The sequence below is a fragment of the Pedobacter sp. BAL39 genome, assembly GCF_000170795.1.
Taxonomy (GTDB): domain Bacteria; phylum Bacteroidota; class Bacteroidia; order Sphingobacteriales; family Sphingobacteriaceae; genus Pedobacter.
The window spans coordinates 173,015-230,685 of sequence record NZ_ABCM01000007.1 but is presented as its reverse complement, the minus strand read 5'-3'; the positions used below and the strand labels follow the sequence as shown (position 1 = coordinate 230,685).

Sequence of the window (57,671 nt, the reverse complement as noted above, 5' to 3'; positions counted from 1 at the left end):
GTCCCTTTTATCAGGTCCATGTCAAAGGTACCCAGTTGTGCCGCTTCCCTTGACAAGCATTCCTGTTCGTAGAGCTGCTCAAGGGCCAGCCTGATGGTTTGCGCCTCTGTAATGTCCTGCAATGTCCCGCTAAAGCGGATCGCTTTAAAGTCCTCGTCAAAAAGTGCTTTTCCTTTCGCGGCAACGATCCTGCTGACTTTCGTCACTGGGTTAACAATGGTATACTCTATGTCATAGTCACCACCAGAACGGTAGTTCAGGGCATCCTGGATCGCTTCCAACACCCTGATCCGGTCTTTTTCAATGATGTTGTCGGTTGCGGAAGAAAGGTCTATTTCTGCTTCAGGAGGCAATCCGAACCACGACTTCAGGCGTTCATTGCCTGTAAATTTATTGCTCTCCGGATCGAAGTCCCAGGTCCCGAGCTGAGCCGCATCGATGGCAAATTGCAGCTGGTTTTCGCGCTCACGGATTTGTGTGAATACATGGAGCTCCTGCTCTGCACTCAGTGCATTGACAATGGCGCTGCGCAGCCTTATAGATACAGAATCCAGGAAGTTCGGATAAGAATCGTCCATTTTGATACCAGGATGAATCCCAATCACCAGAAATCCAACGACATGATCTTCCGTTTGTTTTAAGGGAATGATCCTCGCCTGCTGGCAAGGCACAGCCCAATTCCGCGGGAACAACTTTCCCTGGTAACTTTCAGGAATGTCAACAAACTGGGACATTCCAGTTTTGAGTACCGTGGAGAATGGCCATTCCAGCTGTTCGGCATCCTCCGGCTTCATTCCTACAGCCTGTGTCAGGCTCGTCCCATGACCAGCCTGGTGCTGGTACAACATGCCGAAGGCAATCTCTTCAATGGTCTGATTCAGCGGGGTCAAGGCCTTTGTAAAAAAGGCATTTCCGGATTTAAAAAGATAAGACTGTAAGTTCAGTTGCTGCAAAAGGCTGTGCCTCCGCTCATTGATAACCCTGTAGGTAGTTTCCATGACGTAATTGACCACACCACATACTTTACCCTCAGCATCCAGGATGGGGGACAACGTATAATCAAAATAACACTCCTCCAGAAAATCGAACCGCTGGATGGGAAAAAACTGGTCGTGTTTCCTGATGGACATCCCTTTTTCCATCACCATATCGAACTGGTCGATTACGAGCTCATGGTTTTCAGGCCATGCCATCCGCCTGGGCTTACCCAGTATCCATGGATGTTTATCTCCGGCAATGGCGATATACGCATCGTTGTAGAGCAAGTTAAAGTCTGCCCCCCAGTAGATGGACACCGGAAAACTTGCGTTCAGGCCCATGCTCAGTGCGATCCGTATACACTCCGGCCAGGTGGAGGGATGCCCAAGGGGTGTGGCTTCCCAATTGTAGTTTTTAATGAGTGCTCCGGTAGTTCCGGTGTCATTTAAAAATTGCAGTTGATGTCCGGAGATGGCTAAAGGCATAGATGATGATCAGGTATTACCCCTTAAAGATAAACACAAATCAACAAATTTGACAAAATAAAACAACCTTCCTATACAATTAGTCCGTTTCAAAAAGCCTGTACGGCCGTTCAATGTCAAAATAAAGCTTCTTCAGGTACACTGGTTTTGCTTGATCAAGTGCAAGACCAATCAAGAACACTTTCCTTTTACCCACGAAACTGGGTTCAATGGTATACATCATCGGCCCCTGCCTTTTATCTACCGCTGCGCGGACTTTGGGATCTTCGGAGCAGGCCAGATAAGCCTTCATCTCGTCTTCAATATATAGCTTTCCAGTTTCGGACATCCCCTCAGCGACGTAATAAGGCCTGAGTGTCGGGAAACCTCTTTTCAGCAATCTTGAGAGCCTTCCGGCTTTGATCAGCTCATAGCTGACTACAAAATCTTCCTTCGATACACTTTCCGGATCTCCCGCAGGAATGTAGTCGGCAGTTTTCCAGCGCAGCCGTATGCGGTCGCCCCTGTTCAGGACTACCCCCTGAAAATGATTGATCAGGCCAAGGGTATCTTTCGCTTTTTTGAGTAGCAGCAGCTCATCATCATAATTGCCGTCGATGGCGATAAACTCAAACACCCCTTCATGAATGGAGGTCGTATCTGCCCTTGGGATCCATGGCAACTGATAATCAAGCTCATCACGTTCACGCACAGGCAGCATTGCCAGGAGGCTATCCGCAAAATGTGCTTCCGCTTCCCCCGCTGCAATCAATGTATAATCCTGATTGTATTTTTTTCCTTTATAGCTACCTACAAGGTATTTTAAATGCTTTCCCTTCATCCAAAGCTTAACAACACCATCTTTGAGCAGCTGCAGGTGTAAGCGGAGCCCGAAAACATTTATAGAATCGCTCAGATAGGTATATTTCCATTCCGGTTTTGATCCGGCGCTTCTGAATACGCTATCGATCTGATGAACTGGCAATTTGAACTCCCCTTCATACCAGGTCCTGGCGGCAATATCAAACCATTTGATACTTAACTTTTGAGGTATCGCTTCCTGATAAACGGGCTCATCCAGAAAATCCTCACCACCGACACTATCCCCCGGCATTTCCGGCAGCAGTCCCACCTCCCCTAAACCGATCGATACCCCATCTGGCTGAACAAAAGTGGCAGAGTGGAGGTAACATGGATGCAGATGCTCATCTGTCAGGACATCCGACCAATGGTAGCGGACACTCCCCTCCGGAGTTTTTTCGATTTTATTGCGGTAAACAACTAATGCGGTGATCAGCAGGACAGCGATGGTAAGAAATACTATTAAACTTGTGTTTGAGAACTTCATGAAAATAAAGATACGGCCAAAAGGAATCAGCCGTATCCATTATTGCCAATGTATCCGCGCAGGTTGATATGTGCGTGGGTTGGGTTAGTATATGTTTGTTAAAGTTAAATTATCATGAGCTAACACTCATCATTTGCCACCACTCAGGCTTTTCATCAACTGACCATAGAGGTCGTCCGAAGATTCCTCCCTGGGTTTTAGTTTTTTTACCGTAGCTCTTTTGCCTTTTGCTTTAGCACGGATAATTTTCAGCAGATCCTTACTGTACTCATCATGAAAACCACTGATGTCAAAAGGAGCAGTATATTGTTTGATCAATGCCAGTCCGACGTCAAGCTCCTTTTTAGTTACCTTGTCTGTGGAAGGTACATCAAGGTCTTCTGCCGTCCGGATTTCTTCCGGAAAACGGATTTTAGTGATGACAATGACTTCCTTCATGGGGTGGATGACACAGAGGTTTTCAGTATTGCGCAATACGAAACGTGCAATGCCTGCTTTCTTTGATTTAATCAATGCTTTGAGCAATAAAGCATAGGCTTTCACCCCCTGTTTAGAGGGCTGTGCATAATAAGAAGTCTCATAATAAATGGGATTGATGCTCTGGATGTCGACAAAATTCTCCAGCTCAATCAGTTTGGTCTTTTCCGGACTGGCATCCTCAAAGTCATGTTGATCAAGGATCACATAATTATCTTTAAGCAGATAACCTTTAACGATCTTATCATAAGGAACCTCCTTACCTGAGGATTCATTGACCCGTTTGAACTTAATGCGGGAGTGGTCTTTCCCATCCAGCATATCCAGGTCCAGGTGACTGTTCTGTACGGCAGAAAAAAGTTTGATTGGAATGTTTACCAGTCCAAAGCCAATGGCTCCGTTCCATATTGCTCTCATAATAAAGGTAACAAGAGGAACTATAAAATGTTTAGTTGATGCTTTTATTTTTGGTAAACCAGAAGTCATGGAGCGACTTCAGGCAATCGATTAAGTTATTGTATCCCGATGGCTTGGTCAGATACGCATTGGCACCGAATTCATAAGAAGCACGTACATCCGCAGGATCGTCAGAGGTCGAGAAAAGAATCACAGGTGTATGCCTGAGAAAAGGGATTTCCTTAATCCTTTTCAGAATGTCAAGACCAGAAAGCCCCGGCAAGTTCAGATCCAGCAGGATCAGTCTTGGGCGCATTTTTTCCCGCGCATAGTCTTCCAGGCGTGCGATGGCATCCCTGCCGTCTTCCATGACACTGAGGGTAAGCGTTTCATCCACCTCCTTCACCGCATGCTCCAGGATAAAAGCAAAATCCTGGTCATCTTCCACATAAAATATATCAGGCGAGGTCATAATTATTTTTTAAAAGCCATGTAAAATACCGTTCCAGTGCCGAGTTCACTGTCGAACCAAATGCGGCCATGATGTTTTTCAAGTATCCGTTTGACAATTGCCAGGCCTACTCCCGTCCCTTCATAATCCTTTACATTTTCCATTCTCTTGAAAAGCTCAAACACCTTATCATGATGATTGATATCAATACCGATGCCATTATCACGAATGGAATAAATAATTTCTTCCTCACCTACAGTTCCATTGATACTTACCTTTGGATTTTCAGATTTAGCACTATACTTCACTGCATTGCCGATGATATTGGTAAATGCCTGAGAGAGCAGCGTCTGGTCTCCAGAGAGCTCGGGGCAATCGCCGATCTGCACATCCACGTGTGCTGATTTCTGCGCAAAGGTCACTTCTTCGACAATGCCATTGATCAAGCTGGACATATTTATTTTGGAAAAATCAATATCCGAGCGGCCCACCCTTGCCAGCTTCAGGATTTCACTGATGAGGAAAGTCATCTTATCCGCCCCACTAACGACCCGATCGAGCATCATTTTCCCCTTGTCGTCCAGGGACGTATTTTGTGCCAGAAACAGTTCAGTATAACTTTTTATGGTAGTCAAAGGCGTTCGCAGATCATGTGACACCGTATAACTAAAAGTATCCAACTCCTCATAAGCCATTTTCAGGCGCTCGTTCAGTATCCTGATTTCACTCGCCTTTTTGTTAACGGCATACAATATTTTCTCTCGTAACCTCAATACGGCAGTAATTTCCACCGCAGTCCATTTTGCAGAAGTATTTTTCACGAGTTGTGCCCAACTTTCAAAGGAATGACGTGGAGAAAGTACCATCGTACCGTCCGGAGCGGGCTCCATATTTTTTTCAGGGTTACCGGCCCAATGAATGGTCTTCAGCTGTTCCGGTTTAAACCAGACAACCAGTTCACCCATTTCTTTCGACAACATACAGGCGAGGATACCACTTGCCTGTGCGGCGATAGGTGCCGCAGCCCTGTACACTTCAGGAAGCTGGCTCGTATGATAAACAGAGTCCTGCATGTTTCTTCTCAACCAGCCGAAGAGGTCTTCGATCAATTCCATCGGAGGCGTTTCGCCAACTGTATACATTTCATTTTCAAAGCATATTGCTACACCTTGTGCTCCAGTAACCTGCAATAGAGTGACCTCTTGTTTGGTCAGCGCCGCAATAAGGTCTACATCTTTCTCCAGATAGGTGGAAAGACTCTGCACAGCATCTTTTATGACCTCATCTTTCTCGCCATCCTCTTCCGTCTGGCGATATTCCAATGCCGAAGAAAGTATATTTCCAATCATCTTAGCGCCTTCACGGGCTTTATAATCGATAAACCGGGGTGTATAATTGTGACAAGCAATCAATCCCCAGAGTTCACCTTTTGACAACAGCGAGATGCTGAAGCTGGAATCAACGCCCATATTTCTCAGGTATTGGATGTGAATTGGGGAAACTGCCCGCAAACCGGAATGTGTAAGGTCAAGGTTTTCTTTCCCCTCATACGTCAGGATCCTTGAGTCTTCGGAGTGTACATCAGCGATGATCCTGGTGAGGTTGGCTTTATATAAGTTTCGTGCCTGCTGAGGGATATCAGAAGCCGGGTAATGCAAACCAAAAAAAGGTTCCAGTTCTTCATTTTTAACCTCTGCAACCACTTCGCCATGGCCATCGTCATGAAATTTATAAATCATGACGCGATCGTATTCGATCAGCTGTTTCACCTCCAATGCTGCATTCCCCAGCAGATCGGAAAGGGAATGTGTGGCCAGAATTCTGGATACCGAGCGCCCGATCAGGTTTTGAATGTCGAAATCGAGTGTAATCGGTTCAAATTCCATTACATATTCAGCACCAGACGTGTAGATAATCAGGTAAAAAGGCGAGTCACCTATCAGCACTTTATAAGGATTGATAAGGTCAAAGCTGTCCTGGCTCCTGCCGAGTTTAAACAACTGCTCAAAATCCAGCGAAGAGGGAAATGCAGGAACATGTTCAGCAAGAACAGAAACATGAAGGTTCAGCAGCACTCCTGCACTGGTTTCCACATAAGCAGATATATTGTCGCTAACGTAAGTGACCTGGTAGCTTTGGATGTCTACAGCAATAAGAAAGCCCTGAGACTGTATTTTTCCTGGTATATGTATAGGTTCTTTATCACAATTTGTGAGATCGACTTGGTAGTTGTTCATAAGTTTATTAGTTCTAAAGAACCGTTGCAAAAGTATTGGTTTTCTGAAGATTTGAAAACTCAAAAGTCAGACTTCGGGCATTTATTACCGCGGCAAACAGAGCTAACAAAAACAAGGCCATCCCAAATGTACCGGATGATTTAATCCCTTCCGTAAATCCTCGTGAGCAACCGGAGCAAATTCCTTCGTTCTTTTGTCAGCATTCCTGGTTTCATCCGCCAGCCCCAGTTTCCTTCAGGCACTCCGGGATCATTGATGCGGGCTTTTTCATCGAGACCCAGCAGATCCTGCATGGGAATGATCGCCGTTGCAGCCACTGTGGTATAGGCGATCCGGATCAGCACCTCATGGACGCTGCCCAGTGATGGGTTACGGCCGATATACAAGTCCAGATTTTTCCTTTCCACATCAGTGATATCCTTGCCGTACCAGCCCTGAATGGTATTGTTGTCGTGCGTGCCTGTGTACACCACACAATTATCCGAGGCATAGTTCGGAGGTATATGCGGGGAAGAAGGCATGTCATCGCCAAAAGCAAACTGCAGCACCTTCATTCCAGGCAACTTAAACTCGTCCCTGAGTGCATACACCCGGTCGTCGATCTCGCCCAGATCTTCCGCAATGAATGGCAGGCGCTCAAAGGTTTCAGCAATGACCGCAAAGAAGTCTGCGCCCGGCCCGGGTTCCCAACTCCCTGTAATGGCGTTCCTTTCGCCGGCAGGCACATTCCAATAGGCAGCAAAGGCCCTGAAATGATCCAGACGTACCAGGTCAAACAGCTCCAGGTTTTTGCCGATCCTCAAGATCCACCATTGATAACCCGTCCGTTTCAGGGCTTTCCAGTTGAAAACAGGCATCCCCCAGAGCTGCCCCTCGACGTTGAAGTAATCGGGAGGAACGCCCGCGACACCGGTAATGTTCATCTCCTTATCGAGCGCAAAGAGCTTCGGATTTGCCCATACATCTGCGGAGTCATAACCGACATAAAAGGGAAGATCACCGATCAGTTTTATTCCCTTACTGTTGGCATAACCTTTCAGCTGGTGCCATTGTTCAAAAAAGATGAACTGCTCCCATTTCACCCGGTGAATTGCCGCGGTATGTATGTGAATAAATTCTGTGAGTACCTTTTTGTCCCTGTATTTGTAGGCATCCGGCCATTGATACCAGGGCAGGTCATCATGTACCGCTTTGAGGACGGTATAATAGGAAAAGTCATTCAGCCAATGTCCTTCTTTCTCCTGAAAGCTATGGAACTGCAGCTGCAACCTACCCGCTGGCATGCTGTTAAAATTCTGGTAGGCCTCGTCCAGCAACAGGGCGTGTGTGGCGACCGCCTTCTTGTAATTGATTTTGCTCTTTTGAGCTTGCTGCTGCGCCTGAAGTATTTCGTCGTCGAGCAAACCATAATGTTGCAGGCATTCCGGGCTGATCATGAGGTTAAAGCCAGCCATCGCAGAATAGGCACTATAGGGCGAATACATTTCTGCTTTTCCGGTTGGGTTTAGCGGGAGCAGCTGCCAGTATTTCTGATGAGTTGCAGCAAGGAAGTCGGCAAAGGCAAAAGCCTGAGGCCCCATGTCGCCGATGCCGTAGGCAGAGGGCAGCGAAGAAAGCGGCATGAGGATGCCTGCACCACGCTTCTTTACCTGTACTTCAGCCGTTAACACCGCCAGGGGCGCATTTGCGAACAGGTCGGACACCAGCAGGCTGCCATTGGATTTCCGATGATCAAAAACCAGCCCTGTGAATACATCAGCACAGTTTTCACAAAGCTCATCGGGAAGGATCAGGTGGGTATCCTTCCAGTCGAAGTCTTTCAGTTTTGTATTTTTCGACCTGCAGATGGCAGCGAGGCCGATGGGAACGGCCGCCACCAGCCAGGAGTTCTGGTGCCGCCTGGCAAAGGCCAGCAGTTGTTTGTGATAACGGCCACGGACTTTCAGGGGAATGTAAACACCTTCTGCAAACAGCTGTTCGTTTGTTTTCCTCAAGATCATGAGCTTTTGCGTAAGCCACAGTTTCACCTGACCGGAGCCACGCTCTTCCCATACAGCGGCAAAGTCCTGCTCGCCGATCAACAGCCGCTCCCTCAATTGATAGTCGACCGGCCTTCTGTTGTCGGGGTCTACCAGGCTGAGGTCCCATAGCTCATTTCCCTGGTAAACATCAGGAATGCCGGGGCATGTGAACTTAAGCAGCAACTGTACCAGGGAATTGACGATACCGAAATCAGCAATCTCATCAAGGAAGACCTTAATGACGTCCAGCGCATCGGCAGTATTTTCCAGCAAGGTTGTGGCGAAGTCTTTGGCAATTTGCTCATAATCTTGCGCAGGCTCCGACCAGTCGGTATGGGATTTTGCTTCGCGCAGTGCTTTCTCCAGATACTGTTTCAACCGTTCTTCAAGATCCCCGTCTTGCTGTCCTGGCATGGGCAGTGCGCCCAGTATCGTCTGGTAGATCAGGTAGCTGTCGTTGGCATCAGGTTTTAGGGTGTGTACTGTTTTTTCAAGCGACTGCACCAGGGTTCTCCATTCGTCGGGCAGGTCGGTAAGCACATTTAACCGCGCACGGATGTCCTCTCCTCTTTTGGTGTCATGTGTAGCCGTTCCGTTCATCGACAGCGGCCAAAAGCGCTGACGCTTGATCATTTTTTCATGAAAGACTCCAGTGGTGATCCCAAAAAGATCCTGAGCATCGCCCACTTCATTGTGTCCCGCAAAACGGTTGTAGGTATACATCAGGGTATCTTCCACCCCTTTGGCCATCAGTGGACCACTGAACTGCATACAGCGCTGGTAAAAAAGCGCAAGGTTTTTGCGCTTGTCGGCACTTCCATGTATTGGATCTTCCAGGAATATCTTTTTCAGCAAGTTGCCCGCAGGCCGCAGGGATTCCTCTTTCGCCAGCTCCTCCAGCATCAGCTGCAGGGCCTTCAGCTCTTCCCCTTTCAGCGGAAAGCCGTAGTCATAAAACCGGTATACCGGGCAGTAGATCAGGAAGGCAGCAATTGCCTTGCGGATCAACTCACTTCTATCATCATCCAGTTCTTCTGGTTGGTAGAGATCGAGCTCCATAAACAAACGGCAGAGGTTATCCAGCTCGCCCTGCATGTGGGTATCGAGGATGAATCTCTTCTTTTTTAAGATCTCCCTGTTTACCTCCAGGCTTTTACCGGTAACGTTTTTATACATTTTTGTCAGCGGCCGTTCTGCATCCACATTGGTAAAAAGGTTGTTCAGCAGGGCCAGGAAATCGTATCCTGTCGTGCCCTGCACCGGCCAGTTGGCAGGCAGCTCTTCTTCTTTTTCCAGGATTTTCTCCACAACGATATAGGGATGCTCACCCACCGCCTGACGCAGTTTATAAAGGTAGGCGCCGGGATCATACAAGCCATCAATGTGGTCGATGCGCAGCCCTTGAAAAATGCCTTTCTTCATCAATGAGAAGATATAGGCGTGGCAGGCCTCAAAGACCTCATCATTCTGGATGTTCAGGCAGATCAGTCCATTGACCGTAAAGAACCTGCGGAAATTAATCTGATGATCGGTTTCCTGCCAGGCACAAAGCCGGTAATGCTGAACGCGGGCGATGTCCAGTATGCGTTGCGGATCAAGGTTCACATCCGCAGACACGGCGTTCAGCAGTGTGATGCCAGCCTGATTTAGGGGCCAGTAGCTGTCGTAATAACTGAGGTATGGCTTTCTGTTTTTATGGCTGATTTTCAGCAGCCCTTTCTCAACAGCTTTCTCCAGCGATTCTCCAAGAAAAGGCACCATCAGCCGACTGTCGGTAAGACCATTTGGAAAACGAATGTCAAAAAAGTTCCGGTATGGGCTGTGGTCCCACTGTTCAAGCACATCCATCAGCCATTCATTGGCAGGATGGAAAGCCATATGGTTAGGCACGATGTCCTGAACCCAGTTGATGCCCGAAGCTTTAAGCTTCTTGGAGATAGAGAGTAGCTGGCGCTCGGTTCCGATCTCCGGATTGATGCGCTGCACATTGGTGATGTCATAACCGTGCATGCTTCCCGGCACGGCCTGAAAAATCGGTGAGGCATAAATGGTGTCCACACCTAGCTCCTGCAGGTATGGAATGATCCGCTCAAAGTCTTCGAAGTTGAAGTCCTGATGAAATTGTATACGATAGGTGGACCGTGGCTTAAACATGTTTGCTGGTATATAGTAAAAAAGAGGATGCTGGTACCTGCAACAGATTGCCGGCTTCAAGTGATTGTGGTGATGCCTTGTTACCACCCCATTCAGGGGCATTAGAGTCCATCAGCTTTTTCCAGTAGGGTTTTTCTGAAGGCATGCGCATCTGCTGCTCATCATCAGAGAAGTTCAGAAAACACAGGATGTGTTGTTCCTCATGCCAGCGGTGTAGCATCAGGCAGCGTGCATCAGGAACAGTTTCTGTCTTCAGGTGTTTCCTGTTGAGCTCATAGATGGCTGCGCTTTTTTTCCTGATGGCAATCAGAGATTGGTAGAAAGAGAATAAGCAGGCATGATCACCTTTTTTCAGAAGCTCCCATTGCAATTTTGAGCGCATAAAGGTCTCTTCGGATTGAGGGTCCGGTGCAGCACCAGAGGCATGAAAGCTGGCAAATTCTGCTTTCCGGCCCTCTCTGACTGCGGTTACGAGGCTTTCGTCGCCATGGCTGACAAAATAAAGAAAGGGATTACTTTCCGCCCATTCCTCCCCCATGAACAGCATCGGCAGATAGGGACTGCAGAGCACAGCGCCGGCAAGTACCTTCAGCATACTGAAGTCCAGGAGATTTGCACTACGCTCCCCCAGCATCCGGTTGCCCACCTGATCGTGATTCTGTGAGAACACAACAAACTGTTTGCCGGGGTTTTCTGTCGCCGGCCTGCCAAAGGTTTTCTTTCTGTGTGGCGAATAGATGCCATCGTAAACATAGGCATCATGAAAAGACTTTTCCAGGTGTGCCAGACCATTGAAGTCGCTATAATACCCTGTAGGCTCCTGACCAGCAGTCACCCGCAAAGCATGGTGAAATTCGTCGATCCATTGGGCATCCATGCCATAGCCATAATGATGCTCAGGGTCAATATATTTAGGATCGTTCAGATCAGATTCAACGATAAGGTAGTGCTGACGGCCGGTTTTAACACTCAGCTTGCGGGTATAACTTTTTATTTCTTCGAGGATGTGCAATGACCCAAAGTCCTTGATGGCATGAACAGCATCCATCCGCAGCGCATCAATATGAAAATCACGGAACCACATCAGCACATTTTCAATGAAATAATGGCGGACACCATCCGACCATTCGTCGTCAAAATTGATGGCATTGCCCCATGGTGTATGGTATTTTTCCGTGAAGTAAGGACCAAAATCATCGAAATAGTTACCCTCCGGCCCCATATGGTTGTAGACCACATCCAGTACCACGGCAAGTCCTTTTGCATGACAGCAGCCGACCAGGTGCTGCAGTCCTTGCGGGCCACCATAACTGGATTGAACGGCAAAAGGATAAACACCATCATATCCCCAGTTCCTGTTGCCGGGAAACTGAGCCACAGGCATCAGCTCGATGGCCGTAATGCCAAGGCTGACCAGATGGTCCAGCTGATGCTCCAGGCCGGCGAAATCGCCTGCCGCAGAGAAAGTACCTACATGCAGTTCATACAGAATGTACGCTTCCAGGGGAATACCTTTCCAGGTAGCATCCGTCCATTGAAAAGCGCTCAGGTCGTAGGCCGTAGAGGCGCCATGCACCCCCTCGTGTTGGCTCAGCGAGGCAGGATCCGGCCTTTTTAAGCGTTCTCCTTGCTGCTGATGGATGAGCAGCTGATAAGCGTCACCAGGTTTAAGCTGATCCGTCTCCAAGTACCAGTAGCCATGCTCCTGCTGTGTCAATGGAAGCGGTTGGTCCGGATCTTGCGCAATCAGGAGGCTGAGCCCGGAGGCCTGCGGTGCCCAGACCAGCACTTCCGCCTGCTGTTCGCTAAAGTTGACGCCAATACGGCGTTTTGAAAGATCTATAGTACTCATCTGTTCAGGATCGAATGTTTCAAAAGGATGCTTGTGCGTCCCTGCACCTCAACGGTGGCCCCGGCGGGATACACCTGGGCCTCATGTGTTTCGGGAATGCGCTCCTGACTGGTATTCAGGATTTCTATCCATTCCAGGCCATATTTATCCGGTGGAAGTTTAAAGTCCAGCGGCCCGTGGTAGGCATTAAAAATGATGTAGAAGCTGTCGTCAATAATTTTCTCCCCTTTCGGTCCTTTGCTCCTGATGCCATTCCCATGAAGGAAAATCCCCAGAGATCGGGCGAAATCCTCATTCCAATTGTGGTCTTCCATCTCTGCCCCGTCAGGCAGGAACCAGGCGATGTCTTCCACCCCGATCCCCTTGATGGGCTGCCCCTGAAACCAGCGCCTGCGGCGTAAGCCCGGATGTTTCTTTCTGAGGTGAATGAGTTTTTTCGTGAAGTCCAGCAGCTCCTGATCCTTAGACTCCCAGTTTAACCAGGACACCTCATTGTCCTGACAGTAGGCATTATTGTTTCCCTTTTGGGTCCTGCCCAGCTCATCACCCGCAACCAGCATGGGGACGCCCTGCGACAAAAACAGGGTGGTCAGCAGATTGCGTTTCTGCCGCCGCCGCAGCTCCAGGATGAGCGTATCTTTGGTATCCCCCTCGGCACCGCAGTTCCATGACCGGTTGTGGTCTTCTCCGTCCTGGTTATCTTCTTCATTAGCCTCATTGTGTTTTTCATTATAGGAGACCAGGTCCTGGAGCGTAAAGCCATCATGAGCGGTGATGAAGTTGATGCTGGCGGTGGGCCTGCGGTAGTCGTCCTGGTACAAGTCGGGACTTCCCGTAAAACGGAGTGCAAACTCCCCAAGCATACTCTCCGCACCACGCCAGTAGTCACGGATGCAGTCGCGGAACTTACCGTTCCACTCGGCCCATCCGGGAGGAAACTTACCCACCTGGTAGCCACCCTCGCCGATGTCCCAGGGTTCAGCAATGAGCTTTACCTGCGAAATTACAGGATCCTGGTGGATGATGTCAAAGAAGGCACTCAGGCGGTTTACTTCGTGCAGCTCCCGTGCCAGCGTAGATGCAAGGTCGAATCTGAAACCATCGACGTGCATTTCTATGATCCAGTAGCGTAGGCTGTCCATCATCAGACGGAGCACATTTGGCAGGTTGGCATTGAGGGTGTTTCCAGTACCGGTATAGTCCATATAATAACGCTTGTCGTCCGTTAGCCTGTAGTAAGAGGCATTGTCGACCCCCTTGAAAGACAAGGTCGGTCCCATATGATTTCCTTCTGCCGTATGGTTATAAACCACATCCAGGATCACTTCTATTCCGGCCTTGTGAAGGGCTTTGACCATATCTTTAAATTCGGATACCTGACTACCCCTGGCGCCACTGGCCGAATATCGGGAGTCTGGCGCAAAATAACCGATGGTATTGTATCCCCAGTAATTGTTCAGCCCCTTATCAATCAGGTGGCCATCATTGATGAACTGATGTACCGGCATAAGTTCTACGGCGGTAATGCCCAGCTCCTTCAGGTACTCAATGGTAACAGGATGGGCAATCCCAGCATAAGTACCACGGATTTCTTCAGGCAGGCCTGGATGTTGCTTCGTAAACCCCTTTACATGCGTTTCATAAATGATCGACTGATGGTAGTTCGTCTTTGGCGGTTTATCCTGTTCCCAGTCGTACGCCGAGTCGATGACGATGGATTTGGGAATAAAGGGAGCGCTGTCCAGATCGCTGTAGCTGAGGTCCTCCTCTGCCGAACCCATCTCATAACCAAATAAGGCATCATGCCATTTGATGACACCTGAAATCGCTTTAGCATAAGGATCGATCAGCAGCTTATTGGGATTGTAGCGATGTCCTTCTGCAGGTTCGAAGGGGCCATGTACCCGATAACCATAGAGTTGTCCCGGACGGAGATCGGGCAGGTAGACATGCCATATCTGGTGCGTACGTTCTTCAATATGGATTTTCCGGGTTTCCGCTTCATCCTTTTCAGAGGTGAAAAGACACAGCTCCACACCAGTTGCATTGTCGGCATAAATGGCAAAGTTCACTCCACTCCCATTCCAGGTGGCCCCCAGTGGATAGGGGTGGCCAGGGTATATCTTTAAATTGTTCTGCATACGAATGATTAGGATGACACGCTTAAAAGTTTAGTTTATCGTGTTCACCTTCATCATATTGGGTTCCTATAACCATTGCTTTGAGCATATTGAACAGCACAACCATTTTTGAGGAGCTGCTGTCCCAGTACTCTGCCGTTTCGGGGCTGACTTTAATAAGGATCAGTCGGGGGTCTGCCAGTCCTTCCGGGAACCATGCTTTAACCGCCGGGGAGAAATACGCTTCCTTTCTTGCCTGGTCGTCTACCAGCTCTGCAGTGCCGTTTACATAGATATAGGTATTCGCTGAGGGGCTGCTGTATCCGAGGGTGACCTGATTTTCTTTTGATATCTCTTTAGATTTCAGGGAGTATTCATTGGTAAAAAACCAGATGCTACCATCTTCCTCAACTTTCGCAGTGGCCATGGGCCTGCTGGAAAACTCATCTTTTGCAGACAGGGTGGTCAGCATACAGATTCTCACTTCTTCGACTTTTTCTTTAAGCAGAGCAATATTTTTCTCGTTTTTCATAGTCATTCAATTAGCTGATGTTTAATTCGCTTTAATTTCAATAGATGTAATTGCAAAACAAGGCGCAGAAAGGTTTGTTTTTTATTTACCCATTTATGTCGGTTTTGCGACAATATGCGATATTTACCAGAAATCAATGGTTGGCTTTAGATCATCTGTTCAGTTTTGGTATAGCCCGCTAAAACACAACAATTGAAGAACAGGAAGCTGATAATTAAAAAAGAAAACAATGAAAATGTACCAGCAAGGTCTATCCTTAAGAGAAAGAAAAAGAGGTTTTCATTTGATTACCGATGAAGTTGAACGCGCAATGCCGGAATTACGGGAGTTCCAAACAGGGATGTGTCATGTATTCATACAGCATACCTCTGCATCGCTGACCGTCAATGAAAATGCAGACCCTACGGTGAGGAAAGATTTTGAAATGTTCTTCAACAAATACGTTCCTGAAAACGATGCAGACTATGTGCATAATGACGAGGGCTCGGATGACATGCCGGCGCACCTGAAGGCAGCTCTGCTGGGCAACTCGGTGATGATCCCGATCCGAAACGGACACCTCGCGTTTGGCACCTGGCAGGGCATCTACCTTTGCGAACACCGTAACTACGGCGGAAGCAGGCAGCTGCTCATCACCGCATGGGGAACGATATAGGTATTTCTACCTGTTTCTTGATTTGGGTGTTTATACCGTAAAGCAAACGGCTGAAAAGCTGTTACTTAGCATAAACCAAAATCACCAAGCTCATGCCAACAAACAACAGCCTCACCGTCCCCACTGAACTGAACTTCAAGATCATTGGATCTGATCTTTTCCAGCCGCTACTTACCCTGGCGCTTTGCAGGCACCAGGACTGTTCGATTACCGGGACGGCACAACTGACGGCTCATGAAATCTGCAGGGAGCTGAACATCAGCTACAAGCTAACGGGGTTGTACCGTGTGATCGCGGCCAGCGGACGCATCATGGTCAAGATCATTGGTTACAGTAAAAATCAAGACAAGTTTTCTATCGACATGGAGCTGGACCATTACTGGAATACCGGCCTGGCAAGCTACAGGTTTGAGAATGGCGTAGAACGCAGCATCAAAAATGCAGCAGTCTCCAGAGACCTGTTCACCACCATGCACCTCAATTTCAAATCCCTGTGGGTCTAAGATTGCCCGTGGAGGAGTGCAATCCTCAGGGCTTTAAGTCCGGATACCCCCTGCAAGTCTTCCAATTCGATCTTTTCTACCCAGGAAGCGACAAGCCTGCGCGACTGTAGTTCTTCAATATACCCCAGGTACTCCGCCTCCTCTTCTTCATTGGAATATACAATGGTAATTTTCCCCGCAGCAGTGATGCGCTCGTCGCTATCCTTGATGTTGGCTTTGTCAATTCTCTTTTTGACAATCTCAAACCTGGCATTATAGCTTCCATCCACATCAAATCTCTTTTCATCCATTCTGAACCGGATGTCGATTGTAGAGTAGTGTACCAATACGAGGGTCGTAACATCCAGCGGATATGGGAGCAGTGGCTTGAGGTCATGGTGTGCCCGTTCCATCTCACATAAAATCAGGAGCTGCCAGAGGCGTAGCTCCCTTAGTTTGGAGATGCTGAAGGGTATCGTTGGCGCGATGGACTGCCCCATATATACATTATGCTCAATGCCATCTGTTTTAAAACGCTCATAATAGTGTGGATATAAGGCCTGTACCTCGCGCTGCCGGCCATCAATGACCTCGGCCATTTTATCATTGACCATGGAGATGGTCAGTTCGTACTTCCTGCGGAATTCATGGAATCGTCCCTTCAGACGATCTGTCTCGAGGAAATAAGCTTCGGTCATTTCCCTCAACTCCGGCGATGCCAGCTCCTCCAGCAAAGGATGAAGGTGTTCTGCAAAATAGCTGGTCATCTGCTGTTCCGTGCTTGCGCGCATCGGTAACTCCAGAACATCCTTAAACAAGTTCAGCTGCTGCAATTCCATCCGAACGTCCGGCACATCGGTCCCGGCGATCTGTTGCAGAAGCGGAACCAGCATATCAATCTGTACCGTCAGGTCATGTTTGACACTCGCATTTCTGGCTTCCGACGAGCCCTTGATGTCCACCTGTCCGTATAAAGGATAGACATCCGGGAAGACAATTTCCTTAAGTTTATAGTCTTTTCCAATTTGCTGATGCAGGATCAATTGACGCGCCTCTTCCCGGAATTTCCAATAAACACTTTCATGTATTGCTGTAAACTTATCCTGGATCACAGCCTGTACCTGATTCTGTAACTCAGCCCTAAGCCTTTCTACAGATTCCGTGAGGAATGGCATCACCACCTCCAGCTTGTGCGCATTGATGCTATTGAGCTCTTTGGCACGCAGGGAAACCACCTCAAGTATCCCATACAAATGTTTATTTTTTACTACTGGTGCAAGGATAAAACTATGAATGCCATTTGCGAGTAGCCTGTCGGCCAAAGGTCCGGCATTACCGGTACGCTTAAATTCAGCGACGTCTGACACAGAGAAATATTTACTTTCCTCCAGAAGGTTTGAAGTGGCCTCGCCACACAACACCTCCTCAGGCAAACGCTCCTCCTCTCCGGGGAGCAGGAAGCTTTGCATCTGGTGCCCAAATAGTTCGCGCACCAACATACGGCGTTCTGAATCAAACACGGTCACACCAATCCTGATATCCGGGATGCGGAATATGGAACGGAAGACAGACTGAATGGTATCCTGAAAACCGGATACATTAAGGCCGAGCAAACGTTCTTTCAAAATGGATGCTGCACTTTCTACAGTAGCATCGTATAAGGTCATGATAACAAAGCCTTTTAGCTGCCAGCTGTTTTCAGGAAACTTTTCTTTCCATAAAGTCAGATCATCGTAATTGTTCAGCAGCAAGTCGATATCCTCCTGAGTAAGAGGAACAGACTGGTCAGTGGGCAGGATTTCCATAAAATCTCCATTATAGAGCATCCTGTAGTGTTTAATTATCCCATTACCCGTCGGAATATCGTAAAATAGTGGTTTAGAGAAATCCAGCTGTGTACCATAAAATTCGTTAAGGATCATGCAGCAGTTCATGATGTAGAACTGGTCGCGGTCAAAATCACGGATGGTCAGGGTGAAGTCGGTACCTGCAGCTTCGACAATGGCTTTCAGCCGCTCGGTGTAATTAAAAAATATATCCGTAAAAGGAATGGTGACGGCTTTGATTTCATTGTAGGTCAGCACTTCAGGAAAATAATCAGCAAGCATTCTTTTGATCAGTCCTTCATGTCTGGTCAGCTCCCTGCGGTCGCTGATCCCCTCCATGAGTTCAGGATGCCGCTCACATTCTGTTAATAACCTCCTCGTGGCCTCCACATCTTCATTGGCAGAATTTTCCATTCTTGCCCGCAGATAGGTCACAATGGGCTCGAAACTGAGCTTCAGTTCAAAGGGAGTATCATAAAATGAAAGAAGATCCATGAGGGCTATGTCTTTTTATGCTATAAAAGTATAGTATTTGAAAGACATCGACAATCACGCATTTTTCAATTTATCTTTTTTACGGGTTTCAAGGAAATATTTGAAGGGTACCCAGAGCATGCCGAAACATTCGCCATCTTCCTTTCCGGTATGTTTGTGGTGCATTTTATGACCTCTTCTAATCGCCTTGAAATACCAGTGATCGGCATTTCTGAAGATCTTAAAACGCTGATGGATAAAGATGTCATGAACAAAGAAGTACGCCAGTCCATAAATGGTGATGCCTACCCCCACCCACAACAAGTACGAATAACCATAAAATGATCCCAGAAAAAGAGATAAGATTCCCGGAATGGCAAAAATGATAAAAAAGAAATCATTATGCTCCAGGAAACCTTCACCTTCTTTTTTATGGTGGTCTTTATGCAAGCTCCAGAGGAGACCGTGCATGATGTATTTGTGGGCCAGCCAGGCGACTCCTTCCATCGCGATAAAGGTAGCGAGTACGATTAAAAAATTAACAAACCAGACGTTCATAAGCTTAAAATATTTTGGAATAACTATTCAATACACGATCGAAGCAGATTTTCAGCCATTCCGTGTACTGCTCAGGATGTACATTCAGCTCCTCCTGCAGTACCTCCAGCCGGAGGTAACGGAAATCTGCTACCTCTTCGGGATCCGGATCCGGCACCTGATCACTGATGCCAAAAAACACATGGTCATACTCATGTTCTGTCAGGCCATTGCTCAGTTCCGCTTTGTAAAGAAAGCTGAACTCATGGTTTAAATCGGCAATCATGCCCATCTCTTCCATCAGTCTACGTTGTGCTGCCAGCAAGGTGTCCTCCCCTTCCCTGGGGTGACTGCAGCAGGTATTGGTCCATTTACCACCGGAATGGTATTTTTCCAGAGCCCGCCGCTGCAACAGCAGCTCTCCTCCTGAGTTAAAAATAAATACTGAAAAGGCACGGTGGAGTCTCCCTTCCAGGTGGGCTTCCATCTTTGGCATGGTACCCACCTCTACATCATCTGCATCTACTAAAATTACGTGCTCTGTCATTTTCCTATGATCTTCAATTCTTCTTTTGTACAATACTTTGAGCCGGACAGGTATTTGATTACATCTTGTTTGAACGCTGTATCTCCCAGGCCGCCTAGCCTGTCGATCAGCATCCTCTTATCGGTTTCTATCCAATCATTATAGCCCAGAAATGAGGGTAAATTGCATTGGATGGAGAACCTCAGGAAGCGCATTTCAAAGTGCTCAGGATCCCGTTTTATGGCACTTTCTATCAATGCTTTCCCTTTCTGAAAGCGGCTCAGCTTACTGAAGGGGTTCAATACATATTTCGCCTGCAGCATTTCTGCTGCGCCCTTATAACAAACCAGGAGTGGTTCCGACTGGTCATCCACTGCCGACAATGCCTTCATGAGCTGATCTGCAGCCTCCCGGCTGTTTGCGGCCTGCCAGTACAAACTCCGCAGCTCCTCCTCATCCACAGTATGAAACGACATCAGGAGTATAGCAAGCATACCCATCAGCAGGATACCTGTTTTTTTCATCTTTATCTGTTGTTCTTATAGCGCATTGATCTTAAAACGAATGATAGAATCACACATCAATCCTATTTTATGACCATTGGAAATCCGGATCCGCTCAGACATCACCTTCTCTGCCGTTGCACGCTTAATTTTATTAAATAATTCTTTATAGTAAATATAAGCAAGATAAACTCCACTTCTTGAAGAAGATGGCAATTGTTTTATACCTGCCAGAGCTTCCTTAAATTCCGCCTCGATCTCAACTTCGATGAGCTGCTTCTCCACGTTTGAAAAAGCACGCAAATCTACATTCGGAAAATAGGTCCTGCTGAGGTTCTTGTAATCTGCATTCAGGTCACGCAAAAAGTTAACTTTCTGAAATGCAGAACCCAACATCATTGCAGATGGTTTCAATAGCTGGTATTGTTGTTCGTTACCTTCCGTAAATACCCGAAGGCACATCAGGCCCACTACCTGTGCCGATCCCAGGATATATTCATCGTAAAGTTGTGGGGTATATTCCTGTTCATTCAGATCCATCTCCATGCTTTTCAGAAACAACTCAATCAATTCCCGATCAATGTGATAGGCATTGACTATCTGCTGAAAAGAATTCAGCACGGGGTTTAGGCTGATGCCATGCTCTATCGCTTCAAAGCAGTCCCTTTTGAATTTGTCCAATAAAAAACTTTTGTCGTAATCGTGGAAGCTGTCTACAATCTCATCTGCAAGCCGAACGAAACCATAGATGGCATATATAGGGTGTCTCAGTTTTTTGTTTAAAAAATGAATACCCAAAGAGAAGCTGGTGCTATACCTTTTGGTCGTGATGCGGCTGCATTCTGCTGACAATTTATCAAATATTTCTTTCATGGTTAGCGGTTTAGGTATTTTATCAGTTGCTGTGCAGCCACATTTCCCGAAACGATGGAAGGAGGCACACCCGGGCCGGGAACTGTAAGCTGACCGGCATAAAAAAGGTTGTCAATTTTCTTGTTTTTGAGCGAAGGTTTTAGGTTTGCCGTCTGCATGAGCGTATTGGCAAGCCCGTAGGCGTTCCCTTTGTAGGAATTGTAATCAGAAACGAAGTCGGACACGCAGTAGCTCTTTTGGTAATCAATATGTTCACGAATGGCCATGCCGGTAAATGTTTCCAGTCTAGTCATGATGGAATTAAAATAAGTATTGCGTAAGGTATCATTGTCTTCCAGCCCTACAGCCAGTGGCATCAGTATAAATATGTTTTCATGTCCTTCAGGCGCCACATCAGGATCTGTTTTTGAAGGGCAGCAGACATAAAACAGTGGTTTTGAGGGCCATTGTGGAGCTTTATAAATTTCTTGGGCATGCTGGTTCAGGTCTTCATCAAAGAACAAAGTATGGTGGTTGAGTCCAGGTATTTTACGGTCGATTCCGAGGTAAAAGATCAGCGAGGAGGGTGCCAGCACCCGGGAGCTCCAATACTGCTCAGAATAATTCCGGTAAGCAGGGCCAAGCAGCTGCGATTCCACGTGATGGTAGTCGGCTGCTGCAATCAGGCCGTCATATGCTTCGCTGGAATTTGCCAGCTTCAGGGCCTGCAACTTCCGCGCCTGTACCTCAAGTCCGTCCACGTTGGTGTCGGTATGGAACTTCACACCCTGTCTTTCGGCAACAGTTTTCATCGCCTGAATAACCGCCGCGAAGCCACCTTTAGGATACCAGGTACCGAGTTTCAGTCCGGCATAATTCATCAGGCTATATAAAGCAGGTGTGTCTTCGGGCATCGCTCCGAGGAACAATACCGGAAATTCCATGAGGGCGATGAGCTGAGGGTGTTTAAAAAATTGACGCACATGTTTACTGAAGGAATTGAACACCTGCAGCTTAAACATCCCCTTGATGAGGTCGGCATCGGCAAACTCCAATAGCGACAATCCTGGTTTGTACACCAGTTTGCCCATACCTACGTCATACTTAAATTCCGCTTCTTTCAGGAATTGTTTCAATTTAGCAGCGGAGCCGGTCTCCAGCGATTCAAAGAGTGCGCATAGTTCATTGAAGTCTGCGGGCACATTCATCACATCCTCCATACCAAACACGATGGAAAAGCCCGGGTTGAGCAGTTCCAGCTCGTAGAAATCACTGGCCTTATATCCGAAGTCGTTAAAAAAGCGCTCAAATACCTCCGGCATCCAGTACCAGCTGGGGCCCATGTCAAACAGGTAACCATTTTCGGTTTTCAGCTGTCGGGCACGTCCGCCGATGGAGGAATTTTTTTCGTACACATCAACACTGCAACCTGCCTTTGCAAGATAGGCAGCAGCGCTGAGTCCGGCAAAACCAGAGCCGATGACCGCCACTTTGGGTACTATTTTATGATCTGAATTAACTGGCATGTTTAAATTTATTAATGACCTCTTCAAATCCTGCTATAGACTGGATCCAATTGATCCGGTTGCGCAGCTCCAGATCAGCAATGAGGTTGGCATTTCCTGCCAGGTGTATGTTTGCGTAATTAAAAGTAGTCCCTAGTTGTTCAAGATACGTGTTGGCGTCCGGTACCGGTCTTTGCCGCACCATGAAGAATAACATATGCTGCACATTGTTGTTTTCCATTGTTTCTTTTACCGAAGCCAGGGGCACACGGGCGCCTAGAAAGATCACCTTCTGACCCATCGACCGAAGCAGATAGTTGGCAAAAAGGAGCCCCAGGTCATGGTCTTCATCTTCTGGCAAAAAGAGCAGCCAGCAGGAATCCGCCTGTTTGGCTAATGGCAGGGTATGAATGGCCACGTACAATTGCTGCCGGATCAGGTTGGAAAGAAAATGCTCCTGAGCAGCACAAATGTGGTCTCTGCGCCACATCAAGCCCAGGCGCACCAGTAAAGGATAAATCACTTGCTGATAGGTACTGCCCATCCCATGGTTGTCCACGCACGTTGAGAGCAGTGCACTAAACTTCAGCTCATTGTAAGCAAGGCCGAGATTCAGCAGCTTTGAGATGTAATACTCATACTGAGGATCCGCGGACACTGTATTTTCCATTTCCTGCTGCAACAAAAGGTCCATTTCATGGTCAGAAAGTGCGCAGATCAAGGATATTTTCATACCCGATTTACTCAAACTAACAATATTGAGTAACCGCCGCAAGTGGGCATCGTCATAGAAACGTGTGTTTCCGGGAGAGCGCATAGGCTCGAGTGCCTGATAGCGGCGCTCCCACATCCGGATGGTATGCGTCTGAACACCAGAAAGTTGCTCCAGATCGGATATGGAATACCTCATATTTGTATAGATTTATATTTAAAAATCTATACAATATGAGTATTTACATTGGGAATACCTTAAAAAAAAGGATTCCTTTAAGTTGTTAGATCAATTTTGAATCACTTTTGAAATTTCCTGACTTTGGTCATTTCGACAATCATCCGAATGCATCTTCTATTTAAGATATTTGTGAAATTTTACATATGCTGGGTATTTCACAAAAAAAAACAACTGTGGGCTCTTCCAAATGGCGTTGATTTAAGCAACAAAGGACATATCAGTATATGATATGTCCTTATATTTATGCCCTGACGGCAGTTATTTTAAATCTGTTTAAATGACTACTGACATAGCCCTATAAATAACTAAGCAAATTGCTGGTCGTCGCAAAGCTCTCTTTTATCGACGATCTCTGCATCTCCCGCATGACTGCGTATAGCAGCAATGCTTCTTTCCATATCCAGCCAGTACTTATAATAATCGCTTTTGCCAATGGTTACGTTATCTGCATCACGAAGAATGAAGTACGAGCCGTGGTCATCAGATTCCCTGCTGAACCGCTGTGCGAATTTGGAGTTTTCTTTTACCAGCGCGATCTGTTTTTCACAATCCGACAGCTGTGTGGTTTTCTTAACACTGGAAAGTACTACTTCTCCTGATCTCAACCTCAAGTTAAAATGGTAATGACCACTTGAATCTTTTATCGTCTGAAATTTTGCCATTGCTCACATCGTTTAATGACGACAAATTTAAGTGACACAGGTGTAGAAAAAACAGCAAAGTGTCAACTCAAAAACTGATAAATATCAACTTTTACAGGAAAAGGAATGACATCAGCATGACTTTAAAGTGTGAGTAAAGGCATGAAAAATAAGATTAACTTTGCCGTATTGAAAACAAGCATTGATCAGGCGCGACCTGCAAACCATATCAGACATTAATGAGCTTATCCGAAATTTTTCCCATTGATCAATGGAATTTCAAATCCCAATCTATCCTTCAAAGTATCCCCCCCGAAGATCATGAGCAGCTTTGTGCAAACATGACTGTCGAATCGTACAACAAGGGTGATGTTATTTTTAAGGAGGGAGCTGTTCCTTCCGGAATCTTCTACATTCAGAAAGGAATGGTTAAAAAATATAAAGTTGACCGTGATGGCCGTGAACAGATCATTCATGTAGCCAGCAGTGGTGAGCTAATCGGTTACCATGCCATTCTCGCTGAAGAACGGTATCCTGATTCGGCATCTACAATTGAAGCCTGCAGCATTGCCTTTATCCCGAAGGAAGATTTCCTGGAGGTCCTGGGCAGCTCCAGCATCCTCTCCCAGCGATTGCTGAAAAATCTCAGTCATGAATTTGCGGTGCTCACCAATAATATGTCAGCAATGACGCAGCGCACCGCGAGAGAAAAAGTCGCCATCACTTTAATCGTGCTCCGCGAGAAATACAAATCGATGGAAGACAATGAAAATGGCATCATCAACATTTCCAGGAGCGACCTTTCCAATATGGCAGGCATAGCTAAAGAAAACCTTGTCCGGATATTGAAAGAATTCAAAAACAACAACATTTTACAAACTGAAGGGCGGAAAATCACCATCAACGATGTGAAGAAACTAGTCGAGATCTCTAACACGAATCATAAACCAAGAAGGATAGTTTAACCATCACGGCATAAAAAAAACATCACTGCATAAAAAAACGGAGCAAAAGATTGTTCCGTTTTTTTTATGCCCTTCATCGGAGGAAAGACCTGTTATTTTTTTGTCTAGCTCATTTTCAATTTCTTCTCAATGTCATTCACGTAAGAACGGAATGTCTTATCCGTCTGGATCAGGTCTTCCACAGTCTGACAAGCATAGATTACTGTAGAATGGTCCCTACCACCAAAGAAAGCACCTATGGTTTTCAATGAAGACTTGGTCATCCCTTTGGAGAGGTACATGGAAATCTGACGCGCCTGAACGATTTCACGTTTACGTGTTGGTGCCTTCAGCAGGTGTACCGGAACTTCAAAGTAATCGCACACCAGCTTTTGGATGTAGTCCATGGAAACTTCTTTCGTGGTGTTCTTGATGAAGTTTTTCAGCATCGATTTTGCCAGCTGCAGGTCGATTTCCTTTTTGTTCATCGTCGACTGTGCCAGTAAGGATACCATCGCTCCTTCGAGCTCACGTACATTGTTGTCAATATTGTGCGCTACATATTCTACCACTTCATCAGGAAGGTCAATTCCATCGGCATACATTTTCTTTCTCAGGATGGCAATTCTGGTTTCCAGTTCAGGGATCTGAAGGTCTGCAGAAAGGCCCCATTTGAATCTGCTCAGCAAACGTTCTTCCAGACCGGTCAGATCTTTCGGTGATTTATCCGAAGTGATGATGATCTGTTTGCCGGACTGGTGCAGGTGATTGAAGATATGGAAGAAGATATCCTGGGTTTTTTCTTTTCCGGCGAAGTTATGGATATCATCCATGATGATCACATCCATCGCCTGATAGAAATTCACAAAGTCATTGATGGTATTGTTTTTCAAAGATTCCACGAACTGCTGGCAGAACTTCTCACAGGAAAGGTAAATCACCAGTTTGTCCGGTAGGTTTTGTCTGATCTCGTTACCGATGGCCTGTGCAAGGTGGGTTTTCCCTAAACCCGAAGCACCATAGATCATCAGCGGGTTGAAGGAAGTCGCACCCGGCTTTGCAGAAACCGCATGTCCTGCAGAACGTGCCAGACGGTTACAGTCGCCCTCCACAAAAGTATCAAACGTATAGTTTGCATTCAATTGAGGATCGACATTCATCTTTTTCAATCCCGGGATGACAAATGGGTTTTTAATGTCCCTGTTTACATTTACGGGAACAGGCATTGATTGTTTTCTGTTATTAGAGGACATGCTTCCATTGGAAGGCATATTCGTCGTATAGGGCAATGCGCCATTTGTCGACTTATCCACAACGATATTGTACTCTAGTCTTCCTTCTGCACCGAGCTGCTGTTTTACAGTTTTACGCAGCAAGGCTACATAATGCTCTTCCAGCCACTCGTAAAAGAATAAACTAGGCACCTGTACAGTTAAAACGCTACCTTCCAGTTTCAGGGCTGATATCGGTTCGAACCAGGTTTTGAAGCTCTGGGCCGGGATATTATCCTTAATAATCTGGAGACAGTTATTCCATACTTGTGTACAAGTGTTTTGCATATTTCTTCTTTAATTTTTACGGTTTACAACATTAAAACAACAGATGGTCCCGTCGTTTTGGGAGTGCGAAGATCATAAAATTTACCAACATTGGGAGATAATTTTCAACCTTTTTTATAACTCACTCATTAGTAAAACCATACAATTGACCTTTGGCAAAATTGCTGTGGATAACTCTTCATTAGAAAAAAATAGGCTAGCTTTGTACACATGAGTCATGCGGTTGTTTCCAACGAAATCTTTGATCAGGTAATCGATTTTATCAGCTATACAAATCAGAACATCTTCCTCACCGGAAAGGCCGGAACCGGCAAAACAACCCTTCTAAGAAAGATACAAGCCACTACAGCCAAGAAAAATGTCATCGTTGCCCCGACGGGGGTTGCCGCAATGAACGCCAAGGGTGTCACCATCAATTCCATGTTCCAGTTGCCTCCAGGGACTTATTTTCCGGGAGATGTCAACCTGGCCAATTTAAAGGCCGGCATCGTTTCTATTCCTGCCATGGTTGCCGACCTTACCTATACCAGGGAACGCCGGACACTGCTGACGGAAATGGATCTGATGATTATCGACGAGGTGTCGATGGTGCGCTGTGATGTCCTGGACGCAGTAGACGCGATACTCAGGACGGTGAGGAAAAATGAACTCCCTTTTGGTGGAGTACAGCTGCTGCTGATCGGGGATCTTTATCAACTGCCACCTGTAACAAAAAGAGAAGATTGGGAACTGCTGAGTAAGATATACCCTTCCCCCTATTTCTTCGATGCACGCGTGATCAGACAAAACCCTTTATTACAAGTCGAGCTGAAACAAGTATTCCGCCAGACAGAGCCGGAGTTTGTCGACATCCTGAACGACATCCGCAACAACCAGATCAATGACGCGCGACTTGAACTGCTGAACAAGCGGTACAATCCCGACTTTAAGGCTGCACCGGGCGACAACCACATCATCATCACCTCCCACAATGCGGAAGCCAACCAGATCAACAATGCCAAGCTGGAAGAGCTCGAAGGTCCGGAATATACTTATGAAGGACAAATTGATGGTACGTTTAATCCTCAGATCCTGCCAGTGGAACAATCACTCCGACTGAAGAAAGGTGCTCAGGTGATGTTCATCAAAAATGACACTGGCGAAAACAGGAAATTTTACAATGGTAAGATCGGCACCATCAAGTCGATCCATGACCAAGAGATTTACATTTCTTTTCCTGATACAGATGAGGAAGACCTCTTGCTGGAACGCAGCTCCTGGCAATCATTCGACTATAAGGCGAACAATGATGAGCAGATTGAGCAGCAGCAGGTGGGTGAATTTTTTCAATACCCGGTCAAGCTTGCCTGGGCCGTGACCATACATAAAAGTCAGGGGCTTACTTTCGACAGCGCCATCATCGATGCCGGAAACTCGTTTATATCCGGACAGGTCTATGTGGCGCTCAGTCGCGTGCGCACCCTGAACGGGCTGATCTTAAGGTCTAAGATCAACAAAGAGAGCCTGCGGTCAAATGCCGAAGTAATTGCCTATATGAAGATGGGCGCCGGAACCATTCCTGCGGTAATGCTACAGGCAGGCAAGGAGCGGTACCTTGTACAGTTGATCACCAATGTATTCAGCTTTCATCAAATTCTCGCCGGACAGGAAAAGATCGCCTCAGATAGTGATATGATCAAATCCAGTGATGCAGAATTGAAGGGCCTGATCCGCGGTCTTGGAAAATCAGCAACAGCACTGGCTGAAGTCTCCCAACGTTTTCAATCGCAATTGCGACAATTGCCGCTGACAGGCAACTTTGAAAACCAGGAGCTGATCCAGTCGCGCATAGATGCTGCCCTCACCTATTTCTCAAAAGAGGTGACCATGCAGCTCATTAACCTTGTAAACAAGCAGATCCGCACCAAGCCCAAAAATAAGCTGGACCAAAAAGTCATCCACCTGATGCAGGCACAAAGGACTACCATTGAGCATGCCTTGTCGAAGATGCGCAGCATTGCCGAATGGACAGCGGATGAAAGCAACTGGAAAGATCCTCATGCCTTTATAGAGAAAATACGGGGCCTACTGAAAAGCAAACCCAATTCCCCTTCTGCGGCGCAAAACACACAGAACCTGCAGCTTTTCTAAATTCTGTCCGGATTATTCGTACTTCAGCGCATCCACAGGGTTGGCAACCGCCGCTTTATAAGCCTGCCAGCTAACCGTTATGATCGTCAGCACCATCGACAACAGTCCGGTGAGCAGGAACAGGTAAATAGGGATGTTGATGCGGTAAGCAAAATCATTGAGCCAGCTGTGCATCATCAGGTAGGCCGCAGCAAAGGAAATGACATTGGCAATCACAACCAGCAGCACAAACTCTTTGTTCAGCAGACGGAGGATACCAGTGGTAGAGGCACCCAGGATTTTACGTACTGCAATTTCCCGGCTCCTGGTCTTCGCATTGTAAGCCGCCAGCGCAAATAGCCCAAGTAAGGCGATGGCCAGGGTGGCGATGCTGAATACTTTCATGATCTTCTCCTGTTTATTGTAGGCCGCTATATTTTTCGCAAAGGATTCATCCAGCCAGTTCATGCGCACCGGAAAACCCGCTTCGATATTTTTCCACTCCTCAGCGAGCCTTTCTGCCGTTCGTTTGACATCAGCTCCTCCGATACTGACCAGCAGGCTCCCATAGTGTGTCCAACCCGGTTTGATGATAAAATGTGAAGGTTTGATACTTTTCTCAAATCCACGGTCGTTAAAATCTTTGACCACCCCAACAATCCTGAGGCTTGATCCCGCACGTTTATAGGTTTTTCCAAGGGGCGCCTTAATCCCCAGCTCCCGCACCGCCGATTCATTTAAAATGGCAGACATCTGCAAAGTATCCGAACTGAAATTCGGCAGACTGAAATCACGCCCCGCAGCCATACTGATGTTCAATGTCTTAAAATAATCAAAATCTATATAATAGTCGTCAATGACAATCTGATTTTCCAGGTATGCCGCATCCCCGGAGTTACTGCCATTAGTGGTCCACGGTGACCTGCTGGAGCGGCTGACCGACTGCACCCCCTCGATCTTCATCAGACGCTGTCTCGTTTGCTCAAACTGATCTGCCGGCATGTTCATCATATTTTTTGTCTGCATGTTGAAAGAGACCACCTGGCTTCTGCTCAAACCAATGTCTTTATTTCTCAGGAAGTCCAGCTGGCTGAACATCACCGAAAAACAAATGATAAAGGTGCAGGTGATCACAAATTGTCCTACGATCAGCACACGACGGATCATAACGCCCTTACTGCTGCGTTCAAAGTTACCCTTCAGCACTTTTGTGGGCAGAAAGCCCGAGAGGTACACTGCCGGATAAAGCCCGGCACATAAGGTAACCACCACAAAGACCAACGCCACCTGCCACACAATACCATACAGGTCAGCATGGTTCAAAAAGCTGATGTTGCCGCCCAGCAATCCATTAAAATAAGGCAGCAGGAGTTCTACCAGGGCGAGACCGAATAAAAATGCCGACATGGTCTGTAGAAATGTTTCAAACAGGAACTGTTTGATGAGGGTATTGCGTTCTACACCAAGGACTTTTTTGACACCAATTTCACGTGCCCGGCGCCCGGAGTAGGCCATGGCAAGATTCGTAAAGTTGATGCAGGCAATGGCCAGCAGGAATATGGCCAGTCCGGAAAGCACATACAACGTGGTCTCCCTGGTTTTACCGTAAAAAACGGAGCTGGTGTATACCTTCCCAACGGGCTCAAAGATAAGCTGAATGTCCATGCCTCCGTTTTTTGCGAGTATCTGCTTGGATTGTGCTTCCGTCAGTAAAGCCCTCTGCTTCACCTTATCGGCACCATCCCTGACAGTCCATCGTGCTTTCGCATCCAGAAACAACCGACTGATCTTTGCCAGTGCAGTTTCCGCATCCGCCCCCTCATGCAGCTGGAAGTAAATGTTGTAACTGAAGTTTCCCCAACCATCATCTGCCGGATCTGGAATATTGGTGATCACATCTGCCCAGAAATGCGTCGGGTTTCTTTCATTGTCCCACACACCGGTAATGGTATGCAGCTTTTTATCAAAGCCCATCTCTATTCGTTTGCCGATGACATCCTCTGTGCCGAAAATTTTCATGGCCATTTTTCTATTGATAACAGCACTGTTGGGTTGATGAAGTGCCGTCCGTGCATCGCCCTGCAGAAAGGTAAAAGGAAAGGTACTGAAGAAAGTGCTGTCCACCACCCGTGCATTTAAGTCATAAAAATAGTCCTGTCCATGCACAATAACTTCCTCTCCCCAATTGGACATGCTGGCACTTTTCACCTCCGGGCAATTCTTGCGCATCAGCGTCACCAGGTTTGAAGGCAGCGATTCCCACCATTCATCCGAAGCATTCACCTTGAAGTGCACCCCTACCTTATACACATTTTTGAGCTTTGGATCCCATTTATCAAAGCCTGTCTCATGATTGAGGTACAACAGAATGGTAATGAAACCGGCAAGTCCGAGCGACAGACCGAACATATTGATGAAAGCGGCGGATTTATTTTTCCAGATGTTTCTAAGGGCAATTTTCAGGTTCAGCTTAAACATTCGAGGGTGTTTTGTGGTGAAATAATGATCAGCAGTACTCCTTATTCCATTTGGATGCCAGAATACCTTGGTGCTTTGGCAGCACATCAGGGGCCGGTTTAGGCCCGACATCAAGGTTTCATCTGTCCGGTAACGGACAACGAATGTACACTAACGGACGGCGTAAAGTAAGCAACGGAATCCGAAAAATAAGCAAAGGAAGGCGGAAAGTAGACAGAAGCACTCAAAAAGTAAGGGAGTAAATCAAGTAAGGATGTAACTGAATCGGCCAGGACACAAGTGAATAAACAGGGATACAAGGAAAGACAATTGTTAAATTTTGACTTTTCGCTGAATCAAAAGATTTTGTGCAAATTTTTTCATGTCTTAATTTTGTACTATTGCCTTTAGGGCCTCAAAATCCATATCTACGCATGAACCAGCAGCGTCATCCATCGGTGGGCACACCTGATAAAAAAGAAAACCAGTTATCATCAATATTGACAGCTGCAGGCATTTTTGTGCTGAACACACTTTCCAGAATCCCCTTGTCGCTACTGTATGCATTTTCCAACTTTATTTACTTCTTTGTATACCGCATCTTCGGTTATCGCAAACAGGTAGTCAGGGAAAACCTCCACAATGCTTTCCCGCAAAAGAAAGATGAAGAGCTGAAAGTGATCGAGAAAAGTTTCTTCAAGCACCTCTCCAGGCTCATCGTGGAGATTTTCAAGATGAGAACAATTTCTGCAAGGGAGCTTGGTAAAAGAGTGACCTTCAAAAACCTGGAGGTGGTACAGAATTACATCAAACGAGGACAGAGCATACTGCTGTGTTCACCACATTACGGCAATTACGAATGGGGAGTAATGGCGCTGGGACTTCATGTTAAAGCCCGGATTTATACTATATATAAACCACTGAGCAATAAAAGGTTTGACAAATGGTTTTATCAGATCCGCCACCGTTTTGGAAATGAACTGGTACCGATGCGAAACACCTTACGCGCATTAAAGGAAAGCGAAAAGGAAACCTCCATCTTTTGCTTCGCCAATGATCAGGCACCGCCAAAACAGGAATCACACTACTGGCTGAATTTCCTCAACCAGCCTACCTCCTTTCACCTGGGTGTTGAAAAAATTGCACAACGCACCAAACGCCCGGTATTCTATTCCGCCATCAGGTGCACCCGGAGTGGTTACTATGAGGTGGAATTTATCCCCTTATGTCTCCAGCCCGAAGTTGCAGGCGATAAGGAAATCACCAAAACATTTGCACGTCAGCTGGCAGATATTCTGACTACCGAACCCCCATACTGGCTCTGGAGCCACCGGCGCTGGAAACACAGACCGGAATCACCGCTGTTGCTCAGCTCCTGATCAGGGCTGAGGACTCAGGTCAACGTACGTCTTAAGGAAGGTCAGGTATTTATCGTCTTCGCCCTCAAATACAGACTCCCCGTCCAGCATATAGGCACGTAACAGAAATTCTTTAGCCAGATCGGTATCCCCTGCTTCCAGATAACATTGCCCCAGACGCAGCATGATGAAAGGATTCTGATAGGTGTTTTCTTCAATGTTTGATTTTGCAAGCAGGAAGTAAGCCAGCGCACTCTCATAATCATCCTGCAAAAACCAGGCATCGCCAATGGAAGCGTTCAACCAGACACTTTCAGCATAAGTGTTTTGTGGATCTGGAATGAGCTCCAATGCCTCTTCCCACATACTCACCGCCGCATCAAAATCATCCTCATCCATATATTCATTACCACTTTCGGACAAGGCCGCAATCTGGTCCAGGATCTCCTGGGAAAGTTCTTTTTCGCTCATAATGATTTATTTTATTTCATCACAGATTATTTCATCACAGGCCTGCATGTCATGTCATCACCGCTCTGCCTGCTGTTCTAATAACACTGCTGCCAGCAAACTGTTCATTTATCATGGAAAAGAAAGATCCGATCCATAAAACGGTTCCAAGGTACAAAAACATCAGCAGCCTGCGAATTTAAAATGATTCGGCATCTGACAACAACATGTCTGCAGATTAACAATTTTTAACAAAAAACAGGCACCGCACCTACAAAAAAATACAAGTTTGAACTTATAAAAAATTATCTTTGTAACCTAAAAAATCTAACCTTATCCAATTGAAAAAGGCCTTTAAAATTTTCGGAATCACGCTCATCTCCCTGCTATTTCTTTTATTGATCATCCCCTACTTACTACCGAAGACCATCTCCAATGAGGTCAAAAAATGGGTAAATCAAAGCATCAAGGGTGAAGTGGAATTCGAAAGCACCAGCCTGTCCTTTTTCAGACACTTCCCCTCACTGACCTTCAGCCTTCATAACTTTACGTTAAAAGGCTCCGCACCCTTTCAGCAAGACACCTTGCTCCATACTAAAGAACTTTCGTTTGGTGTAGACCTCAGCACCGTATTTTCCGATCAGGTTAAAATTGAAGAAATATTTGTGGATGAGGCAGACATCAACATTGAGGTCGACGAAAAAGGAAATGCCAACTACAATGTTTACGAGAGCAAGGACAATCCTTCCGTAAAAAAAGACAGCAGCCAGACAGCCATTAAAATACAGGGCATTTTCATCAACAAAAGCAACCTCGTTTACAACGACCGCTCCATCCCGATGATGATCAGTGCAAAGGGCCTCAGTTATGCCGGTGAAGGCGACCTGAGTAACGAGATATTTGACCTTAAAAGTAAAGCTGACATTGATACCATCAACGTCTATTACAATAAGACACCTTATTTGTTGCACAAAAGTCTCAATGCCAAACTGGTTACAAAGATCAATACCAATTCCCTGGATCTGCTGTTTAATGAAAACGATTTGAAAATCAATTCACTGCCCATACGTTTCAAGGGAAAATTCTCTTTTCTGAAAGACGGTTATGACATCAACTTCAAAACACAGGCGAAAGAAACAGACCTTCATAATATTTTCTCCGCCCTTCCACCTGAAATCGCCAGCAGGATGGAAAAGACAAACATCAAAGGATATGCAGAAATCAAAGCATCACTGATCGGGAAATACAATGCCAAAGAGAACATCATGCCCACTGCTGCCTTCAGCATGAAAATCCGTGACGGCGAAATTATGAACCCGAAAGCCCCGGAGGGCATCACCAACCTGTATCTCAACCTGCAAACAAAGGTACCAGGCCTGAATCCGGATAGTCTTTATATCAATATGGACAGCCTTTATTTCAATATTGGCAGCGACTACGTGAATTCCATCTTCAAACTGAAAGGCATTAAAGAACCTGAAGTCCATATCAACACCAGGGCTGCCATAGACCTCGACAAATGGAGCAAAATTTTCGGTATGGAGCAGCTCAGGGGACGTTACCAGCTGAACCTGCAGGCAGATGGAAAATATACCAAAAAAGTAGTTAAAAGTGGCCTCAGACAGGTGGATACTGTCATTTCTACCATTCCGAAGTTCAGGCTGAAATCTACCATGAAAGATGGCTACTTCAAATATGCAGCTTTGCCCACAGCAATCGACAAGATCAACTTCCACATTAACGGCAGCAACACCGACGGACAGTATAAAAATACGGTCCTCGAGATCACAGACCTCAACATACAGGCATTGAGCAATTACATCCGCGGTCATGCAAGGATTCAGACTGCGAAAACCATGCCGGTGGATATCGCTCTGAAATCCATGTCAACTTTGCAGAAATCAAGAGCTTCTATCCGCTAGAGGGACTGGAGCTGAGTGGCAACCTGAACCTTGACCTGCAAAGCAAAGGCGGTTACAGCAAACTGAAAAAGAAATTCCCACTTACACAGGCCAGCATCCTGCTGAACAATGGACGCATCAAAACCGCATCGTTTGACCAGGCACTGGAACAAATTGTCATCGACGGACAGCTGGTCAACAAAGATGGTGCTTTAAAAGGTACGCAGCTGAACATCAGGCCCATTTCCTTCAGCATGGGTGGAGAACCTTTCCTGTTGAAAGCGGACATCAGGAACTTCGACAATGTGGCTTACAACATCAGCTCAAAAGGCAGCATCGACATTGGAAAGTTATACCAGCTTTTTGCGGTAAAGGGGTATCAGGTAAAGGGATCCATTTATACAGATGTGGCCTTTAAAGGACTGCAGAGCGATGCCATGTCCGGCAGGTACAGCAAACTCAACAATAGTGGACGTATGGTGGTCAAAGGACTCAACCTGCGCTCAGACCTCTTCCCCGAACCTTTCCTCATCAAAAATGGCGTATTTTCTTTTTTCCAGGATAAGATGAAGTTTGAGCGTTTCCAGGCCGTTTATGGGAAGTCAGACTTCAGTGTCAATGGTTACATGAGCAACATCATCAACTATGTGCTGGCAGACAACGCGAAGCTGACGGGCAATTTTAACTTCCTCAGTAACCGCATTTATGCCGATGAGTTCATGGCCTACAGCAACAGTGCTGCCCCCTCCTCCGCTGCTCCTGCAGGTGTCATCATGATCCCCGACAACCTGAACGTAAAGCTGTCGGCAAATTCAGCGGTAGTATATTACAATGACCTGGAAATTAAAGATGCCAAAGGCACGATGACACTCAACAATGGTACATTGTCACTGATCCAGACTGGCTTCAAACTGATTGGTGCGCCGGTGACGATGGATGCCACCTATAAGAGCCTGAACCCACGGTCGGCAACTTTTAATTACCACATCCTCGCCAGCGAATTTGATGTGGCCAGGGCCTATAAAGAGATCAGGCTGTTCCGTGAGATGGCCACTTCTGCCTCAAAGGTAAAAGGCATTATCGGGCTCGACTACCAGCTGTCAGGCAAACTGAACCAGGAGATGTACCCTGTGTTTCCTACGCTGAAGGGCGGCGGTGTGCTTTCTGTGAAGAAAGTAAGCCTGATGGGTTTCAAAATGATGAATGCAGTGAGTAAGGCCACAGGCCGCGATAGTCTCAACAACCCTGATGTCTCAACGGTAAACATCAAAACAACCATCAAGAACAACATCATCACCATCGAACGTTTCAAGATGCGCATTGCAGGCTTCAGGCCTCGTTTTGAAGGGCAGGTCAGTTTCGATGGACGACTGAACATGAGCGGCCGACTGGGTTTACCTCCTTTTGGCATCATCGGTATTCCTTTGAGCATCACCGGAACACAGGAACAACCTAAAGTTGCCCTTAAAAGAAACAAAGAGGGAAAACTGGAAGAAACAGAAGAACAAGAAGACACCAAATAAGAACAGACGGCGATACTATCCGAACAGATCGCTGCTCAGGTAGCGGTCGCCCCTATCACAAGCAATAAACACAATCAGCCCTTCCTCCAGTTCCGCAGCCAGCTTCAGGGCACAGGACAGCGCTCCGCCACTACTCATTCCGGCAAATATGCCCTCGACCTTTGCCATTTGCCTTGTGGCGGCAACGGCCTCCTCCTGGGAAACATCCATGACACGGTCTACGCGCGTTGGATCGAAAATCTTTGGCAGGTAGGCTTCCGGCCACCTGCGGATGCCAGGAATGGATGATTCTTCCGTTGGCTGGCAGCCGACAATCTGAATGTCCGGATTTTGTTCTTTCAGGTACATGGAATTTCCCATGATGCTACCCGTGGTGCCCATGGAACTCACAAAGTGAGTGATCTTATGTTCTGTATCGCGCCATATCTCAGGCCCGGTAGTTTTGTAATGGGCCAGGTAGTTGTCAGGATTTGCAAACTGGTTCAAAATGTAATACCCATCCTGCGCCCCTTTTTCTTCCGCATAGTCACGGCATACCTCTATAGATTCCAGCAACGTGACCCTGGCGCCATAAGCTTCCATCGTCAGCGTACGCTCCCTGGTGGAGTTTGATGGCATCACCAGTTCTATTTCCAGTCCGAAGATGCTGGCTATCATGGCCAGTGCAATCCCTGTATTGCCGCTAGTCGCTTCAATCAGTTTGGTTCCTTTGGTAATCTCACCACGTTCCATTGCACTGCGTATCATATTCAGTGCCGCACGGTCCTTCACACTGCCTCCCGGATTATTACCCTCCAGTTTGGCAAAGATCTTTACCCCTGGATTGCTATTTAATTTCTGAATTTCCACCAATGGTGTATTTCCGACAAATTCTATGATGTTACCCATGTTAATCTTTGTTTTTTGTGTCAATAACTTTGATTGCCGACTGGTGATAGACCGTGGAATAGGGCTGTACCGTCCTCGTCAGCCAGACGTTTCCACCAATGATGGAATCGTGACCAATGACCGTATCTCCTCCAAGGATCGTTGCCCCTGAATAGATGATCACATGATCCGCAATGGTGGGATGTCGTTTCTGATTGGCCATGTATTTCTCCACGCTCAGAGCACCCAGCGTAACACCCTGATAGAGTTTTACATGATTGCCAATCACCGTTGTTTCACCAATCACAATTCCCGTTCCATGATCGATGTAAAGGTATTCTCCAATCGTCGCCCCTGGGTGGATGTCTATCCCTGTATGCGCGTGCGCATATTCCGTCAGAATCCTCGGGATCAATGGAATATCCAGGTGCAGCAGGGCATTCGCAATGCGGAACAAAGAGATGGCCAGGAAACCGGGATAAGCCCTGATGATCTCAAACTCACTTTTCGCAGCAGGATCGCCCGTCAGGATGGCTGAGATATCCGTATTCATCTTATGATAAAGTGCCGGCAGACTCTTGAAAAAGTTCTTGGATACCAGCTCATTGTTACAGTCATCGCAAGCTGTTGTCGCATTCAGCAACTCTGTAAGTTCATTTTCCAGTGCTGCAAATCGGCTGTGAATTTCTTCCAGGCTATACTTCATACAAGTTGCACGCTCCGGAAAAAGAAGGTTCAGTACGTTCAATGCCCAGGCAGCGATGACCTCGTTGGAAGGTACCTCATCAATGTCATTTTGCTTGTTAAAAATATGAAGATATAAGTCCTCGTTCATTATCAATTATGGTTATTGTTTTGTTCTTAATTGTAAAGGAATGAAAATTATCACAAATAAATACAGCATAAAGCCTATTTCTGCGAATCAGATGACATAAGACTTTATTTTTAACATTTGTACTGGTATATTCGCGGGAATACAATAACTCATATCAAATAGCACTACACTAAAAAATGCCCAAAACCTTTTCTGTAATATTTTTCTTTGATAATCCATTTAACTCCATTATTGAAATTAAAAGAAGTCAGCCTAAAGGCGTAACAGACCCTTCAAAAATTTACTACTGGCTTCTTTATGAAAAGAAAACCCACAGGGTATACCCACTGCAATTTATCTCCATGAAAGATGAGTTTTTCGGGTCAGAGCGTGTTTTCAAACAAGGACGCTTTTTATTTAATGAAAAGGAAGGCACCTTATACAACAGCACTGATCACGGTAAAATGACGCTGACAAAGATTGCTGTAAAACCGGTTCCAAAATTGCTTGTGCTCAGGATTGAAGCTTTCCTGCTGAGCATTGACGAGCAGGTGAAAGTCTAGTCTTAACCCATTAACCCTATGAAAAAATGGTCATTCTTGCTGCTGCTCATTCCGCTAATGCTCACCATGTGCGGCAGGAAAAAAGTAGTTAAAATAGCGAGGGATGTCAGCATCACGCCCAAAAATGCCGTTACGCGCCTGGCCGTCGACAGCCTCCAGATGGAAGATTACATCAGTCAGGCGAAACTTGGAGACAGTGCCGCACAATACCTCAGAAACTTTTACAACAGCAGAAACTTCCAGTTCGCCTGGATTACAGAGAAAGGGTTAACCGAGCAGGCCCGCATGTTCTACATGCTGAATAAGGATTACGCAAGCCATTTCCGCGACAGCACCGTGCTGGATCCGCAATTGTATCAAAAGATGGACTTCCTGATGAAACAGGATACGGTTTTCCGGAAACCAGACACCAGCCTTGCGCACCTGGACCTCCAACTGACACAACATTTTTTCAATTATGTAAGTACTGCATACGAGGGAAAGGTCGACCCCGAGGTGCTGCAATGGCACATCCCAAGAAAGAAATTGAATACTGCTGCCCTGCTGGACTCACTGATGTCCGGTAAAAAAACGGCTGCTGAAGATTGGGAGCCCGTGAACAGGGAGTACAAATGGATGAAGAAAAGACTGACCAGCTATTATCAGCTTCAACAGGAAGGTAAGTTTGAAGACATCAGCAGCGGAAAGTTGAAAGTCTACCGCATTGGGGACAGCGCATTGACAGTGCGGCAGGTAAGATTGCGACTCATTCAATTCGGAGACTCCACACTTAAAGACAGCTCTTCTGTATTCGACAGCACCCTGCGTGCATCGGTAAAACGCGCCCAGGGCCAGTATGGGATGGGCCAGAACGGCAATATCAACAAAGCGCTAATTAAAGCACTTAACGTGCCATTGGAACAACGCATCAAGCAGATCCTGATCAATATGGAACGGATGCGATGGATGCCGCAGATGCCTGATGGCAGATACCTGCTGGCCAACATCCCTGAATACAGGCTCCATGTTTTTGAAGATCACAAGACCGTCCTGAACATGGGTATAGTAGTTGGGAAGGCGGCTAATAAAACGGTGATCTTCAGCAATAAAATGAGAAACATTGTCTTCAGTCCCTACTGGAACATCCCTGCAAGCATTGTTCGTGCAGAGGTTCTGCCCGCGATGAAAAGGAACCGGAATTACCTGGCCTCAAAAAACATGGAACAGACAGGTTTCAGCAACGGACTGCCGGAGGTGCGTCAGAAACCTGGCGACAACAACTCACTTGGCCGTGTGAAGTTCCTCTTCCCAAACAGTTATGACATCTATTTTCATGATACCCCTGCAAAATCATTATTTGCACAGGAAAAGAGAGCCTTTAGTCATGGCTGCATCAGGCTTTCACAGCCTGCAGCTTTAGCAGAATACCTCCTGGATGGCAAGAGCGGCTGGACAAAGGAAAAGATCGCCAAAGCGATGAGTGGTAAAAAAGAAGTATGGGTGGCGCTGTCAAGCCCGGTACCGGTGTTCATCACCTACTTTACCTGCTGGGTGGATGAGGATGGCTTACTGAATTTCAGGGATGATGTTTATGGTCACGACCGCAAAATGGCGGAGCAGCTGTTTGACAAGTCTTAACATTTTAAAAAAGCAACAAGCATCAAAGTAGATCTTCAATACTGCTCCTTTTGAATAAGCTTCCAAAAAATAAAGCAAAAAAAAGAGGGTATCTTTTCAGACCCCCTCTTTTCACAATTTATATTGAGGAAATTTAAATCACCTTAACATTTACTGCATTTAGACCTTTGCGGCCTTCTTCAACATCATAAGTAACTTTATCGTTCTCACGAATGTCAGCCAACAGGCCAGTTGAATGAACAAAGATTTCACTTTCTCCCGAATTAGGGATGATAAATCCGAAACCTTTAGTTTCATTGAAAAATTTTACTACTCCTTCTTGCATTGTATTATTATTATAATTAAAGCACAAATGTATATATAAATTATTGCAATAGCCCCATTGCTAAAATTATATTTTCAGAACTGACCGCAGCACCGCATGCTAATATCTGAATTTCATGGTGATATATGGATAGGTACCTTCTTCGGAATTGGCCACCTGCAGTTGGATCACGGCCAGAATTGCCGGTGCATAGTAAACCCCTCCACCATAGCTGTAGTGCCATACGTCCGAACGGTCGTTTTTGACCCATACCCTACCTGTATCAAAGAAACCTGTCAAGCCGAATTGCCCCGGCAGGATATACCCGTCAAAGTTAGCCACCTTCGCCCGGACCTCCAGGTTATTGTAGAGGCTATGCTGGCCGCCGAAGCGGAACGCGCGATAGCCAAGCAGGTTTCCTTGTCCCCCTAAAAAGCTGGACTGGTAAAAAGCCTGTTTTCCGAAAGTCAGCGCTCCCCCTGTCCGGTTGGCAAGCACTAAACGACCGCTGGCATCCAGCTTTTTATAAAATGAAAAGCTGGTTTCCAGCTGAACCGATGATTTGGCGTCTTCATTGATCCCGGTATATCCTTTCAGGCTGCTGAAAAGGTATGTACCCCTGGACGGGATCACCTCATTATTCCTGGTGTTGTGCTCAAAGTTAACCATCACTCCCGCGTAAAGCTTATCGGCACTGATTAGCGCACTGTCAGGTGAATGAAGTGCCGCCAGATCGTTGATAAATCGCCCCCCATTGTCGTCCTTATTGAACCGGTAATATTGAAAGGCAGGGCCAACGCTCCAGGTAAAGTGTTCCTTATGCCATCGTACCGCAGGATTGAGTTCATACAGACTGAACCTTGCGCGATAATAACGCACAAAATTTCCCGTCTTATAAAAAGGAGTTTCGTTCCCCAGCCCGAAGAAGTTCTGCGAATTTTCCGGCGCGTAGGCATTAGCATGTAAAGTCACATCCGCATTACCCAAAGCTTCAAACCATTCTCCGGTATATTTAAAGTTGAAAGCCTCACTTTTAAAGGCATGCAGAAACGAGAAAGAATGTACATTTCCGAAGGGCAATTTTCTGAATCCCGGGCGCATCACCTTAAAGGATAAGCCTGCCAGCACGCCGTCATCTGCATTAAACCCCAGGTTCAACAGGGTCATCTTGCGCGTGTACAAGTCTGTGGGTACGTAGTGCGTATTTGAAGTATCATTGGAGAGGTGTTTTCTCCATACCGATGTATTGCCGCTGTAATGAACATCCCGTTCCTCTACATATAGTGGGATCCTGCTTTTTGAGTTTTCAACATGGAAATTTTTCTGACCATGCACGCCAACTACCCTGAGCCTGATGTCGGATGTTTTATTGTTCACTACCAGACTGTCGTTTCCGTCCCTCAGGTATACCCTTATTTCTTTAGTCAGCTCAGGATCGTAGACCTTATGAAAAGTCCGGTCTTTCAACTGGCCGTCTTTGGCTATCTTCCTTATGCTGACCTCCATGCTTTTTCCGGGAGCATCGTTGATCATAACGAGTTCATTTTTATCGCTGGCCTGCACATCGACAATGCGGTTGATGAAGTTATAGTATTCCTCCATCATCGCCGGAAGTGTGGCACGCCGTTCTTTCAACATCGCCAGCAGCCTGTCGTGACGCAGGCTATAGCCCGGCTCCGGCAACTTCCTCAGCGCTTGTTCAAAAAGTTGGTCTGTCATGGCGCTACAGAATTCGGTCACAACGGCATCCCACTCAGGCTTGCTAAGCTGTCCAAGCAGACGGGTATAGGTACTCCGTCCTTCCCAGAAAAACCAGTTGATGTTGTTGATATTTCGTTCGTAGCCCTGGATCATGGGCAGTAACCAGGAGGCCTGCGCGATCCTCGGGAACAGCCCCTGAGATACATAGAACACCTGGTCCCTGTCTCGGGGAATGACCACATAATTTGTTCCCTGCCCTGTTTTCTCAGGCTTCCAGCGCCACTGGTCCTCATGACGGTCCCAGTCGCCCATTAAGGCATCCATTGCTTTTGCTTTCAGAAAAAGTTTTGCATCTACACTCACATCACCATCTTCATTCATCTTACGCAGCATCTTAAAAGTATTGTCGGTATCTCCTTCCGGCTCCCTGGCTTCAAGCAGGCATAAGGTATTCTGAAATACCTCCGCATATTCACCAAGATTATCATCAGGAACAATCCATCCGATCATGGGCTCACTGTGAGGAACGCCGGCAGCATCGGCTATGGTAGGTACAATCAGCGCGGAGAATGGCTGCTGGGCAGACATATTGTCTTTGATCGCATCCCCGGCAAAGGTCTTGCGCAACTCTACGGGCAACAGGATCTCCGGATATTTCTCCACTGTCCTCAGTACCCATTCCTTACCATTTTTATCTTCCAGCCTCAGGGAATGTGTCTGGTTTCCCCCGCCCCTCTTTATCGGGCTGAGTCCTCCTTTTATTTTGGAGATCCTGATGATGGGCACCATCGTCTCCATGGCATATTCCTTTCTGTAATTTTCCCCGAACAGGAAGCGGTGAAACTTACCCACCTCGTCGTACTTAGGATAAATCTTTATCTTCAGGGAATCCTGTGCCCCTGCTGTTAAGGATAACAGCAAAGCCGCAGAAAGGAGCATGCATTTAGTCATTCTATACTTTTTTAAATTGGCGTGATACCCATACGGCAATTAGCCATTCCAGTGTAAATATCATAATTTTTAGTTAATGTTGATACGGATCAATTTTTTTAAAACTAGTTTTAAAAACCCGACCGAACATTGACTTGAGATAAGAAAAGAAATGACCTTCATCATTATTTGATCCAGCCTGTTTGTTTATTGGCATCGCTGATCAACCGGTAAGCGCCGAAGGTACCCAGAATACTGACGACTTCACCCGCTTTGAGGGTTTGTTTTACTGCTGCAATGGTAGTCGGGCGACTAAAAACCGGTGTTTCCGGTTCCCTGACGGTATAGCGTTCCATGGGTCTGGTGACGGGAACGAGCTGACTGGCTTTGAGGTATCCCATTGATCCGTCGGGCAGGTTCACACGATAGTTATTTCCTGTAGCCGCATTGATGTGTACCACAGTTCCTTGTTTCAGCGCTGCCGCCCCCGACATTGGCGCATAATCACTCAATACTGCAGCTGCAGAGGTACGCATGCTGGTATGAAGAACGCCCAATGAGACGGCAACTTCTCTGAACTTAATGGAAACCGGGGCAATGAAAGGCAGCGGATCCACTGCACCACCGCTGGTATAAATCCCAAAATGAAGGTGTGGAGCAGTGTTTTTTGCATTTCCCGTATTGCCTATGAGCCCTATGGTATCACCAACGTTTACCCGCTCGCCCTCCCGGGCGATCTGTTCATCCAGGTGTGCATAATACAGCGTATAATCCTGCCCGTCGGGCCGCATCCAGACCACACGTCCGCCAAGGTTATTCTCATTTACCCGCGTGATGGTCCCCGCTGCGATGGCCAGCACTGGTGTCCTTAAAGGTGCGAAAACATCTATACCTTCATGTTTCCGGGAGTTCGCATCCCTGCCGTCACCAAAAAAACTCTGAATTTGATTTCTGCCGGATGTTTTCAGCGGATAAGCCAGCGAGGGGCCATAAGCCAGCTCCAACGTATACGAACCCGCGATGAGCAGTTCCGGTTGCAGCCGCAGCACATAGGTTGCCGTCCTTGATATGGAAGTTTTCAGTGCGAGGCCAAGCGTATCTGCCGCGGCAAGCAGTTTAAGCGTGCCGTTGTCCTGCAGTTCCCATAAATCCATATAGATCATAAACCCATCGGCAGGCACCCGGCTGAGCTTTGCCTGCAGCTCCTGCCCTTTTGTCAACCGGAAACTGAATGCCGCAGCCCCCACCTCCTCGGCGGCAAAGTACCCTTTCTCCAGGTAAGGTAGCTTGATCGGCACTGCTTTCTCCAATCGCTCCCTGCCTTCATTGATCCAGGAAAGCCCCATGGCACTTTTATGAAGACCGCTGTTCACCAGTTTACGTTCATATTGTTCATGAGGAGAGGCTGCTTTAAATAAGTTAATCGGGCCGGTCTTACAGGAGGATAAAACGAAGATGGCCACAGCTAGTACCGTTAAAGCGATGGCTCCGGACGAAAGGGGTGCTGACAGTGCTTTCATATAAGGATCGGTTTAAAAAGCTAACAAATGAACAGCAATGAAGTTTCCGCACAAACTAAGTTTGAGCAACGCCCTGATATTTGTATTTTTATGGACATACACCAGCAATAAGCTACAAGCCATGAAAAAGAACGCGATTAATCAAATGATGTTGGAAGAAGACAACCAACTTAAAAAGCTGCACCAGATTGTACAGGATACGATTGAGGAAGAGCAGTTGATTGTCAACAACCTTTTGAACCCGCCGGAAGACTTTATTTCCCGGGGGCAGAAAATATCCGATAGAGTGGCACGGTTTGGTGGTAGTTGGGTGTTCATCATCTGGTTTATGTGTATCCTTTTCTTTTGGATCAGCTACAATGCATTGGCACCGGGGAAAGCTGCTTTTGATCCCTACCCCTTCATTTTAATGAACCTTGTGCTCTCTTGCATTGCCGCCCTGCAGGCGCCCATCATTATGATGAGCCAGAACAGGCAGGAAGAAAAAGACAGGATGAGGGGAGAAAATGATTACATGATCAACCTCAAAGCAGAAATGGAAATCCGGAAGCTCCACCTGAAAATGGACCTGCTGCTGGAAGAGCAGGTCAAAACCATCTGCGAGGCACAGTCCAGACAGTTCCAAATGCTTGCGGAGATCAACGCTAAACTCAAAAAGATGGAAGAAAAGTAGACTAAGGTTTCAGTGCCAGGCCATTCAGTATCTCCTTGCTGAGTAGTTCATAATTCTTATCAAAATGATGGTCTCCGGGAATGGTGATGACTTTCATTCCATGGTTTAAATAACTGCGTTTTATGGAGTTGCCTTCACCGGATCCGAAGATTGATACCGTTGCCGGGTTGCTGGTCTTTTTGATTTCCGCAATGACGTCATATTGCCCCCTGCTGCCGCCAAGACTGAGCATGTCCATCACATGGATCTCAAAGTCTGCAGTCACGTCGGGCGACAGGCAAAGGACTCCTTTGAGATCCTGTTTCAGAGCCGCGGGAAGCCTGCTGGTAACAAATGGCACTACCGAAGCTCCAAATGAGTATCCGGCGAGCACAAAATGCTGCTCATCAGTTTGCTGGCGATAGTATAGAATTGCTTTACAAAGATCAGCCGCAGTACGCTCCGGAGTCTTCGCATTCCAGAAATACTTCTGTGCATCAAGGCCAATGACGTTCATGCCTTTTGCACTCAACGCTTCGGCCAGCGATTGGTCGAAGCTGGTCCAGCCTCCATCTCCGGAGATCATAAATACCAATGGCAGGTGTTCATTTTTTACGACAGGGATAAAAGTCAGCGGCAGCTCCTGCACCATTTTCTGGCTCCTGGCATCAGCCTCATGAAGAATTTTCTGATAAGCCGTGTTCAATTGCGGCATCCAGTCGCCAGTATGACTAAAACCATGTCCGACACCGGGCAGCCCCACCAGCTCTGCATTCTTCATGCCTTTCAGAAAATCCGCCGTAGCAGGATAAGGACAAACCTGGTCTTTCATTCCGTTGATCACGATAAAAGGTGCCGTAAGGCCATTTGTTGGCTGCAGGTCGTAACTCTTCCCTGCTTTCAGCACTTTTGATTCCAGGCCATTGCCTTTGCAGAGCGGCTTTTTAAGGTCGATATCTGCAGAGAAGCCCAGGGCCAGGGCACCCTTAAATGTATTTGCCGGAGCCTGTACAAGTATTCCATAGATGAGGACTGCCCCAAAAGAATAACCCACCAGCACTGGTTTGTAGTACGTGCTGAACTTGTATTTTTTCTGCACGGCAAGGCTGAGCTGCTCAAAATCAGCAGCCGGATACAGGCAGTCCGAATTCAGCTTAGACAAGTGGCTGCTGTAGCGCCGGGCATCAATCCCCAGTACCAGTGCCCCTCGCGCTGCAAGCGAATGCGCCATGGTCACCACTCCATCCTTCCAGCCGCCGTCGCCCGAGACAAACAGCGCTACAGAGGAGGGGCTCCCCTCAGGATGGTATACCGTCATCTTACCAAACCCCGCATAACTGAGTGTATCCGTTTCGATGGCTGCTGAAGCAGTGCCGCTCAAACAGAACAGCAGACAAAAGATATTTAATATTTTCATTCCATTCTATCAATATATTCAACCAATTGACCAATTCCACTACACTAGTATATCCTTCACCATTAGGGTATATCCACTAAGGCCTGATGACTTTCGTTAATACTGCGGGCACCTGCAGGAGGTCGTAATCCTGATCATAAATCAGGTATTTATTGAACCATTCCGGTGTAAACTTCTCCTTTGCCGCACGAAGTCCTTTATAATGAGAAAAGGCGCTGATCTTTTCATAAGCAAACTTCATGGAGCGCTCCGGAAAATTACGCGCATCAGCCAGTCCTGACATTGGTGCAAAACCGAGATTGACAGACTGGTATCCCGCTAGTTTCAGGTGGTCAAACAATGCCACCATGATGAAGTCGATCACCCCATTGGGAGCATCCTTAGTTTTTCGGATCAGGTCATATGTACCTTCCCCGTTCACATAATCAGGAATCACATTCATAAAGGCCACAATCTTTTCCTCACTGTTTTCCACGGCAATGATGGTTTGATTTTTAAGTTCCGCCCAGCTGAACATCCCCTGAGAAAAAACAATCTCTTCCCGGTCTGTCTCTTCCAGCCACTCATCTGAAACAGATTTGAGTTTCTGCAGGAGCCCATCTTTTACCGGGGCCTCGTATACTTTAGCCTGGAAACCCTGATCTGCAACCTTCTTAAGCGCATTTCTGATGGACTTGCGGCTGCCTCCCTCCAGAGAGAACCGGGTAAGGTCAACCACCCCCTCCTGTCCAAGGAAAAGCTTCTTTTTACCCAAGGCGAGAAAATCAGGAAGCGCAGACTCGGAGACACGGTAATAGAGGCTTTTCATTCCGCTCTCAAAACAATACTGGTCGAAACTACGAATGAACAGCGGCATATTTGCCGCAGCTGTGACCGGGCAGTCCAGCACCACTGCAAAATTGCCTGCAATCCGATAGGCAATAAAACCTTCCATTCCATCTATGGTATAAATCAGCTTATCCCGGTAGGTCTTGAAATAATCGACAGCAGAGTTGCCATATTTCTGAAGATAGCGGTTGGCATCTTCAAACTCCTCTTCTTCAGTTGCTATATTGGAAATGTAAGGACGGATCAGCGTGTAAATCAGGAAACAGATGGACAGAAAACCGCTGATGTTGATGGCATATAAAAATCCCCTGGCGAAAGCATCCCTTGGCAAAAGGTCATCATTTCCGATCAGGACAAAGTTCTCCAACGTATACCGGACGGACTGCATCAGGCTGAAATCGATATTGAAATGTTTTTTATCCAGGAAATAAAAACCCACAACGCCATAAATGAGGATGGCCAGCATACTGAAAAGTGTCGTCTGAAGTCCTATGCTTCTCAATTTGGAATTGTGCTTGACGTAGTATTCCTTGCGGGACACCATCAGTATGAAAATGACCAGCACGGCGAATATCGCTTCCTCGTAGTCGATGGCCTTGGTCAGGTTACCTACGAGCGACAGTACGCAAAGAGCGAGGGCAAAATACCAGGCCATCCGCAGCCCTTTCAACATGAAAGCCGCCGTCACCAGCAAGAAAAGCCCCGCCATCAGCACAAAATAGTTCGATGCCGTAATGGCTTCCACCGGGATGAAGTCTTTCAGAAAGTGTAGACGCTCGTGTATGGCGGGCGTCAGTACGGAGATGATGTTGATGATGCCCAATAGGAATAAAAACAGTGCCGGTACGATGCGCATCAGCAGTTTATTGATCTTCAGCAGAAAGCTCATGGCCCCCAATAACATGGGCATCCAGAATTCCATAAAACGGTACACGAAGGTGACCGATACCGCTGCAGTGGTGGAATAGCCGAGCCTGATCAGCAGGAAGGTCATCGATGCCTCCACAGCGCCCAGGCCCCGCAGGAAAGGAGAAATGATGAGAAAAACAACAGCAACCACATAACTGATCATGGCCGTCATCAATGAAGGCTCCAGCCGGAGCGCCAGCATGGCAATATAAATGTGAACAATCCCAACCACTTCAATGAGGATGCTGTACAACAGGGTATGCAGAAAGCTGCTCCGCTCAATGGTATTGTTTCGGAGCTCCCCGGCATATACTTCAATCACCGGGAGATATTTGACAATAAAACGGTAAAAGGAGGTTTTATGGATGACAGCGTGATACAGAAAATAAACCGCTGCAACCAGTACCATGGCAGCCGACAAGCCAAACCACTCTCCGTAACCGATGCTTCCCTCCACCAGGGCATAGATAAAAACAGGCACTGCAATCACAAGGACGGACAATATCCCGACAAAGCCGTAAATGGAGGAAGCAAAATTGATCTGCGATTTGCTGATCCCCTTCTGCTCAATGGGGCCGCTGAAAAAAGCAAGAGAGGATACCCCGCCGGCGGGAAGGAAAACACTGACGAAATTCCTTTTGAGGTAAAGTAAGGTTCCGGCGCCAATGCTGATCCTGGCAGAAACAGCGGCAAATGAAGCCCTGTACATCATCCCATGGATAAAAACATAACCGATACTCAAAATGATCCCCAGTAACATCCAGCTCCATTCTACATCGCTCAACAAATGCTGCACCTGCCTGATCTCCCCTCTTTCCTGTTTCAGGAACCAGATGGCCAGGGCAATGAAAAAAAGTGTAAACACATAACTGGAAATAATTTTGCGATTCTCCCGGAGAAAGGGTACAAAAAAATGAAATCTCTTCATGACAGACCGTTATTCAGTGGTAAAGTTAGATTACCTAAAGGTACACATACGAATAGCAACAGAATGAAGATTTCTTCATGATGACCATGTGTTTGTCCCCCGGAGCCAGCTCGGATATTAATAAAGCGACAACATTTTTTTGGATAAGCCAGTGGCACTGGTGCGTTTATGTGCAGGGAATACCAGTAATGGAATGGAGATGTAGTTTGCCTGTCTTTTGGTGTGGCTACCCTGGAAGAGTTTGCCAAAGAAACCTTTGGGGCGGTGTACCATGGCCAGCATGTCGATGTTTCCATCTCTGCCCAGCTGGTCCAGCCCCATGTCGATGTCACTGTTTTTCACTTCACGGTAATAGATCTTCTGGTAATTGGTCAGCTCCCTGATGTTTCTTAGGAAGGCCGTCTCTTTACGTTCCAGCACCTCATCCTTTTTGTATTTTGTAGAAATGTGGATCACAATGATCTCCGCATCAAACTTACTGGCGATGGTGGCGAGTGAGTGGATCAGCTCCACATCGTCCTGGTTGAGGTCGGTGGCGAAGGCGATTTTCTTGATGCCTTTGAAGAGGAATGATCCCGGCACCAGCAGCACGGGGCAGCTGCCACCTTCAATCATCCTGCGGGAGTTACTGCCCAGCGGAAAATGTTCATAGTCCCCCTTGCCGGACATCCCCATAATGACCATGCCGATGCGTTTTTCTTCCACAAGCTCGTTGATCACCGGGATCACCTCCCCGGCAACACCATTGTATTCAATGGAAGGCTGAAAGGAGAGCAGGTTGGACACTACCTCATTGCTATAGGCCAGTTTTTTAACCAGCTGGTGGAGTTGTTTGTGTGTGGCGGCTTCCATGGTAGAATATTCATACAGCGGCCAGGCGATGCGTGCCGCCATTGGCGCGTCTGCAGGAACAAAAAAAGCATGACATAACCTGAGGTTAGACTTTAGCGTCTTAGAAAGATGTAACGCATATCTTGCGGCATTTTCTGCCTGTTCCGAAAAATCCGTGGGCACCAAGATTGTTTTCATTTTTATAAAATTTAATCGACTCATCAGTTATTTTATCACCCCATAAGCTCAAAAACATCAACAGTAAATATACTCACCACCATATAGGTAATAAAATGACTCTAATCATCGCAAGGGATGACAGACGACTGCTTTAAAGCTGAGAATGATCATCTTCAGGGCTGATTACCGTCATTTTACAGGTGCCTCCAGGCCACTAACTTTAACTTTATGAAAAGGATACTTGTCACCACCGATTTATCTGCTAATTCTAAAGCAGCACTTCGCTTTGCTATCCAGCTGGCTTCTCAGCACGACTACCAGCTGACAGTCTATCACGCTTACAAAATCATGCGTCCAACATCCTGGAAAGACTCCATGTTCAGCAGCATAGAGCGCAATGAAACGAAGATCGTGCGGCGGGAGCTGATGAAATTTGTGAACTCTGTATCCCGGAGCATCGGCAGGTCACCACACAAGATTCTTTGTGTGGCCAAGAAAGACAGACACATCGACCGCAGCATCACGGATTATGCCGCACAGCACCAGTTCGACTACATCTGCATCAGCAGAAAGGGACATGGGGAGAGCCTGCAGCTGTTTGGCTCCACCACCACCAACCTCATTACCCGTTCGGAAGTTCCCGTCATTACGGTGCCAGCCAACTACAGGAGGTCTAAAATTGATAAGATTGCCTATGCTTCAGACCTGATGAACCTCGAGGACGAGCTAAAGAAAGTGCTTGATGTCAGTCAGCACCTGGATGCCAAGGTGGAGCTGCTGCATTTCAAGGTACCCATGAGTTACCTGGATGATGAAAAGCGCTTTGAGAAACTGAATGAGGAGCTGTCGGCCCACAATATTACCCCTCATTATGAAAACTTAAATTATGAGCAGACCTTAATTGCCAACATCAACAAAACCATTGTGAGCAATAAACCGTCGGTGATGATTATGTTTACGCAGCAGAAAAGGACACTTTTTGAAAAACTATTCCTGTCCAGCATCTCCGCAGAATATGCTTCCATGACCAAAATTCCATTGCTGGTATTTAAGAAATAACCAGCTTATAAAAAGTTAGTCTATGGTTTCCTTCACCGCCCCGCAATCCAGCATGGATTCGCCGAAATAAGGGTTTCTGATGTCCTGCTGATTACTCAGCCATGAAGCCCCCTTGTCGTCCATAGCCATGGGGCAATAGGCTACGTATAGCTTTCCCGAGTTCATTCCCGATGTTTTTGCCCTTTCAATGAAGATCCTGCTTAGTGAGGCGTAAGCAATGCGCTGTTCATCCAGGTCGTCAGTAACCATGATTTTTGTGCTGAGTGCCACGAGTTCATTGCCCTTGTTCATATTTTTTGCACCCAGCGCAATGGCATTTGCAGCGACCTTCGCTTCCGCCACATCACCGTCGATGAGCGCAGTGGTCAGCTTCATATAATGCGTATACACCGAATTCAGGAGGTCATCTTTTAAACTCACCCTATGAAAGCCGGCAGCAGGTGCTGTTACCAACGCAGGTTGAGCAACAGTATCTACTTCCTCTTCGGAAGCTTTCGGATTCTTACAGGCGGCCATCATCGTAATTACCGCAGCCATGAACAATAGTTTGTTATAGTTAATCATCGTTATATTTTCAACGTTCATCATCATTATTTTCTGATCTGGTTTTCGGATTCTTTTTTACCCGGCTAAACCGGATTTTTACCTTTTTTGAGTACATATTCACTGTACAACAGGTAAGCTCCGGTCATCACCACTTCCGTACCATTCTCCAAACCTTCAGTAATCAGGACCCTTCCCTCCTGCGCTGTTCCGGTACGGACTTTTCGTGGCTCAAAATGATCTTTCCCTGTTTTTACCCAGATGTGTGCCGCTTTTCCATCCTGTATCACTGCATCCTCAGGAAGGCTGAGCCCGCCTGCCGACTTTACCTGTGGCAGAAAGACATTTGCCTGTGCTCCGGGCTGCCATTGGTGGTTGACATTGGGGATACTTCCGCGGATCTGGCTCAGCTGGGTGGCCGATTGTAAGGATGGATTGATAAAGGATACCTTCATCAGCTGAGGCTGATCTTCCCAACCGGGAATCACCACCTTCATCTGTTGACCCAGCTGGATCGCAGCGGCTTCATTCGGATAGAGATCCGCTTCAACCCAAAGGGTGTCGTAACCTTCGAGGCGCATGATGGAAGCACCTTCTGTTACATATTGACCCTGGTTAACAGCAAGCTCTGCCACAATACCACTCTGAGGCGCAAAAAAAGTAACCATAGGACTTTTCTTCTGTGTTTTTAAGAGCTGCACAACCTGGGCCTGCGACTGCCCATACCGCAGCAGTTTCTGTTTTGCGGACTCCAGCAGCTGCAGTTCAATTTTGTCGCCGGGAAATTGTTTCTCCTGCGCTGCAGCCATCAGGTATTCCTGTTGCAGCGTAGCCAGCTCCTCTGAATACAACTGGTAAAGGGGCTGTCCTTTTTTGACCATCACACCGGTCTCCCGAATGTAGAGCTGCTCCACCCTTCCCGCAATGCGGCTGCTGATATAGTTGCTTGCTTCCGGGTTGACCACCAGACGGCCATTGAGCTGACGTGCCCCGGAAAGACCGCTTTCTCCAACCACGGCAGTGGTAATATTGGCCAGTGCCTGCCGCTGCTGGTCGATCACCAGCAGCTGTTCATTGCTGTTTTTTTCAAAAAGCACCAGGTCCATCCCACAAATCGGGCAGCTGCCCATCTCTTCCTTGATGACCTGCGGATGCATGGGACAGGTATAAGTCAGCTTTTTTGTGCTGCCGGCGGCCCGCTTCGGCGTTTCCGAACAGGCCGTCAGCATTAGCGAAGGCAGCAGTGCCACGACAGCCAGATGTTTCAAAAAAAGTTTTCTTTCCATATCCATTATTGCGGTAAATTTTCTTTCATTTTTATAAAACTTTCACTATCCACAAGATAGGCGGCATTGCTACTGAGCTCCCAACTGCCGATGTCCTCGCGGACCTGTACCATCCCCTCGGCGGTCAGGCCGGATTTGACAAGTTTCGGCACAAACACCGCTCCTTCTTTCTTAAACACGACGCTACTGTTACCTACAGCAACCAATGCAGCTTGAGGCAGCCACCAGCTGGCGGCAACAGAAACAGGCACCTTTGCTGTCAGTAACTCTCCCGCCTTAAATCCCGCAGCGGGCATATAGGCGCGCAGGAGCGTAAAACTTTGCCCTGCTTTAAAAACCGGCTGAATCAGGGCCACGGTCGCCAATTTGCTTTGTGCTTTATCTGCCGTGCGGTAAAAAATCATTCGGTCGCCCTTACGGATATATGCCGAAAGCTGAGGCCTGACCGAAAATTCGGCCACCAGACCTGAAGTATTGTAAATGGTAAACAAGGATTGACCGGCAGCTACATACTGACCGGGGCGCAGCATCAGCGGACTGCTCGAAACAGGGCCGGCAGCATTGGTTTGCGCAGCAGGAGCTGCTGATCCTCCCCCCATATTGTCCATGCCCGAACCTGCAGCCTCTGCTGCTGCCGGAGCCGGAGCTGCTACTGGGACTGCGCTCTTTTCCAGGATATAACCATCGGCATTGCTATATACAGGAATGCGGTAATCCGGCTTTCCGATATGGAGCACCTTATCAATGTCACGACCGCTCATGCCCAGCAGCTGTAGCTTGTGACGGGCAGCGCGGATGAGCTCCGTATCGTTACCCTTATGAAGATACAGCAATTCCTGCTGCGCCGCCGCAAGCTCCGGGGAGTAGATTTCCATGATCAGCTGCCCTTTTCTGACGGACTGATAATTGAAATTGATGTACAGTTGTTCAATACGCCCGGCAATCCTGCTGGAGATGTTGTGTTCATTCCTGGTATCATAGGTGATCAATCCCTGTAGCTCTTCTGTAAAAATGCGGCTGCCATAGCTGGCTTTGATCACAGACAGCCGCGACACCACCTGCTCATTGGCTGGTTTCAGCAGCTGCGACAAGTTACTGTCCACTTGCAGTGCTCCCGGATCATGATGATTACCCTGTGGCTTCTGACGGCATGAAGAAAGTGCTGCAACGCTCAGCAACAGCACTGCCATTAACGTCCCACTAGCGATAGCGTTCTTTCTCATAATCTACAATCATTAAGTAAAGCTTTAGTTTTTCATCCAGCACGCTGGTCTGCATCATCGTCAGGGCCTCCCAGGCACTGATCACCTCCGGCAGTTCCATTTTATTCTCCCTGTAGGTCAGGAAATTAATGTCCAGTGTTTTCTGTAGGGTAGGAATAATTTTATCCTCCATTGCGGTGATGCGCTTTTCCATCGACTCGATCTCATACTGCATGCCGTAGAGCATCCCCTGCGTTTCCTGCAGCATGGCGGACTTCTCCTTTTCCATGGCCATGACCTCGTAAGTCATCCCTTTTACCTCAGATTTATACATCTTCGACGACCAGGGTGCGATGGGAATGCTGACCATTCCCATGACGCTGAACGCTTTGGGCATCATTTTCGTCAATGGCGACATGTGGTCAAAGCGCAGCCTGAAATCCGGGCGGCTCTGCATTTTCATTGCTTCAATGTTCAGCTTCATGGAGGCAATATTATGGTCCATCTTGTGGATGTCCTTTCTGTCCAGGGCCAGCTCTGCAGTATCAATCACTGCCGCCGGATGAAACTCAGGGTCATACAAGGTATCAATAGAAAATGTGGCATTGCCCGGCCTGTTCATGAGGCTGTTGAGCCAGGCCTGCGATTTGCCCATGTCTCCCTCCAGCATGCGGATCATATTTTTATTTTCTTCCAGCTTTGCTGTGGCGGCATATACATTTCCCAGCTTCGACTGGTTATAGGGATAGCGGATTTCCTCAATTTTCTTCATCCGCAGCATGATCTTCTCATTCAGCTGCAGTACTTTCGTCTTTTGCGCAGCAACCAGCCAGGTATAATACAACCGTTTGGCCTGTGCCTTATAGTCGTTCAGTGTGATGCCACGACCATCAAGCTCTGCATTTGCCTTGGATTCCAGGTATTTTTTGTTGGCATTCAGTTTCGCGGGATTGGGAATGTCCTGCTCCAGCTGAACCATTAGTGACCCTTTATCACGGTCTTCCATCACCTCCTGACCAGGGTATGGCGTCATAAACGTCCCTACCCCAACCATGGGGGCCATCCAGGCGGTAGCAGCCTTTGCAGTATATTTGTATCCCTCTGCCCTTAATCCATAAGACTGAAGCAAGAGGTTATTCCGATCTATGCGTTTTAAGATGGTATCCAGGCTGAGCTGCTGCTGAGCGCCGGTAGCCGGCACCGTCTTTTCCTGTGCGATGGAACCCATGGGAAACAGCACCAGCATGACGGCGATTTTTCTAATGTTGTACATCGTGCACCTCCAGTTTTCCATATTTTTTTAATTCATATTCTTTAGACATCAGAAAGATGAGCGGCGTCACCAGGAGGATATGTGTCGATGAGGTCAGCACCCCCCCGATCATTGGCAGGACGATGGGCTGCATTACATCTACCCCAACACCTGTAGCCCACAGTACCGGTACCAGGCCGAACAATGACACGCACACCGTCATGAGTTTCGGTCGGAGTCTTCTCGCAGCCCCATAGATGACATGCTCACGAAGGTCGTCCACAGTAATGGTTTCACTGGAGTTTCCTTTTTGTTTGATCAGTTGTTGCATGGCATCGTTGAGGTAGATGACCATCACGATTCCGGTCTCCACAGCAATGCCGAAGAGGGCAATGAACCCCACGGCCACGCCGACAGAAAGGTTCACATGCCAGATCCAAATCATGTAAGCACCTCCGATGAGGGCAAATGGCACGGTAATCAAGCTGAGGAAGGCCTCCCTCAGGGAATTAAAGGCAAAGTATAAAGAAAAGAAGATGATGATCAGCACCACGGGAGCAATCCACATCAGGGTCTGCTTGCCACGGATCAGGTGTTCATACTGTCCGCTCCATTCCAGAAAATAACCTTCAGGAAGCATTCCTCCGGTTTTATTCAGCTTCTCCATCGTTTCCTGTACGGTACTCCCCAGGTCCCTGTCGCGCACATTGAACATCACCGCACCACGAAGAATCGCATTGTCGGAGCTGATCATTGGTGGTCCATCTTCGAATTTGACATCCGCCACGGCCGACAGCGGCAGTTCACCAAAGGCGCGCGACTGCAGTGGAATGCGCTCAATCTGGGCCAGGCTGTTTCGATATTCCTGTGCCAGGCGTACAGCGATGGAAAAGCGCTGTCTGCCTTCAATGGTATTGCCGATTGTTGCGCCTCCTAATGCCGTTTCCACTACCTGGTTGACATCATCCACATTCAGTCCATACCGCGCCAGTTCTTCTCTTTTGATATTTATCGACAGGTATTTTCCTCCTGTAATTGGTTCTACATATAAGTCGCTGACGCCGGCTGTCCCTTCCAGTGCCGTTCTGACCTGCTCAGATACAGAGGCGATGGTATCCAGGTTTTGGCCGAATACCTTAATGCCGACATCAGTACGGATGCCTGTAGCCAGCATATTGATCCTGTTGATGATGGGTTGTGTCCATCCGTTTACCACACCGGGAATCTGCAGTTTAGCATCCAGCTCATTGATGATGTCTTTTTTGGTAAGTCCCTCACGCCACTCCGTTTTCGGTTTGAGGGTAATGATGGTCTCTATCATACTGATTGGGGAGTTGTCGGTCGCCGTACTTGCGCGGCCCGCTTTACCCAGAACCTTATCAACCTCCGGTACAGACTTGATGATCTTGTCCTGTACCTGCAGGATTCGCTTGGCTTCCGCATTGGACACATCAGGAAGCGTCACGGGCATGAACAGAATGCTCTGTTCATCCAGGGGAGGGATAAACTCTGTACCCAGGTTTTTCAACAGGGGGACGGTGATCAGCAGGGCAATGATATTGATGGCCAGCGTTGTTTTGCGCCATTTGAGCACTTTACGGATGACGGGTTCATATATTTTCTCCAGCACCCGGTTTACCGGGTTGGCGTGGTCAGGCTTAAACTTCCCTTTCATAAAAAAGGAGATCAGTACCGGTGCGAGGGTGATGACCAGCAGGGCATCCACCAGCATGATAAAGGTCTTGGTAAAGGCCAGCGGGTGGAATAGCTTCCCTTCTTGTCCCGTCAGCATAAATACCGGTAGGAAAGAAGCGATGATGATAATTGTCGCAAAGAAAACACCTCTCGACACCTGTTTGCTGGACTTTGTAATCACCTCCAGGCGATCCGCTTCAGAAATCCAGTCCGGGGATTTGCGGAAGCGATTTTTTAACCACTTGATCATGATTGACTTGTTTTTTGTTGGTCCTTTTCCCATATCGCA

At 47.1% G+C, this 57,671-nt stretch carries 45 protein-coding genes (2 of these 45 running past the window's edge); 11 read left to right on the top strand and 34 right to left on the bottom strand.

Annotation, left to right across the window (positions count from 1 at the left end; genetic code table 11):
- The 9 genes from PBAL39_RS24675 to PBAL39_RS11655 all read right to left on the bottom strand — a co-directional run.
- Positions 1-1,463, bottom strand: the 5' portion of a protein-coding gene (locus PBAL39_RS24675; RefSeq protein WP_008241605.1) for an ATP-binding protein. The gene continues 985 nt to the left of window position 1, outside the view; only the first 1,463 of its 2,448 coding nucleotides appear in the window; its start codon is at positions 1,461-1,463; its stop codon lies off the left edge, out of view.
- A gap of 79 nt (positions 1,464-1,542) precedes the next feature.
- On the bottom strand, positions 1,543-2,790 hold the full coding sequence (locus PBAL39_RS11690) for a hypothetical protein (protein ID WP_008241604.1): 1,248 nt from the start codon (positions 2,788-2,790) through the stop codon (positions 1,543-1,545).
- Between the two features lie 129 nt (positions 2,791-2,919).
- Positions 2,920-3,684 carry a Ku protein gene (locus PBAL39_RS11685; RefSeq protein ID WP_008241603.1) on the bottom strand — a complete coding sequence of 255 codons (765 nt, stop codon included), beginning with the start codon at positions 3,682-3,684 and terminating at the stop codon, positions 2,920-2,922.
- Positions 3,685-3,715: 31 nt separating this feature from the next.
- Positions 3,716-4,135 carry a response regulator gene (locus tag PBAL39_RS11680; RefSeq protein WP_008241602.1) on the bottom strand — a complete coding sequence of 140 codons (420 nt, stop codon included), beginning with the start codon at positions 4,133-4,135 and terminating at the stop codon, positions 3,716-3,718.
- Positions 4,136-4,137: 2 nt separating this feature from the next.
- Positions 4,138-6,351: an ATP-binding protein gene (locus PBAL39_RS11675; RefSeq protein ID WP_008241601.1), complete on the bottom strand. Its 2,214-nt coding sequence runs from the start codon at positions 6,349-6,351 to the stop codon at positions 4,138-4,140.
- Positions 6,352-6,491: 140 nt separating this feature from the next.
- Entirely contained in the window at positions 6,492-10,526 is a 4,035-nt protein-coding gene (treY, locus tag PBAL39_RS11670; protein WP_008241599.1) for a malto-oligosyltrehalose synthase, read from the bottom strand.
- Positions 10,519-12,378 carry a malto-oligosyltrehalose trehalohydrolase gene (gene treZ, locus PBAL39_RS11665; protein WP_008241597.1) on the bottom strand — a complete coding sequence of 620 codons (1,860 nt, stop codon included), beginning with the start codon at positions 12,376-12,378 and terminating at the stop codon, positions 10,519-10,521. Before treZ ends, treY begins: the two co-directional genes overlap by 8 nt.
- Positions 12,375-14,519 carry a glycogen debranching protein GlgX gene (gene glgX, locus PBAL39_RS11660; protein WP_008241595.1) on the bottom strand — a complete coding sequence of 715 codons (2,145 nt, stop codon included), beginning with the start codon at positions 14,517-14,519 and terminating at the stop codon, positions 12,375-12,377. Before glgX ends, treZ begins: the two co-directional genes overlap by 4 nt.
- Positions 14,520-14,541: 22 nt before the next feature.
- Positions 14,542-15,030 carry a pyridoxamine 5'-phosphate oxidase family protein gene (locus PBAL39_RS11655; protein ID WP_008241593.1) on the bottom strand — a complete coding sequence of 163 codons (489 nt, stop codon included), beginning with the start codon at positions 15,028-15,030 and terminating at the stop codon, positions 14,542-14,544.
- 235 nt (positions 15,031-15,265) lie between these two features.
- Here PBAL39_RS11655 and PBAL39_RS11650 point away from each other — a divergent pair, with 235 nt between their 5' ends.
- The gene (locus PBAL39_RS11650) at positions 15,266-15,685 is read left to right on the top strand and encodes a secondary thiamine-phosphate synthase enzyme YjbQ (RefSeq protein ID WP_369750731.1); all 420 of its coding nucleotides are present in this window, start codon (positions 15,266-15,268) and stop codon (positions 15,683-15,685) included.
- A 92-nt stretch (positions 15,686-15,777) separates the two neighbouring features.
- Positions 15,778-16,188 carry a DUF1842 domain-containing protein gene (locus tag PBAL39_RS11645; protein ID WP_008241591.1) on the top strand — a complete coding sequence of 137 codons (411 nt, stop codon included), beginning with the start codon at positions 15,778-15,780 and terminating at the stop codon, positions 16,186-16,188.
- On the opposite strand, the gene PBAL39_RS11640 is transcribed toward PBAL39_RS11645, so the two are convergent.
- From PBAL39_RS11640 to PBAL39_RS11605, 8 genes are all read right to left on the bottom strand, one after another.
- Entirely contained in the window at positions 16,185-18,488 is a 2,304-nt protein-coding gene (locus PBAL39_RS11640) for a GAF domain-containing protein (RefSeq protein WP_008241590.1), read from the bottom strand. The two genes, PBAL39_RS11645 and PBAL39_RS11640, sit on opposite strands and share 4 nt — an antisense overlap.
- A 54-nt stretch (positions 18,489-18,542) precedes the next feature.
- Complete coding sequence (locus PBAL39_RS11635; RefSeq protein ID WP_008241589.1) at positions 18,543-19,025, bottom strand: sterol desaturase family protein; 483 nt, start codon at positions 19,023-19,025, stop codon at positions 18,543-18,545.
- A 4-nt stretch (positions 19,026-19,029) separates the two neighbouring features.
- Positions 19,030-19,551 carry an isopentenyl-diphosphate Delta-isomerase gene (gene idi, locus PBAL39_RS11630; RefSeq protein ID WP_008241588.1) on the bottom strand — a complete coding sequence of 174 codons (522 nt, stop codon included), beginning with the start codon at positions 19,549-19,551 and terminating at the stop codon, positions 19,030-19,032.
- Complete coding sequence (locus PBAL39_RS11625; RefSeq protein WP_008241587.1) at positions 19,548-20,054, bottom strand: hypothetical protein; 507 nt, start codon at positions 20,052-20,054, stop codon at positions 19,548-19,550. The genes idi and PBAL39_RS11625 overlap by 4 nt, the downstream gene beginning before the upstream one ends.
- A gap of 15 nt (positions 20,055-20,069) precedes the next feature.
- Positions 20,070-20,906: a phytoene/squalene synthase family protein gene (locus PBAL39_RS11620; RefSeq protein ID WP_008241585.1), complete on the bottom strand. Its 837-nt coding sequence runs from the start codon at positions 20,904-20,906 to the stop codon at positions 20,070-20,072.
- 2 nt (positions 20,907-20,908) lie between these two features.
- Positions 20,909-22,411: an NAD(P)/FAD-dependent oxidoreductase gene (locus PBAL39_RS11615; protein WP_008241583.1), complete on the bottom strand. Its 1,503-nt coding sequence runs from the start codon at positions 22,409-22,411 to the stop codon at positions 20,909-20,911.
- Positions 22,401-23,300 (bottom strand): MerR family transcriptional regulator, encoded by a 900-nt coding sequence (locus PBAL39_RS11610; protein ID WP_008241581.1) that lies wholly within the window; start codon positions 23,298-23,300, stop codon positions 22,401-22,403. Before PBAL39_RS11610 ends, PBAL39_RS11615 begins: the two co-directional genes overlap by 11 nt.
- A 347-nt stretch (positions 23,301-23,647) precedes the next feature.
- Positions 23,648-24,004, bottom strand: coding sequence for a YegP family protein (locus PBAL39_RS11605; protein ID WP_008241580.1), 357 nt, complete (start codon positions 24,002-24,004; stop codon positions 23,648-23,650).
- 218 nt (positions 24,005-24,222) lie between these two features.
- On the opposite strand from PBAL39_RS11605, the gene PBAL39_RS11600 reads away from it, so the two are divergent.
- Positions 24,223-24,948 (top strand): Crp/Fnr family transcriptional regulator, encoded by a 726-nt coding sequence (locus PBAL39_RS11600; RefSeq protein ID WP_008241577.1) that lies wholly within the window; start codon positions 24,223-24,225, stop codon positions 24,946-24,948.
- A gap of 104 nt (positions 24,949-25,052) precedes the next feature.
- Here the strand turns inward: PBAL39_RS11600 and dnaA are convergent, their stop codons facing one another.
- The gene (gene dnaA / locus PBAL39_RS11595; protein ID WP_008241574.1) at positions 25,053-26,486 is read right to left on the bottom strand and encodes a chromosomal replication initiator protein DnaA; all 1,434 of its coding nucleotides are present in this window, start codon (positions 26,484-26,486) and stop codon (positions 25,053-25,055) included.
- 210 nt (positions 26,487-26,696) lie between these two features.
- On the opposite strand from dnaA, the gene PBAL39_RS11590 reads away from it, so the two are divergent.
- On the top strand, positions 26,697-28,616 hold the full coding sequence (locus PBAL39_RS11590; RefSeq protein WP_008241572.1) for an ATP-dependent RecD-like DNA helicase: 1,920 nt from the start codon (positions 26,697-26,699) through the stop codon (positions 28,614-28,616).
- Positions 28,617-28,628: 12 nt separating this feature from the next.
- Here the strand turns inward: PBAL39_RS11590 and PBAL39_RS11585 are convergent, their stop codons facing one another.
- Positions 28,629-31,073 carry an ABC transporter permease gene (locus PBAL39_RS11585; protein ID WP_008241571.1) on the bottom strand — a complete coding sequence of 815 codons (2,445 nt, stop codon included), beginning with the start codon at positions 31,071-31,073 and terminating at the stop codon, positions 28,629-28,631.
- A 413-nt stretch (positions 31,074-31,486) separates the two neighbouring features.
- On the opposite strand from PBAL39_RS11585, the gene PBAL39_RS11580 reads away from it, so the two are divergent.
- Positions 31,487-32,431 (top strand): lysophospholipid acyltransferase family protein, encoded by a 945-nt coding sequence (locus PBAL39_RS11580; protein ID WP_008241570.1) that lies wholly within the window; start codon positions 31,487-31,489, stop codon positions 32,429-32,431.
- Here PBAL39_RS11580 and PBAL39_RS11575 read toward each other — a convergent pair whose 3' ends face one another.
- Positions 32,432-32,881 carry a lipopolysaccharide assembly protein LapB gene (locus tag PBAL39_RS11575; RefSeq protein WP_008241569.1) on the bottom strand — a complete coding sequence of 150 codons (450 nt, stop codon included), beginning with the start codon at positions 32,879-32,881 and terminating at the stop codon, positions 32,432-32,434. It abuts the gene before it with no gap.
- Positions 32,882-33,201: 320 nt separating this feature from the next.
- Here PBAL39_RS11575 and PBAL39_RS11570 point away from each other — a divergent pair, with 320 nt between their 5' ends.
- Both PBAL39_RS11570 and PBAL39_RS11565 read left to right on the top strand, forming a co-directional pair.
- Entirely contained in the window at positions 33,202-34,782 is a 1,581-nt protein-coding gene (locus PBAL39_RS11570) for an AsmA family protein (RefSeq protein ID WP_008241567.1), read from the top strand.
- Between the two features lie 233 nt (positions 34,783-35,015).
- Positions 35,016-36,284: an AsmA-like C-terminal region-containing protein gene (locus PBAL39_RS11565; RefSeq protein WP_008241565.1), complete on the top strand. Its 1,269-nt coding sequence runs from the start codon at positions 35,016-35,018 to the stop codon at positions 36,282-36,284.
- A 15-nt stretch (positions 36,285-36,299) separates the two neighbouring features.
- Here PBAL39_RS11565 and cysM read toward each other — a convergent pair whose 3' ends face one another.
- On the bottom strand, positions 36,300-37,172 hold the full coding sequence (cysM, locus tag PBAL39_RS11560; RefSeq protein ID WP_008241564.1) for a cysteine synthase CysM: 873 nt from the start codon (positions 37,170-37,172) through the stop codon (positions 36,300-36,302).
- A 1-nt stretch (position 37,173) separates the two neighbouring features.
- Positions 37,174-37,986, bottom strand: coding sequence for a serine O-acetyltransferase (locus PBAL39_RS11555; protein ID WP_008241563.1), 813 nt, complete (start codon positions 37,984-37,986; stop codon positions 37,174-37,176).
- Positions 37,987-38,162: 176 nt separating this feature from the next.
- Here PBAL39_RS11555 and PBAL39_RS11550 point away from each other — a divergent pair, with 176 nt between their 5' ends.
- Together PBAL39_RS11550 and PBAL39_RS11545 are read left to right on the top strand one after the other, a co-directional pair.
- Entirely contained in the window at positions 38,163-38,528 is a 366-nt protein-coding gene (locus PBAL39_RS11550; RefSeq protein WP_008241556.1) for a hypothetical protein, read from the top strand.
- A gap of 18 nt (positions 38,529-38,546) precedes the next feature.
- Positions 38,547-40,145, top strand: coding sequence for a murein L,D-transpeptidase (locus PBAL39_RS11545; protein ID WP_008241555.1), 1,599 nt, complete (start codon positions 38,547-38,549; stop codon positions 40,143-40,145).
- 133 nt (positions 40,146-40,278) lie between these two features.
- Here the strand turns inward: PBAL39_RS11545 and PBAL39_RS11540 are convergent, their stop codons facing one another.
- The 3 genes from PBAL39_RS11540 to PBAL39_RS11530 form a co-directional block, all read right to left on the bottom strand.
- Positions 40,279-40,470, bottom strand: coding sequence for a cold-shock protein (locus PBAL39_RS11540; RefSeq protein ID WP_008241554.1), 192 nt, complete (start codon positions 40,468-40,470; stop codon positions 40,279-40,281).
- A gap of 99 nt (positions 40,471-40,569) precedes the next feature.
- Positions 40,570-43,101 carry a BamA/TamA family outer membrane protein gene (locus tag PBAL39_RS11535; protein ID WP_157274000.1) on the bottom strand — a complete coding sequence of 844 codons (2,532 nt, stop codon included), beginning with the start codon at positions 43,099-43,101 and terminating at the stop codon, positions 40,570-40,572.
- A 164-nt stretch (positions 43,102-43,265) separates the two neighbouring features.
- A complete protein-coding gene (locus PBAL39_RS11530) occupies positions 43,266-44,600 on the bottom strand; it encodes a peptidoglycan DD-metalloendopeptidase family protein (RefSeq protein WP_008241552.1) in 1,335 nt (444 codons plus the stop codon).
- A 121-nt stretch (positions 44,601-44,721) separates the two neighbouring features.
- Here PBAL39_RS11530 and PBAL39_RS11525 point away from each other — a divergent pair, with 121 nt between their 5' ends.
- Complete coding sequence (locus tag PBAL39_RS11525; protein WP_039866484.1) at positions 44,722-45,273, top strand: DUF1003 domain-containing protein; 552 nt, start codon at positions 44,722-44,724, stop codon at positions 45,271-45,273.
- Position 45,274: 1 nt separating this feature from the next.
- On the opposite strand, the gene PBAL39_RS11520 is transcribed toward PBAL39_RS11525, so the two are convergent.
- From PBAL39_RS11520 to PBAL39_RS11510, 3 genes are all read right to left on the bottom strand, one after another.
- The gene (locus PBAL39_RS11520) at positions 45,275-46,669 is read right to left on the bottom strand and encodes an AcvB/VirJ family lysyl-phosphatidylglycerol hydrolase (RefSeq protein WP_008241550.1); all 1,395 of its coding nucleotides are present in this window, start codon (positions 46,667-46,669) and stop codon (positions 45,275-45,277) included.
- A 76-nt stretch (positions 46,670-46,745) separates the two neighbouring features.
- Entirely contained in the window at positions 46,746-49,334 is a 2,589-nt protein-coding gene (mprF, locus tag PBAL39_RS11515) for a bifunctional lysylphosphatidylglycerol flippase/synthetase MprF (protein WP_008241549.1), read from the bottom strand.
- Between the two features lie 117 nt (positions 49,335-49,451).
- Positions 49,452-50,363 (bottom strand): universal stress protein, encoded by a 912-nt coding sequence (locus PBAL39_RS11510; protein WP_008241547.1) that lies wholly within the window; start codon positions 50,361-50,363, stop codon positions 49,452-49,454.
- Positions 50,364-50,573: 210 nt separating this feature from the next.
- Here PBAL39_RS11510 and PBAL39_RS11505 point away from each other — a divergent pair, with 210 nt between their 5' ends.
- Positions 50,574-51,404 carry a universal stress protein gene (locus PBAL39_RS11505; RefSeq protein WP_008241545.1) on the top strand — a complete coding sequence of 277 codons (831 nt, stop codon included), beginning with the start codon at positions 50,574-50,576 and terminating at the stop codon, positions 51,402-51,404.
- A 15-nt stretch (positions 51,405-51,419) separates the two neighbouring features.
- Here PBAL39_RS11505 and PBAL39_RS11500 read toward each other — a convergent pair whose 3' ends face one another.
- The 6 genes from PBAL39_RS11500 to PBAL39_RS25805 all read right to left on the bottom strand — a co-directional run.
- Positions 51,420-51,968, bottom strand: a complete 549-nt coding sequence (locus tag PBAL39_RS11500) for a DUF3347 domain-containing protein (protein ID WP_039866454.1) — start codon at positions 51,966-51,968, stop codon at positions 51,420-51,422.
- 65 nt (positions 51,969-52,033) lie between these two features.
- The gene (locus tag PBAL39_RS11495) at positions 52,034-53,233 is read right to left on the bottom strand and encodes an efflux RND transporter periplasmic adaptor subunit (protein WP_039866481.1); all 1,200 of its coding nucleotides are present in this window, start codon (positions 53,231-53,233) and stop codon (positions 52,034-52,036) included.
- 5 nt (positions 53,234-53,238) lie between these two features.
- Positions 53,239-54,456 (bottom strand): efflux RND transporter periplasmic adaptor subunit, encoded by a 1,218-nt coding sequence (locus PBAL39_RS11490; protein WP_039866453.1) that lies wholly within the window; start codon positions 54,454-54,456, stop codon positions 53,239-53,241.
- Complete coding sequence (locus PBAL39_RS11485) at positions 54,434-55,729, bottom strand: TolC family protein (RefSeq protein WP_232282939.1); 1,296 nt, start codon at positions 55,727-55,729, stop codon at positions 54,434-54,436. Before PBAL39_RS11485 ends, PBAL39_RS11490 begins: the two co-directional genes overlap by 23 nt.
- A complete protein-coding gene (locus PBAL39_RS25810; protein ID WP_039866480.1) occupies positions 55,695-57,632 on the bottom strand; it encodes an efflux RND transporter permease subunit in 1,938 nt (645 codons plus the stop codon). Before PBAL39_RS25810 ends, PBAL39_RS11485 begins: the two co-directional genes overlap by 35 nt.
- Positions 57,629-57,671: the 3' end of an efflux RND transporter permease subunit gene (locus PBAL39_RS25805; RefSeq protein WP_039866452.1), read on the bottom strand. Its footprint extends 1,256 nt past the window's final position; only the last 43 of its 1,299 coding nucleotides appear in the window; its start codon lies beyond the right edge, outside the window — the gene reads right to left on this strand; the stop codon is at positions 57,629-57,631. Before PBAL39_RS25805 ends, PBAL39_RS25810 begins: the two co-directional genes overlap by 4 nt.

Excerpts from the sequence above, each read along its gene's own strand:
- PBAL39_RS11565 (WP_008241565.1), top strand. The coding sequence starts at position 35,016 with ATGGGTGGAGAACCTTTCCTGTTGAAAGCGGACATCAGGAACTTCGAC.
- PBAL39_RS11510 (WP_008241547.1), bottom strand. The coding sequence starts at position 50,363 with ATGAAAACAATCTTGGTGCCCACGGATTTTTCGGAACAGGCAGAAAAT.
- PBAL39_RS11545 (WP_008241555.1), top strand. The coding sequence starts at position 38,547 with ATGAAAAAATGGTCATTCTTGCTGCTGCTCATTCCGCTAATGCTCACC.
- PBAL39_RS11580 (WP_008241570.1), top strand. The coding sequence starts at position 31,487 with ATGAACCAGCAGCGTCATCCATCGGTGGGCACACCTGATAAAAAAGAA.
- PBAL39_RS11535 (WP_157274000.1), bottom strand. The coding sequence starts at position 43,101 with ATGACTAAATGCATGCTCCTTTCTGCGGCTTTGCTGTTATCCTTAACA.
- PBAL39_RS11500 (WP_039866454.1), bottom strand. The coding sequence starts at position 51,968 with ATGATTAACTATAACAAACTATTGTTCATGGCTGCGGTAATTACGATG.
- PBAL39_RS11490 (WP_039866453.1), bottom strand. The coding sequence starts at position 54,456 with ATGAGAAAGAACGCTATCGCTAGTGGGACGTTAATGGCAGTGCTGTTG.
- PBAL39_RS11550 (WP_008241556.1), top strand. The coding sequence starts at position 38,163 with ATGCCCAAAACCTTTTCTGTAATATTTTTCTTTGATAATCCATTTAAC.
- glgX (WP_008241595.1), bottom strand. The coding sequence starts at position 14,519 with ATGCAGAACAATTTAAAGATATACCCTGGCCACCCCTATCCACTGGGG.
- PBAL39_RS11605 (WP_008241580.1), bottom strand. The coding sequence starts at position 24,004 with ATGGCAAAATTTCAGACGATAAAAGATTCAAGTGGTCATTACCATTTT.
- cysM (WP_008241564.1), bottom strand. The coding sequence starts at position 37,172 with ATGGGTAACATCATAGAATTTGTCGGAAATACACCATTGGTGGAAATT.
- PBAL39_RS11585 (WP_008241571.1), bottom strand. The coding sequence starts at position 31,073 with ATGTTTAAGCTGAACCTGAAAATTGCCCTTAGAAACATCTGGAAAAAT.
- PBAL39_RS11625 (WP_008241587.1), bottom strand. The coding sequence starts at position 20,054 with ATGAAAAAAACAGGTATCCTGCTGATGGGTATGCTTGCTATACTCCTG.
- PBAL39_RS11505 (WP_008241545.1), top strand. The coding sequence starts at position 50,574 with ATGAAAAGGATACTTGTCACCACCGATTTATCTGCTAATTCTAAAGCA.
- dnaA (WP_008241574.1), bottom strand. The coding sequence starts at position 26,486 with ATGCAAAACACTTGTACACAAGTATGGAATAACTGTCTCCAGATTATT.
- PBAL39_RS11690 (WP_008241604.1), bottom strand. The coding sequence starts at position 2,790 with ATGAAGTTCTCAAACACAAGTTTAATAGTATTTCTTACCATCGCTGTC.
- PBAL39_RS11675 (WP_008241601.1), bottom strand. The coding sequence starts at position 6,351 with ATGAACAACTACCAAGTCGATCTCACAAATTGTGATAAAGAACCTATA.
- PBAL39_RS11620 (WP_008241585.1), bottom strand. The coding sequence starts at position 20,906 with ATGAAAGAAATATTTGATAAATTGTCAGCAGAATGCAGCCGCATCACG.
- PBAL39_RS11540 (WP_008241554.1), bottom strand. The coding sequence starts at position 40,470 with ATGCAAGAAGGAGTAGTAAAATTTTTCAATGAAACTAAAGGTTTCGGA.
- PBAL39_RS11555 (WP_008241563.1), bottom strand. The coding sequence starts at position 37,986 with ATGAACGAGGACTTATATCTTCATATTTTTAACAAGCAAAATGACATT.
- PBAL39_RS11610 (WP_008241581.1), bottom strand. The coding sequence starts at position 23,300 with ATGAGGTATTCCATATCCGATCTGGAGCAACTTTCTGGTGTTCAGACG.
- PBAL39_RS11525 (WP_039866484.1), top strand. The coding sequence starts at position 44,722 with ATGAAAAAGAACGCGATTAATCAAATGATGTTGGAAGAAGACAACCAA.
- mprF (WP_008241549.1), bottom strand. The coding sequence starts at position 49,334 with ATGAAGAGATTTCATTTTTTTGTACCCTTTCTCCGGGAGAATCGCAAA.
- PBAL39_RS25810 (WP_039866480.1), bottom strand. The coding sequence starts at position 57,632 with ATGATCAAGTGGTTAAAAAATCGCTTCCGCAAATCCCCGGACTGGATT.
- PBAL39_RS11685 (WP_008241603.1), bottom strand. The coding sequence starts at position 3,684 with ATGAGAGCAATATGGAACGGAGCCATTGGCTTTGGACTGGTAAACATT.
- PBAL39_RS11655 (WP_008241593.1), bottom strand. The coding sequence starts at position 15,030 with ATGAAAAACGAGAAAAATATTGCTCTGCTTAAAGAAAAAGTCGAAGAA.
- PBAL39_RS11680 (WP_008241602.1), bottom strand. The coding sequence starts at position 4,135 with ATGACCTCGCCTGATATATTTTATGTGGAAGATGACCAGGATTTTGCT.
- PBAL39_RS11615 (WP_008241583.1), bottom strand. The coding sequence starts at position 22,411 with ATGCCAGTTAATTCAGATCATAAAATAGTACCCAAAGTGGCGGTCATC.
- idi (WP_008241588.1), bottom strand. The coding sequence starts at position 19,551 with ATGACAGAGCACGTAATTTTAGTAGATGCAGATGATGTAGAGGTGGGT.
- PBAL39_RS11650 (WP_369750731.1), top strand. The coding sequence starts at position 15,266 with ATGTACCAGCAAGGTCTATCCTTAAGAGAAAGAAAAAGAGGTTTTCAT.
- PBAL39_RS11575 (WP_008241569.1), bottom strand. The coding sequence starts at position 32,881 with ATGAGCGAAAAAGAACTTTCCCAGGAGATCCTGGACCAGATTGCGGCC.
- PBAL39_RS11485 (WP_232282939.1), bottom strand. The coding sequence starts at position 55,729 with ATGGAAAACTGGAGGTGCACGATGTACAACATTAGAAAAATCGCCGTC.
- PBAL39_RS11640 (WP_008241590.1), bottom strand. The coding sequence starts at position 18,488 with ATGGATCTTCTTTCATTTTATGATACTCCCTTTGAACTGAAGCTCAGT.
- PBAL39_RS11495 (WP_039866481.1), bottom strand. The coding sequence starts at position 53,233 with ATGGAAAGAAAACTTTTTTTGAAACATCTGGCTGTCGTGGCACTGCTG.
- PBAL39_RS11530 (WP_008241552.1), bottom strand. The coding sequence starts at position 44,600 with ATGAAAGCACTGTCAGCACCCCTTTCGTCCGGAGCCATCGCTTTAACG.
- PBAL39_RS11600 (WP_008241577.1), top strand. The coding sequence starts at position 24,223 with ATGAGCTTATCCGAAATTTTTCCCATTGATCAATGGAATTTCAAATCC.
- PBAL39_RS11590 (WP_008241572.1), top strand. The coding sequence starts at position 26,697 with ATGAGTCATGCGGTTGTTTCCAACGAAATCTTTGATCAGGTAATCGAT.
- treY (WP_008241599.1), bottom strand. The coding sequence starts at position 10,526 with ATGTTTAAGCCACGGTCCACCTATCGTATACAATTTCATCAGGACTTC.
- treZ (WP_008241597.1), bottom strand. The coding sequence starts at position 12,378 with ATGAGTACTATAGATCTTTCAAAACGCCGTATTGGCGTCAACTTTAGC.
- PBAL39_RS11520 (WP_008241550.1), bottom strand. The coding sequence starts at position 46,669 with ATGAAAATATTAAATATCTTTTGTCTGCTGTTCTGTTTGAGCGGCACT.
- PBAL39_RS11645 (WP_008241591.1), top strand. The coding sequence starts at position 15,778 with ATGCCAACAAACAACAGCCTCACCGTCCCCACTGAACTGAACTTCAAG.
- PBAL39_RS11635 (WP_008241589.1), bottom strand. The coding sequence starts at position 19,025 with ATGAACGTCTGGTTTGTTAATTTTTTAATCGTACTCGCTACCTTTATC.